Origin of the sequence: Micromonospora sp. NPDC049257, from assembly GCF_040678915.1 — a bacterium.
Classification (GTDB): Bacteria; Actinomycetota; Actinomycetes; order Mycobacteriales; family Micromonosporaceae; genus Micromonospora; species Micromonospora antibiotica.
Map to the genome: position 1 here is coordinate 114,280 of NZ_JBFAQU010000015.1, position 46,324 is coordinate 160,603.

The following is a 46,324-nucleotide window of genomic DNA, read 5'->3' on the forward strand; positions in this document are numbered from 1 at the left end:
GCGTCAGTGCGCCGCGACGCACAGGCCCAGGGTATCGCTGTGGTCGGCCTGTTGTCGGCGCTGCTGGACGGGGCGGGACGGGAGCCCCTCGCTACGGTCAAGGCTGGCGGCGTGGGCGTGCGCGAGTTGACCCGGACGGCGAAGACGCTGGGCGTGACGGTTCCGACCGCCCGGCTGCTACTGGCGGTGGCCCATGAGGCCGGGCTGGCCGACCTCGATGAACGCGTGGTCCCGACGGCCGCGTACGACCGCTGGCTCAAGCTCGGCCTGCAGCAGCGGCTCGCGGTGATGCTGAAGGCGTGGCGCGACCTGGACTATCTGCCGTCGTCGCAGACCGGGCCGTGGGTTGCGGAGCACCACCAGAACTGGTCGGCCCGCGCCCGGATGGCAGTACTGCAGGCGTTGGGCGACCGGGCGACGACAGATCTGGAGCACGCGGCGCAGTGGATATGGTGGTGGCAGCCGCTGGCCTTCGGCGGTACCACGACCGTACGTGGCCTGCTGGACGAGGCCGCGACGTTGGGGGCGCTCGGCGCGGGGGCCGTGAGCCCGGCCGGGCAGGCGCTGCTGGCCGGCACGGACATCGCCAAGGCGGTGGGCGACCTGGGTGAGGTCGCCCGTACGGCCCGGCTGCAGGCGGACCTGACCGCTGTCGTGGCGGGAACACCGAGCCCGGAGCTGGCTGAAGTCCTCGGCGCGACCGCCGTCGTCGAGTCCCGGGGCACAGCGACGACCTGGCGCTTCAGCCCAGCGACGGTACGCGGCGCATACGACTCGGGCTGGACCGAGCAGCGCCTGGTCAGAGCCCTGAGGAAAATCGCCGACGGCGGACTGCCACAACCACTGGTCTACCTGCTCGCCGATGTCGCCCGCCGACACGGGTCGGTACGGGTCACGCCCGTGGCCAGCACCCTGGTCAGCGACGACACCGCGCTGCTGGCCCATGTCGTCGCCGACAAGCGGCTGGACAAGCTCAACCTGCGGCTGCTCGCCCCGACCGTGCTCGCCAGCCAAGCCACCACGGCCGACACGATGGCCGCCCTACGTAAGGCCGGCTACGCACCCCGCCAGCAGGACGTCGACGGCCGCGACGTCATCGAGAAGACCCGCCGCCATCGCGCCTGACGAGCCGGGGAACACCTTGGTTCACTCCTCTGTCGGCAGAGTTCCGGGTTTGGGGGCTGAGGGTGACCGGGCGTCGAGGAGAGCGCGGGGGCTGAATACCAGATCCGCTCTTCCCTGCCCCGCTGACCGCCCTGCCGGACGACGAGCCCACCACGGTACGGCTGACGACCGGTCCCGACGGCGTCACGCTGCGGCATGAGGGAGTACGGGGCCGGCACGCCGTCGCCCTCGGCCTGATCTGGGACCATCTGCTCGACGGCTCCGGGACACTCCCGTGGGTCGAGACCCTGCGGGGGCAGGCCGCCGAGGCGACCGCTCGGGCCGAGAAGGTCCGCCGGCTCCGGGCCGAACAGAAAGCCGCGCGGTGGGGTGGTCCTCCCCCGTCGGATCGGGTCCGCAGACTCTTCGGACACGCGCAGTCCCTGGCGCGGATCGACCGCCGGCTACTCGACCGCATCGACGCGCTGCCCGCCGATCGGCAGCGGGAGGTGGCCTGCTGGTCGGCCCGCCGTGCGATGCGGGTGGCCGGACTGGAGCAGCTCGGCTGGATCGCCGATGCTCTCGCCGCCGCTGAGGCCGGCCGCCCACTGCCGCGCGCCCTCACCGAGCAGAGTGCTGCCGCCGCGTACCGTCGGCTGATGTCGGACCCCGAGGTGCCCCACACCACGATTTCCCTCTCGCCGGACCCGGTGTTCAGCGCGTTCGGTGTCACCGAGGTGCTTCGGCAGGCTGTCGCATTCCCCGCCCTGGTCGCGCTGGCCAACCACGACCCGCTGGCCGCCACGATCGATATCGTCCGCGATGCGGCGATCGCCCACGGGGACGACCGCGACAGCTTCCTCACCGAGGCCCACGCCGCTCTACCCTGAGCTACCCACCGTCCCCGCCGCATTCTCGGGAGCCACCAAAATGGCTTGTGCCACACCTTGAGTACGGCGGCAAATTGTCTCTAAAATTGCTGGCATGGCTAATCAGATCGGGGTCGGCCCGGAGCTTCTGGCCTATGTCCGGGAATTCTCGCTCAGGGAGGACGACGTCCTTCGGGCGTTACGCACGCACACCGGTGAGCTGCCCGGCGGTCAGTCCCTGCAGGTGATGGCCGAGGAGGGACAACTCCTTGCGCTGCTGGTGTCCCTGGTCGGGGCCACGAGGGTGCTGGAGGTGGGCACCTTCACCGGTTACAGCACCCTGTGCATGGCCCGGGCGTTGCCACCGCACGGCCGGGTGGTGACCTGTGACATCAGTGCACGGTGGCCGGAGATCGGTGCCGAGTACTGGCACCGCGCGGGGGTTTCCGACCGCATCGAGGTACGCATCGGCGCGGCCGTCAAAACCCTGGAAAAAATGCTCGACGAAGGCACCGGTGGCAGCTTCGATCTCGTTTTCGTCGACGCCGACAAAGCGAACTATCCGCAGTACTACGAATTGGCGGTGCAACTCGTACGCCCCGGTGGACTGGTGGTGGTGGACAACACGCTGTTCTTCGGCCGGGTGGTCGACCCGACCGCCGGTGATCCGGACACCGCCGGGGTACGGCGGGTCAACGCCATGATCCGCGACGACCAACGGGTGGACGTGTGTCTGCTTCCGATGGCCGACGGCATCACGTTGGCCCGCCGGCGGGCCGGCTGACCTCCACACCGCCGCCCGGCCGGTGGGGGCCGGGCGCGGGCGGTCAACCCGCGCCGACGGTCGCCGGGCCGGCCAGGTCGGGGGCGGTCAGCTGGAACGTCGACGGTGCCGGTTGCCGGCGTGCCGCCAGGTGCAGTCGCTGGACGGCCCGGTCGCCGTCGACGGCGATGCGGTCCCGGCATGCGCAGGGCTCCTCGTCGAAGCCGGCGAACCGGTAGGCGATCTCCATCATCCGGTTCCGGTCGTTGGGGCGGAAGTCGGCGATCAGGTGCACGTGGGCTCGGGCGGCCTGGTCCACCAGCCAGGTCAGTAGGACGGTGCCGGTGCCGAAGGACACCACCCGGCACGAGGTGGCGAGCAGCCGCAGGTGCCACACTCCGGGGTGTTTCTCCAGGACCAGCACACCGACCGCGCCGTGCGGCCCGAACCGGTCGGTCAACGTCGTGACCAGGACCTCGTACCGGGGGTCGGCCAACAGGGCCCGCAACGCCTGGTCCGGGTAGTGCACTCCGGTCGCGTTCATCTGGCTGGTCCGCAGGGTCAACTCCTCGACCCGCGACAGGTCCGCGGCGTCGGCGCGCCGGATGCGCATCACCAGTTCCAGCGAGCGCAGGAAGTCCTCCGCCGGGCCGGTGAACCGGGCCTGCTCGTCTGCCCGCCGTTGACCGGCCTGGTACATCTGCCGGCGTCGCCGGGCGTCCACGGTCACCGACGTCGGAGTGAACTCGGGCCGGTCCAACAGGGTTGTGGCGGCGTCGGCGTCGTAGCAGCGTACCTGCGGGAGGTGGAAGGCGACCTCGGCCCGTTCGGCCGGCTGGTCGTCGATGAAGGCGACGGTGCCGAGCGCGAAGCCCAGCCGGTCGGCGATCCGCTGGACCGCGTCGGACTTGCGTCCCCATCCGATCTGCGGTGCCACGAAGTACTCGGCGACACCGAGCGCGCGCAGCCGGGCCCAGGCCGGCTCGTGGTCGTTGCGGCTGCAGACCGACTGGAGGATGCCCCGGGCGTCCAGCCCGGTGATCACCGCCCGGATCGGGTCGGGGAGCACGACCTGTTCGTCCTCCAGCAGGACACCCTGCCAGAGGGTGTCGTCCAGATCCCAGACCAGGCACTTCACGGTCACGGGCGGGACCGTCGGGACGGTGTCGGTCACGTCGACTCCTTCGTGGACTGCCGATCTTGGGCAGTATGGGATGAGCGGGCGGGCAGGCGGCGCGGCGGTGGGGTCACCGGCGGTTCACCGCGTGGTCGGCCAGCATCAGCTGACACATCTCGGTGCTGCCTTCGATGATCTCCATGAGCTTGGCGTCGCGGTACGCCCGGGCGACGGGGTGCCCGTCGACCGCACCGGCCGACGCCAGGATCTGGACCGCGTCGGCGGCGGCCCGGGTGGCGTGCCCGGCGCTGACGTACTTGGCCAGGACGGTGGCGGTGACCACGTCGGGTGAGCCGGTGTCCCAGCAGCGGCTGGCGTGCTCACAGACCCGGGTGGCCACCTGCTCGGCAGCCCACAGGTCGGCCAGGTGCCGGGCGACGAGCTGGTGTCGGGCCAGCGGGCGGCCGAACTGGTGGCGGGAACGGGCGTGTGCGACGGCTGCCGCCACACAGGCCCGCAGGATCCCCACGCACCCCCAGGCGACCGACATCCGGCCGTAGCTCAACGCCGTGGTCACCAGCAGGGACAGCGACTGCCCGCCGGCACCGAGCAGGCTGCTGGCGGGTAGCCGTACCGCGTCGAACCACACGTCGGCGTGGCCGGCGGCCCGGCAGCCCAGCGGATCCGCCCGCCGGTGCACCCGTACCCCCGGGGTGGCCCGGGGCACCACCACGACGGCTCCCTGGTCGCCGAGGCGGGCGAAGACCAGGAGCAGGTCGGCGTGGTCGGCGGCGGTCACCCACACCTTGTGGCCGTCGAGGCGCAGGGTGTCGCCCGTCATGGTGACGGTGGTGGTCATCGCCGACAGGTCGCTGCCCGCCTGCGGTTCGCTGAAGGCCACGGCGGCCGTGTCCGTGGCGGCCAGGCGGGGCAGCAGCGACCTGGCCTGGGTCTGGTCGGCCACCCGTTCGATGGTCCAGGCCGCCATCGCCTGGGAGGTCATGACGCTGCGCAGGGAGCTGCACAGGCTGCCCACCCGGGCGGTGAACTCGCCGCTGTCCAGGCTGCTCCAGCCCGGTCCGCCGTACCCGGTCGGGATCTGGGGGGCGAGCAGGCCGGCGGTGTGGAGTGCGCGCACCACGTCCACGGGTAGCCGGCCCGCCCGGTCCCAGTCGCCCGCCCGGTCGCCGACCAGGCGGGCGACGAGCGTGGCGGCCTGGGCGGGCGTGACGGTGGGCGTGGTGGCGGCGATGGTCTCAGGCACCGTGGTCGCCGGGTTCGCTCGTGCGGAGCCGGTCGACCAGGGCCACCATCCGGCGCACCGTGCGGAAGTTGTCCAACCGCAGGTCGGTGCCGCGTACGGAGACCCCGTACGTCTGCTCCAGGTGTACGACCAACTCCATCGCGAACAGCGACGACAGCCCACCGGTGGCGAAGAGGTCCGTGTCCGGCGGCCAGGTCCGCCCGGTACGCGCCGTCAGGAAGCGCACCAGTTCCGGCGCGGCGGTGTCGACCCGGTCGCCGGTGTCCGACACCTCCTGGTCGGATGGCACAGTCATCACAGGTCTCCCTCGTAGTGGTAGAAACCCCGTCCGCTCTTGCGGCCGAGGTGGCCGGCCTGGACCTTGGTCAGCAGCAGCTCACAGGGGCGGCAGTTCTCGTCGCCGGTGCGTTCGTGCAGCACCCACAGGGAGTCGACCAGGTTGTCCAGGCCGATCAGGTCGGCGGTACGCAGCGGACCGGTCGGATGCCCCAGACATCCCTGCAGGAGTCTGTCGACGGATTCGACGCTCGCCGTGCCGGCGGCCACCACCCGGACCGCACTGTTGATCATCGGGTGCAGGATCCGGCTGGTGACGAAGCCCGGGGCGTCCTCGACCACCACCGACTCCCGGCCCAGGGTGGTGAGCAGCCCGCGTACCGCGTCCAGGGTGTGCGGACCGGTACGCGGGCCGCGGATCACCTCGACGGTCCGGATCAGGTAGGGCGGGTTCATGAAGTGGCTGCCGATCAGGTCTTCCGGTCGTGCCACCGACCGGGCCAGTTCGCCGATGGGGATCGAGGAGGTGTTCGACACCACCGGGATGCCGGGTGCCACCAGGGCGGAGACGTCCGCCAGTACCTTCGCCTTGGCGTTGGGGTCCTCGGTGACCGCCTCGACCACTGCGGTGAAGGTGCCGGTCCGCCCGGTCGGGACGTCCGCGAGGGACAGTCCGACGTCCAGCGGACCGGGTCGGGTGTCCTCCGGTAGGGCACCCATCAGCCGGGCCGTCCGGACCTGCCGGTCGACCCGGTCGGTGGCCTCGGCCAGGCGACGGCGGTCCACGTCGATCATGGACACGGCGATCCCGTGCCCGACCGCCAATGCGGCGATGCCCGTCCCCATCACTCCCGCGCCCAGCACCGCCAGTCGTTGCGCGGCACCCGGCGTTGTGTTCTGCCCCGTCAAGAGGGTCTCCCTTCGTTGCCGCGACGGCACCGGCACGGTTCGCAGGCCACGGCGGCCACGGTCACACCTCGGAGCGGCCGGCCTTCCGTTCGTCGAGGGACGATCCGTTGGCGACCGGCCAACCGTTGACAGCCGGCGATCCGTTGACAGCCGGCGATCCGTTGACAGCCGGCGAACCGTTGGTGGTGGACGTCCTGGAGGCGGCGGCGTCGGTGGAATCACCGGACGGGGTGGGGTCGGTGTAGAACTGCCGCGCCCACTGCCGGTACCGCCCGATCGGGCCGTCGCCCCGGGCGAGCTTCGGCTGTTCGACGTGCTCCTGGTGGTGCCACATCAGCAGGTCCGCGCCGGTGTCGACCGAGGCCACCCGTTGGGCGATCGCGCCGAGCAGCCGCGCGACGGGCATCGCCGTCGCGCGGGCGGCCCGCTCGGGCAGGAACGGCAGACCGGCAAGCTCCAGCTTGGTGCCGAACCGCAGTTGGATCCGACCGGCGGTGGTGGGGGTCGCGTGCAGCATGACGTGGAGATCGCCCGCGCCGTTGGGCAACCGGGTGCGGGCCGCGATGGTGGCCAGTCCGATCACGGTGAGGGTGTAGGACTGGCGGCTCTGGCGCATGACCGTTCCCCGGGCGGTCGCGGTGACCGTGCTGATCGGCTCCCCCATCACCGGCGTGCCCTCGATGACCAGGTCCCGCAGCCCGTGCAGCGCCGGGAGGTGCCCCCAGTCGAAGGCGTTCTCGATGACGTCCTGCGGGTGACCGGCGATGTCGAAGGTGTTGTGGCTGAAGGGTTGCCGCTCGTCCAGGCCGAAGATCGGCACCTGCCACTGCGGTGCGAGGCCGAGCGCGTGCCGCCACACGTAGATCGACCCGTTGGCCTCGCAGACGGGGAACTGGGTGAGGGTCGCCTTGGGCGGTGGCAGGTCGTACCCGGTCCGTACGCAGGCCCCGGAGGGGTCGAAGGCGAACCGGTGGAAGGGACAGACGATCTCCTCACCGTCGAGTGTTCCACCGACGCCCAGGTGTGCCCCGAGGTGGGGGCAGCGTGGGCGGACCGCCCGCAGCAACCCGCGGGGGGTCCGGTAGACGACCACCTCGCCCCCCATGAACGGGCGGGTGGTGATGGCCCCGGGGCGGACCTCGTCGGAGAAGGCCACGCAGAACCACCCGTTCGGGTCGGGACGCGTGGGCGGGTGGAGCCGGTCGGCGGGTGCGGCGGTGTGCCGGCGGATCTCACGGTTGCGAAGCAGCTGTTTGACCAGTGATCTCATGGTTGTTCTCCTAGTGGGCGACCGGGCAGGCGTCAGGGCCCGGTCCGGGGGGCGACGGCACAGGTAGGGGCTGCGACGTGGCGACCGGCGGCGCGTCGGTCCCGGAGGGCTCCGTCAGGCGACGCCGCAGCCGCAGGCGCAGCCCTCGGGAGCTGAGGCTGGTCTCCACCTTGGGTCGGAAGGGTTCCTCGCCGACGGGGGACAACTCCCAGCGGGCCGCCACCGCGGTCAGGGCCAGGATCGCCTCGGTGAGCGCGAACTGGTCCCCGATGCACTTGCGGGCGCCGGCGCCGAACGGGACGTAGCCGGTCCGGTCGGGTGAGGTGCCGCGCCAGCGGTCCGGGTCGAAGTGGTCCGGGTCGGCGTACAGGTCGGGCCGCCGGTGAATCAGGTACGGGCTGAGCACGAGGGTGTCGCCGCGGCGTAGCCGTACCCCGTCGAGTTCGGCCTCCTGGGCGACGGTGCGGGTCATCATCCAGGCCGGCGGGTAGAGCCGGAGGGTTTCGGTGACCACCCGGGTCGCCAGGTCGAGCCGGGGCAGGTGTTCGGGGCCGGGGAGCGCGCCTGCCAGGACGGTGTCGGTTTCGGCCTGTAGTGCGTGTTGGATTTCCGGATGGGTGGCCAACAGGTGCAGTGCCCAGGCCAGGGTGATGGCGGTGGTCTCCATGCCGCCGAGGAAGAAGGTGAGGGCCTGGTCGGCCAGTTCGGAGTCGCTGAGCCGCTGCTCGTGGTCACGGCTTTCCACGTCGACGGCCGCGACCAGTGCGGAGAGCAGGTCGGCGTGGTCGGTGGGGTCGGCCCGGCGGGCGGCGACGATCTCGGTGATGGTGGCGAAGAGCCGGCTGCGGGCCTGGTCGTAGCGTCGTTTGGCGGGGGTCGGCAGCCGGCGTAGCAGGGCCGGGGTCATCATCCGGCGGAAGAAGGCGCTGACCACGGTGTTGGTGTCGGCCAGGGCGCGGCGGAGGGTGTCCGCGGGGAGGGACCCGCTGAACATCGTCTCCATGGTGGCCTGGGTGGTCAGCGTCATCATCTCCCGGGTGACGTCGAGCACCTGACCGTCGTGCCAGGAGCCGGCGGTGGCGTGGGAGGCCCGGCCGAACACCGCCGCGTACCCGTGTAGGCGCTGTGGGTGGAACGACGGTTGGCACAGTCGCCGTTGTCGCCGGTGCAGCGGGTACGGGCAGGTGGACAGCCCGTCGCCGATGACCTCCCGAATCCGGTCGTAGATCGGGCCGCCCTTGTCGAAGGTCCGGTCGTTGACGAAGATGTGCCGGGTCAGGGTCGGGTCGCAGATCAGCACCGCGGAGGTCGGGCCCAACCGGACCCGCACCATCCTGGGGTAGCCGGCCAGGGAACGGATGAAGGCCAGTGGATCCCGCAACAGGGGCAACGCGTGTCCGAGGAGCGGTAGTGCGCCTGGTGCCAGGGGAATCGACGCGGTGGTCGTCGTGGTCGTCTCGGTCATGGGTTACCTCGTTCTCCGGTCCGACGTCGTCGCACCGGGCGGTGGGCGGGTGATCTCGAGCAGGGCGGTGGTCCAGCGGAAGCCGAGGCCGAAGCTCACGACGAGGACGTGGTCCCCGACCCGCAGCGCGCCGGTGCGGAACATCCGGTCCAGGGCGAGCAGCACGTCGCAGGGGCCGGCGTGGCCGAGGTGGCGGCCGAAGGTCCAGCTGCTGTCGGTGGCGCGGCGGTGCAGCGGGGGTCCGGAGAGCACCAGGTCGAGCACGGCTGACCCGATCGCGATGGCCACCACGTGCGAGATGTCGGCCGCGGCCAGGCCGGTCTCGTCGAGGACGGTGTCGACACAGTGGCGGGTGCGGCGTTGCAGCGCCCCGATGTGCGGCAGGAGTCCGGTCTGTTCGGCGAGGAACCGTCGGCCGTCGCCGGCGGCGGTGCCCCGCTCACCGGCGCGGGTCAGCACCTCCAGCTCCGGTTCGGTGGCTTGGGCGGTGGCCAGCAGCCGGGCGAAGCCGGTGCCCCGGGTGAGTACCGCGGCGGCGCCGGCGTCACCGGCGACGTAGCCGATGTCGCGGACGTGGCCCCACCGCTGGTGGGGGAAGCGGGCTCCGGCGGTGACCAGGGCCGCCGGGGCGGTGGGTTGGGCGGTGAGGTGTTCGGCGGCGGTCACCAGGGCGGCCGCGCCGCCGTCACTGGCCGCGCCGACCTCGATGCCGGTGGTACGGGTGGCTCCGAGGACCCGCAGCAGGTACGGCGCGGGCGTGTAGTGGTCCTCGTCCTGGAAGGTGGCGTGGGCCAGCAGGCTCACATCGGCGCTGGGGACCTCGGCGTGGCGCAGGGCCAGCAGGGCGGCCCGGGCCGCCATCTGGGTGGCGGTCTCCCCGGTCGAGACTGCCGCCGAGGTGAACCCGTTGGCCGCCGCCATGGACGACGGACCGGCCTGGGTGCCGCCCCACGGGTCGTGCTCGGGTCGGATCGGGGGTATCCAGGAACCGGTTCCGGCGATCGTGATGTCGTGCCACAACACCGCTGTCTCCTCGGCTGTCAGGGAAGGGCCGGCTGGGGGAGGTCGGCGTGTGGCCGGATCAACCTCCCGCTGTGGTCGGTGGCGTGCGCGCTGACCCCGGTGATCCGGGCCAGGACGTGGCCGTCCGTGGTCGACGCGGTCAACGCGCCGTCGGCGAACCGGCAGTGCAGCCGGATCGTCGGGTGCGCGGCGCTGAGCTGGCAGTCGTTGCCCGGTCCGCCGAGGTCCACCGCCTCGATGCCGGCCATCGGGCCGACCAGGGGTGGCCGGTCGCCGGGTGGCGGCAGAAGCAGCAGGTGCACCATCGCGTCCAGCAGGATCGCCGGTACGGTCATCCCGGCCAGGGCCGGGTTCCACGCCTCATGGTCCAGGCGGAACGTGGCGCTCGTGCCGTCCGGTCCACGGGCGTACTCGCCGGTTCCGGCGAACGGGCCGCTGAGGGTGATCGGCAGGTCGGCGGAGTAGACCGGCATGGTGAAGTCCGGTTCGGGGCGGTGTGTCACCTGGTCGGTCGGCGCGGGCAGTGTGGGGTGCCGGTCGGCCAGCATGACGGTCGTCTCGCAGAGCAGGTCGTTGAAGCGCAGGATCTTGCCGTTGCGGCCGACCCGGTTGGTGGTGATGCGGACTGCCACCACGGCCCGGTCCGGGGACCGGTCGGTGAGTTGGGCCTCCACGGTGATGGTGCGGGGTGGTCCGGCGGACCTGACCGTCACCGACGTCCGGCAGACCAGGTCCCGGAATCCGGTGACGACGAGGTCGGGGCAGAGGTGTCCGGCGGCGCCGGCGGCGGCCTCGAGGGCGAAGGTGCCGGGGAGGACGTACTCCCCGTTGACCCGGTGGTGGCGCATCCACCGGCCGTCCTGTTCGGCGAGGGTGTGTGGTTCCCAGGTTTTGGTGAACACCGCCCAGCGGCGGCCGCGCAGCAGTACGCCGTCGAGCAGCGGCGTGGCCAGGGAGGGGTCCGGTGGGGTCGGTGGTGGTGCGTCGGGTACGGGCAGTGGCAGCCGGCCGCTGGTGGTGTCGGTGCTGATTCCCCGCTGCCCCAGCAGTACGCGTTCCTCCTGCCGGAGGTAGAAGACCGCCGCCCCGCTGCCGGGCCGGGTCACCGCATCGAGGAACTGGGCGGCGCCCTGCCGGCTGCTGATGTAGGCGTCCATCCGGTTGCGGCGCAGGGTTTCCTGCATGGCGGTGCTGCTGGCGACGCCGACCTCCCGCCAGCCGCTCCAGAGGATGGCGAGTTCGCGGTGTCCCTCGGGTGCGTGTCGGTCGGCCCAGGCGCTCGCGTACGCCAGGTATTCGTTGACGGCGCAGTAGTCGACGTCTCCGGGGGCGGGGGCGAGGGTGGCCAGGGTGCTGAAGTTGCACCAGGTCCGGGGCGGCCGGCCGGCCAGGGCGCGTTTGAGGTTGCGGTAGCCGGTGGCTTTGGTGGCCCGTACCGCCCGGAAGTCGGCAAGGGTCTTCGCGTGCAGTGCCCGGGAGCGCAGGTCGAGGACGGTGTTGACGAGCAGGTCGATGCGTCCGTGCCGGTCGATGACTTCGTCGAGGACGGCTTGGGTGCGGTCCGCGTCGAGGACGTCGCACACCCGGTGGTGGACCCGGTCCGGGCCGCAGAGTTCGGCGAGCCGGTTCACGGTGCGGCGTACCTCCAGGCGGGCCTGGGCGCGTTCGTAGCTGGTCTTGAGTTCCCGCACCGACGCGTCGGGGTGTTCCCGGCGTCCGGCGGCGATGAACTCGGCCTGGGGTGGCAGTTCGTCGTCGGTCTCGGGTAGCGGGGTGCGGCCGACGAGGTACAGGTGGGGTCGGTCGGTGGTGCGGGCCACGGCGTCGAGGAGTTCGGGGGTGATGCCGCGGGCGCCACCGAAGGCGACCACGATCGCTCCGGGTGGCAGGGCGGGTTCTGCCGTGTGGTGTGGTCGGGTCTCGTCGTCGCCGACGGCCAGTTCGGACCAGGTCTGCCCGTGGCAGGCCAGGGTGTGCGTCGGCACCCGGGCGGTCGCCGCCCGGGCCAGCTGTGCCAGCGCGGTCGGGGCTTGCGACGCGTCGGTGATCAGGGTGTTCCCGCTGCACTGCGGGACCTCGGCCCGTACCGAGCGGACGAGTCCGCTGAACAGACCGGCGAGCGGGTGGGTCGTTCCCTGCGGCAGGGCGGCGAGCAGCAACGCGGCGAGCGACCCGCCGGCGCGCAGCGCGGGCAGTGCGGCCTGGATGGTGGTGAACGCCAGGTCCTGGAGGTCCTCCGACCGGGCGGCCTGGGTGTCGTCGGCGCCGTCGTCGGGGGTTTCGAGCCGGGTGAGGATCCGGATGTGGCGTGGGACGAACGGCAGGTCAGCCAGCGCGTCGGCGGCGGCGTCGGGTGGTACGTGGGTGGCGGCGTCGACTCCTGGCTGCGGTGACCAGACGGCGATGTCCGGTCCGGTGACCGCGGCGGCGAGGTCTGCGGCGTCGGTGAGCACGATGCTCCCGGCGGGGATCGCCGGCCCGTCCGGGTCGGGTGGGGTCAGGGGGCGTAGGTGGAGGGTCTGCCGGCGGCCGATCGGCTGTTCGGCCGGTTCCGGGACGGGCCTGCTCGGGTCCGGGTCGGGACCGGCCGGCCTGGTGAACCGGATCGTGGGTGATCCGGGAGCGGCCGGGGACACGACGGCGTCGGTGCCGGTGACGACGGCCCGGAGCACCGCCAGCAGGGCGTCGAGGGCCAGGTAGGTGCGGTCGGTGCCGGCCGGTGCGGGCAGGGTGTGCGCCGGGTCGTCGGCGGTGCCCCCGGGTGCGGTGCCGAGGGTGCCCAGGATGGGCAGGCCGTGTTCCCGGGCGGTGGAGCGGCGGGCGACGGCGACGACGGCGGCGCCCTCGGCGACCGACCGGCCTGCCGGTACGAGGGTGTCCAGGTGCCGGTCCCATCCGCTGATCGGTCGCAGGCTGACCGCGCCGACGAGGGCCAGGTCGCAGGCCCGGTGGCGGAGTTGACGCAGGGCCAGGTCGAGGGCGCTGTGGGCGGAGTCGCGGTGGGCGTAGACGCTGGTGCCGAAGCCCCGCAGGTCGTAGTAGTTGGCGGCCCGGCCGGACAGGATGCAGGAGACGGCGCCGGTGAAGTCGTCCTCGTTGAGCTCGTCGGGTATGACGTCGCCGGCGTCGGCGAGTGCCTTGGCGAGGTACTCCCGCAGGGTCTGGGCCTGCCCGGGGTCGGGTAGCAGGTCGAACGTCGAGGCGCACTCCTGTGCGTGCACCCGTAGGGCGGCGCGGGCGTTGTGCGTGGTCGGCAGGCTCGCCCCCACCAGGATCGCGGTGGTGGGTCGCAGTGTGGTTCCCGGTTCGCCGAGGTCGGCCAGGAGCGGCCCGAGGGCTTGGAGCATCATCAGGTGGGCGGGGTCCATGTGCCGCATCGTCCGGGGTGGGATCCGCACGTCGAGGGGGGACGGCAGCGGGTACGGGCTGCCGAAGCTGAGCTGCGGGGCCGGGCCGTCGCCGGCGAGCCAGCCGGGCACCCGGTCGCGGTCCAGGCCGGGCAGGTGGGTGCTCCAGCCCACCACGACCAGGTCCTCGGTGTCCGGGGTGCGGTCGGGCACCGACGGTCGGGGCGCGGGTCGGGTCGACGGCACCCGGTCGGCGAGCACCACGTGGGCGTCGGCTCCCCCGAGGCCGAACGAGGACACCCCGACCATCCGGGGGCGGGCCTCGTCGACGGGCCAGGGCGCATCGGTGACGGGCACCGTCAGGCGGGTGCCGTCGCCCAGCAGCGGGTGGGGATCGGTGACCACGGTGTGGCCGGGAATCGTGCGGTGGGCGAGGGCGACCAGTGCGTGCGCCACCGACACCAGCCCGGCCAGGACACCGGTGTGGCCGAAGACCTGTTTGTTCGACGTCAACAGGCACGGTCGGTCCCGCTCGCCGAGTCGTGACAGCAGGGAGCGTAGTTCCACCTCGTCGCCGACGGGGGTGCCGGTGCCGTGGGCCACCACCCAGTCCACGTCGGAGGCGTCGACGCGGGCGTCGGCCCAGGCCCGACCGATCGCGAGTTCCTGTCCCCGGGTGGCCGGGGCGTGGATGCCCTTGCCGCGGCCGTCGGCGGCCAGTCCGGTGCCGAGGACGACGCCGTGGATGTGGTCGCCGTCGGCCACCGCGCGGGCGTACGGTTTCAGCGCGAGCATGACGGCGCCCTCACCGATCAGGGTCCCGTCGGCCGCCTGGTCGAAGGGGCGGATCCGGCCGCTGACGGTGATTCCCTGGGCCCGGCAGAACAGCGTGAAGCCGATCGGTTCGATCACCGACGTGCCGCCGACCAGCGCCACGTCACAGCTTCCCTCGCGGAGGGCCTTGACGGCGGCGTCGAGACAGAACAGGCCGGTGGCGCAGGCCGCGTCGAGGGTCAGGTGTTGGGCGTCGTCCGGGATCAGGCCGCGTAGCGCGTTGCGGGAGACTGAGGCGGGCAGGTAGGCCAGCGGGTTGCCGCCGTCGCCGCCGTAGTGGGCGCTGATGGCGTGGTCGGCGAGTTCGGCCAGCCAGTCGTCGCCGCCGCTGCTCTGGATGGCGTCGCGGATCAGGCGTTGGTACTCGTCGCCGAGGACGACGCCCTGGGTGCCGAGCCCGGTCTGGTCGTGGATGCCGGTGGTCGCCGCCAGCCACCGGTCGCCGGACCGGCGGTGTACTCCGGCCAGGGCCTGGACGGTGCAGTGTCGGAGCCATCGGGTGGTGCGTGGCCAGCCGGGGTGTTCCAGGAACCCGTCGGGTTCGGTGATCGAGGCGGGGTCGGGGACGAAGCCCTGCACGTAGCCGGCTTCCCGGATGTAGAAGCTGTCGGTCTCCGCCGCGCTGGCCGACCAGAAGTGCCGCAGGTCGAACGCGGACGGTTCGCTGGCCAGCAGGGCGCCCTCCCGGAGCCGGTCGTAGAGGTCGGCGGGGTTGTTGGTGCCGGGCAGGACCACCCCGAGGCCGACCACCGCGATGGCGTCCGGGTCGTGCCCGCCGGGGCCGGGGCCGACCTCCGGTCGGCGCGGCTGCGGGTCGCGCACCGGACGTGGTGTCGCGGCCGGGGCCGGTTCGGGCACGGCGGCGGCCTCGGTGGTCGCGGGGTGCGTCTCGGGTGCCGTGGCTGCTGCGGTGGGGCGGACCGGTGGGGTGCGGGTGGGCACACCGACCTGCGCGGCGAGTTTGCTGTGCAGTCGCAGGCTCTGCATGCCGCCGATGCTGATGCCGCCGTCGGCGACGAGGGTCTGCCCGGTGATGAATCCGGTGTCCGGGTGCAGGAGGTGGACGAGCAGCCGGGCCGCTTCGGGGGTAGAGATGGTGCGGCGCATCAGGTCGCTGGTGCGCGGCGAGTCTCCGAGCGCGGCGGCCGGGTCGTCGAGGTTGACGACGATCTCGCTGGCCACGGAGCCCAGCAGCACGGTGTTGACCCGGATGTCCTGGTCGGCCAGTTCCAGTGCCAGGTACCGGACCATGGATTCCAGGGCGGCCTTGGTGACGCCGCCGGGGCCGTACCCGGGGACCGGCTGGTGGGCGCCGACGCTGGACAGGCAGAGGATGCCTGCTCCCGGGCGGCCCACCATCAGCTCGGCCGCCCGGCGGGAGCAGTGGTAGGCGCCCATGACGTTGGTGGACCAGGCCCGCTGCCAGTACGTGTCGTCGACGTCGAACAGGGGCAGGAACGCCCCTCCGGCCGCGTTGTTGACGAGGAAGTCGAGGCCGCCGTGCCGCTGCCGGACCAGGTCGAACATCTTGTCGATCTCGGTGCGTTTGGCCACCGAGGCCCGGATGAACTCCGCGCTGAGGCCGGCCTGCGCCAGCTCGGCGCGCAGCAGTTCGGCCTGCTCGACGGAGTGGAAGTAGTTGACGATGACGTGTGCGCCGCAGGTGGCCAGTCGACGGACGATGTCCGCGCCGAGGCTCTTGGCCGCGCCGGTCACCAACGCGATCCGACCGTGCAGGCTTGGTGTGTCGGTCATCGGGCGGTCGCCTCCCCCCGGGCCTGGACGACGGCCTGCGCGATCCGCCCCAGGGTGCCGACGGTCAGCAGGGAGGTGTTGGCCCGCAGGTCCGGCAGGCCGTACCGGTCGGCGACCCGGCCGAGGAGGGCGACCTGCTTGAGTGACTCCACGCCCAGGTCGGATTCCAGGCCGTCGTCGTCGCCGAGCAGCTCCGGCGGATAGCCCAGGTAGTCGCCGTACAGGGCCCGGATCTCGTTCAGCACCACCGCGTACCGCCCCTCGGTGTCCGATGTGGAGACTGAGGGGGCCACCGTGGCTGGGGAGGCCGGTGCGACCGGTGACTGCGGGGTCGGCGGTGCCAGGACGGACGGGATAGGGGGTGCGGCCGGGGCGCTTGGGGCCGCCGGGACGACCGGCACTGCCGCGACCGCTGGGGCGGGTGCGGTCGCCACGGGTGGCGGCACCACGACGGGGGGAGCCGGTCGCGGCGGCGTCGGTGGCGCGGACGTGACGGGTGGAGGGGCCGCCAGGACAGGCGGCGACGCTGGCGTCCGTACCTGCGGTGACATCGTCTCGGTGCGGCCGGCGACCAGCGCCCGGACCGCCGCGACCGGGTCGTGTTCGCTCAGCGGCACCACCGAATGGATGCCCGGGACCGACGCCTCGACGAACCGGGTGACGACCGGCCACTCCCCGCATTCGATGAACGTGTCCGCGCCGGCGGCGTGCAGGGCACGCACCGTGTGCAACATCCTCACCTGGGCGGTGAGCGCGCCGGCGACCAGCTCGACCGGGTCCTCGTCGCCGATGTCCCGGCCCAGCCACGGTGAGGACACCCGCCACCGTCCACCGCCGTAGGACACCCGGGGGGCGGTGGCCAGCAGGTCCCGGGCGGCCTGCGCGACCGCGGGGGTGTGGGTGGGATGCGGAACGTCGAGGCGGACACTCGGCCAGCCGAGCGCCTCGGCCACCCGCTCCGCCTCGTCGATCTGCCGCCGCGGACCGCTGAGGACACTCTGCCGGGGTGTGTTCTCGCAGGCCAGCACCAGGTGTGGGTGGCCGATCAGCCCGGCGAGTGACTCCGCGCGGCGGCCGTCCACCCCGACGGCGAGCATCGTGCCCGGCCACGCCTGCCGGGTCAGTGCCCGGGACCTGGCCACCGCCAGGCGCGCGGCGTCGCCGACCGACACGTGTCCGGCGGCGGCCAGGGCCCAGAGTTCCCCGATGCTCTGTCCGACGATCGCCACCGGTTCGACGCCCTCGGCGAGGAGCAGGTGGTACGTGGCGAGGCTGACCGCGAAGATCTCCAGGTACTGCACCTCGGGGCTGTAGGGGCGTTCGCCGGCCACGTCCTCGATCAGGCGGGTGCTGATGTCGGGCAACCCCAGTTCCCGGGCCGCCTTGTCGATGCGGGTCAGTGCCTCCCGTACCGTCTCGTAGCGGCTGTGCAGGTCACGCAGGATGCCCGTACGGGGAGCAGCCACTGTGCCGGGCATGACGAAGACAGAATCCACCATGTGCGTCACCCTCGTTTCCGTCCCGGTGAACGGGCTCTGGCGCGCCGTGACGGCGCAGGGACAATCGACGACGTGCGACCTGCGGGTCCGGTGTGCCCTGCCGTCACCCCCGGCCCGGGCCGCCCGGCCGGGCAGGTTCCGGCCGGCTATTCCGCGATCCGCGACCGGTACGCCCAGCGGAAGACGAGCGGCTCACCGTCGCCGTCGTCGGGGCGTTCGAAGTGCTCGTAACCACCGTTGTGCGGGACTTTCACCTTCGGTGCGTCCGGCGAGACCCGTTGGGTGCGAAGCTCGGGCGGGAGGCTCGCCGGGCCGCCTTCGAGTGCGATCAGGACGGTGGTGCAGGGGTTTGTGGTGTCGTCCGGCTGGGGGGACACGGTCATGCGGATAGCTTCCCCGGGGAGGACGAACGAGACATGCGTCAGCTGACCCACAAAACCGGCCCGGGTTCGTCGAGTCATCCGTCATCGGGACCCGCGTTGCGGAGCACCTCCTGGGCGATCTGGTTACGGCTGCGCAGCCCGAGCTTGTGCAGGGCGCGGGAGATGTGCGTCTGGACCGTCCGGCGGGTCAGGAGCATCGCGGCGGCGATCTCGGGCGTCGAACGGCCCTCGGCGACGAGCACGGCGACGCGTCGTTCCGTGGCGGTGAGCGCCGCCCAGCCCGAGACCGACCGGGCTGCGCGGGGGCCGCTGACCCCTCGGCGTACGCCCCTGCCCCGCAGCCGCGCCTCGGTGCGTCGGACGTCCCAGGTCGCGCCCACCCGGGTGTACAGGTCGATCGCCTCGGTGGCGGCCGCCCGGCACTCGTCGGTCGCACCGTGGCCGGCCAGCACCACCGCGAGGTCCTCAAGGGTCGCCGCCAGCTCGGTGCGGGGGCCGGCCGACCGGTAGTGCTGCACGGCCGTACGCAGCGGCTCGGGGTTCTCGGTGGCGAGGCCCACGCAGCGCTGACGCATGGTCGCGGCCCGCCCCGGCACTGGCTCGGCCTCGGTCCAGACCCGCGTCAGTTCGAGGGCAGCGGTCACGGTCGAGGAGTCCGTGCAGGCCGCCGCCATCCGGATGAGGTCGGCGAACCACGGGTGGTGGGGGCTCGTGCCGGAGTCGGGGCGGTGTTGCAGCATCGTGGCGAGCAGGGCGGCGCCCCGTTCCGGTTCGCCCTGCTGTTCGGCGTGTACGGCCCGGGCGGCGAGGAGGAAACCCTCGCTGTCCTCGTCGGTGCTGCGGTCGGCCGACACGTGCGTGGCGGGGTGCAGGTGCGCCTCGGCGAGCGCGCGGTCGTCACGGCGGACGGCGATCAGCGCGGTGACGCCCCGCCGCAGTAGCGCAGGTCCACCCCGGTGCAGACCCGGATAGAAGGGCCCGCAGGGATCGTCCGCGACCGGGGTCAGCGCCGTCAACGCCTCGTCCCAGCGGCCGAGCCAGTAGTGCAGCATCGCCTCGGTGACGCCGATGGACCCGGCGGCGACGTCGTGTGCCCGGCGGCGGATCTCATGGGACAGCCGCAGCACCCTGTCGGCTTCCCTCCACCGGGCCATGTTCTGCAGGCTCACCACCCGGCAGTGCAGGGCGAACATTTCCAGTTCCGGGTGGTCGGGGTGACCGACGAGGGCGGTGAGTGCCTGTTCGGCGTGCCGCAGTGCGGCCGGGTGGTCACGCCGGTCGGAGCGGGTGAGGGACAGCACGACGCTGGCGCCCGCGATCGCACAGTCGTCGCCGGAGCGGCGACCGGCGTCGAGGGCCTCACCGGCCAGTGCCTCGGCTTCGTCCGACCCGCCGGTGCCGGCCCGGCTGATCAGGGCCAGGGTGCCCAGGAGGCGTCCGCGCCACGGTTCGGGTATCGCCTGTCGGGTGAGCACCTGCCGCAGGATCAGCTCGGCCTCGTCGGTCTTCCCGCTGTTGGTGAGCGCGCGGATCAGCAGCCAGTGCAGCTCGCCGTGCGCGTCCAGCCCGGTCGACGACGCGAGGGCCTCGCGGGCCCGGTCGGCGGCCTCCTCCCACCGGCCCAGCATCTGTAGTGAGCGGGCCAGCGCGACGCTCAGCGAAGGCTGGTGCGGGTCCTTTGCCGGAAGCTGTCCGAGCTGTGCGCGCAGCAGCCGGACCGTGAGTCCCGGGTCGGTGTCCGCCAACGCGGGGACGGACCTGTGGAGCCAGTCGGGCACCCACCGGTTCTCGACGCCGCCCGCCGCCACCAGTTGGTGTGCCACGGTGAGCGGCTCGGCGGCTGCGGCGGCCAACTCCCGGGCCAGGTCGAGGTGCAGCGCCCGACGCAACGGCAGCGCGACGGCGTCGTACAGGGCCTGGCGGATCAGCGGATGGCAGAAGGTCATTCGTTCCCCGGAGCCGGCGAGGATCCGGGCCGCGACCGCCCGCTGCAGCACGTCGGCGAGGACCCGCACCGGCCGGCCCAGCACGACACTCAGGTCGGTGACGGTGAACTCGGTGCCGAGTAGTGCGGCGGTCCGCAACACGTCCCCGGCGTCCGGCACCAGACCGAGCCGGCTGGTCAACGCGGCGGTGAGGGCGGGAGGTATCCGGTCGTCGTCGTCACGTAGGTCCGCGTGTCCCGCCACGACTTGGACCAGGTCCTCCCGCACCAGGACGTCGGCCAACTCACGCAGGTAGAGCGGATTACCCACCGCCGCGCCCGACCACCGGCTGAGGGTCGGGCCGGGTGGCGCTCCGAGCAGCCCGGTCAGTAGCTGCGAGACCTCCGCTTCGTCCAGCGGCATGAGGCTCAGCAGGTGTTCGTGGCCCCGGAGGGTGTTGGCCGGGGTACGGGTCGGACGGGACGGGTCCTGATGGTGCGCGGCGATCAGGAGTAGGGGCAGGTGTTCGACGCTGGCGGCAAGGCGTCGCCAGACCACGGTCGACGCCTCGTCCATCCAGTGCGCGTCGTCGACGATGAGGACGGTGGGGCCCGTCGCACACAGGTCGTCGACGAGGGAGGCCAGCATCTCGGCCACGGCAGCCAGGGCCGACCCGTTGGCGGGGAAGGCTGGCGGTTGGCCGACCAGGGTCTGGGTGATCTCCGCCCGGGACGGGTCGTCCGGCCGCTGGCGGACTCCGAGGCAGGCGAGCAGGACGCTCAGTGGTGACTGCTGGGAAAGTTGGTCGGCGACGGCGTGGAACACCTGGTAGCCGCGGTCGGCTGCGGCCCGGGCGGTGATGGTGAGCAGTGAGGTCTTGCCGATGCCCGGCTCACCCACCAGCCGGAGCGCCGCGCCGGTTCCCCGCGCCAGCCGGGTCAGCGCTGTCTGCGTGAGGTTCCGCTCACGCGCTCGCCCGACCCATACCTCGGACCCGGACTCCGGGCCTATTCTCAGCATTCCCATCGAAGGTGAATTGCCGCCGGGAATCTCCCCGACGACGGATATCCTTTTCCCGGCCGAGCCGACTACCGTCACACCGTGTCGACCGGGAAATCAACTCTATGGTGGCCGCCGCACCGGGCCCGCAATACGCTGGCAGGCGGCCTTGATCGACCTCCACCAGATCAACGAAATGCCTGAGATCATTCGTTCCGACACCCTACGATGAGCCATCCTGATAGGAATTAGTCGAAAAATCAAGGGAAGCTCGTCGAGTCCGCAGGGAGTCGCCTCCCGGCGAACCAACAGGGCAGTTGCCGGATCACACAATACGTTTCGGTCAGGTTAATTTGTGATGGTCGGCCGGCGCCGGGTCGGCGCACGGGCGGTGCCGTACCACCGAGCAGCCCTACGCCGCACCCGGAGGACGCGAGACGGGCGAGGTGAATTCACATCGTCATCGCGAGGAATTCCCGAATTCCCACCCGCCTTCACGTCGATTCCGGCGAGGTCACCGAATCAGCACACCAATCGCCACTTCGAAAAGGGGCTTGCTCTCCCAAGGTCGAGTTCGATGCTACAACGCTGCCCGTCGAATCCGATAGCCCTGAGTGAATCTTCACCCACCTTCGGTAACGGCCACCGACCACTCCCCCGTCCCTCGCCGTGAACGTGTGGAACGAACGCAGGCGGCGGGCCCCGTCCGCATCGTCTGACCGGGCAGGACAGCGGACCGGGCCAGGGCGGACGGATGAAGACCCAGCCGCCCTCCTTCCTCCGCAGCCGGCAGGGTTCGAGGGTGCCGCGATGATCGTTGTGGCGGTCAACCTGCCCCACACCGCCGTTCCCCTTGCGCCGGACCCGGCGGCGTACGGCGCGCACTGTGTCACCGAGACACTCCGGGATGCTGGTGCGTCGGCAGCCCCGCGCCTGCCTCGGCCGACTGCTGCCGCAGTCGCCGCCTACGGCGTGGGCGAGTTGGTCGAGCGCTCCCGCGCCGGGACGCGGTGTTGCGCAGGCCAGCGCGGCGTAGTGGCTGCACCTCAGCGTCCACCCGCTCCGACAGCTGACGGCGGGGGTGTCGGCCGACCTTTGCCTGCGGGGGCGATCGCGAGGTCGGTAACCTGGTCGTCCGTGATGCCGAACTCGAACGAAAAGGACAGTGGCCCGCCGGGGAAGTCGCCGTCCCCGGAGGCCACCAGCCGGTCGTCCGCGAACGAGGTCGGTGTGAGCACGATCTTGGGGTGATCAGGTGTCCCTGGATCCACTCGCGGATCTCGGTCCCGCCGGTCCAGGTTTTCCCGTCATCGCGCACGGTGGTCCCGTCGCTGAAGACCGCGGCCAGCGCGTTCGCGTCGTGCGCGTTGGTGGCTGCGATGAAGTTCTCGACCACGTTGGGCAGCGTGATGTCATTCATTTCCACTCTCCGGTTTCTCGGTGCCAGGACGCGAGGGCGTGCTGGTGTGTCCCTGCGGTACCTCAGCGGCACGATGCGGGCCGCGCAGCACGGGACTGGCTTGAGGCGCCGACCAGGGTCAGGTCGGCACAGACATGCGGGGCATTTCATCGGGTCGGCTGTGTAGGTGACTCGATCCCTCCTCCTGGTCGCGGCATGGCAGCCCTCGCGGGTCTCCGGCACCGCTGTGGCGACAGGCTCAGAAGTCCGCACTGCGTGAGAGCTTTTCGTTCGCGCGCAGCTCCGCGAGTGCGTTCTCATGCATCGCGACTACGGCGTCGTAGCCGGAGTTGCCGAGCACGATCCGGTGCGGTGGAACGGGTGCGTTCATCGCGCTGATCACTGCCTGCACGCCACGAACGGGGTCACCTGCCTGCTTGCCGTGAGCGTCCACGAACGCCGCCTTGACGGCCTCGACCATCGGCACGTAGGCGTCGACGGTCTCGTTCTGGAAGTAGGAGAAGGCACTGGTGCGGAAGGCTGCCGGCGCTACGGCGAGCACGCGCACCCCGAACGGCTCGACTTCCTCGCGCAGTGTCGCGGTGAGTCCTTCGATCGCCAACTTCGCCGCCGCGTAGTAGCCGAACCCCAGTGCGCCGACGAGGCCGGCCACCGACGACATGTTCACGATCCAGCCGTCGCCGCGTGCCCGCATGCCGGGGAGGACCGCGCGGATCACCTCGACGACGGCGAACAGGTTGAGGTCGAACGTGCGGCGGATGGTCTCGTCGGGGCCCCCTCGATCGAGCCGTACCAGCCACGGCCCGCGCTGTTGACGAGCACGTCGATTCCGCCGAACCGTTCCTCTGCTCCATCAAAGCGGGGGGAACTCAACCAGCGTCACCAACATCGCCGCCACCACCCGACATCACGCCCGAGACGGCATCCGCCCGCTGGCACTACCCGGCATCACCTGACGACAGCCGGGCCCTGGGGTGCCAGGACCTGCACCGGAACGGGACGGTCACTAGTAGTGCCGTCGCCCAGCTGGCCGTGGTTGTTCAAGCCCCAGTCGACGACGGTGTAGTTCGGCTGTAGCGCGAGATTGTGATCGATGCCGGCGGCGATCGCCCGAATCAAGTACAGAAATCGACCGCAGGGCGCGACTTCCCCCACCGCACACACCCGCACCGGCGTCAGACGATTCACGCGAGTGCCGTCGCCGAGCTGTCCATAGCCGTTGTAGCCCCACGCCAGAACGCCACCGCTACTCAGCTGCGCCATACTGTGAAAACCGTTGGCGGCGATGTGCCGCACCCCGTACAGGAACCGGTCACAGGGTGCGACCTGCCCCTGCGCGCACACCCGCACCGGAACGAGCCGGTGGTTATCGCGTGTGCCGTCACCGACCTGACCCTCGACGTTGTAGCCCCAGGAAACGACACTGCCGCTGCCCAGCAACGCCATGCTGTGGAAAGCGCCAGCCGCCACGGCGCTCACCCCGTTCAGGAACCGGTCGCAGGGGGCGGTCTCCCCCACCGCGCACACCCGCACCGGAATGGTACGGAAATTGTCGCTGGTGCCATCGCCGACTTCACCGGCGCCGTTGAAGCCCCAGGCGACGGCGTGGCCGGTCCCCACGACGGCCAGACTGTGCCCTTCACCTACCGCGATGGACCTGGCCCCGGTCAGGAACCGGCCGCAGGGGGCGGACTCCCCCACCGCGCACACCCGCACCGGAACCGGACTCCCGGCGTACCCGCCGTCACCGAGCTGACCGAAGGCGTTGAAACCCCAGGCGACGACAGCACCGTTGCCCAGCAGAGCGAGGTTGTGGTCTGAGTCGCCGCTGGCGATGGCCCTGACCCCGCTGAGAAACTGGCTACACGGTGCGACCTCCCCCACCGCACACACCCGCACCGGAACCGAACGACTCGTGAAGGTGCCGTCACCAAGCTGACCTGTCACGTTCTGCCCCCAGGCGACGACCGTGCGGTCCCGGAGCAGGGCCACGCTGTGCACGAACCCGGCGGCGATGGCGATCACACCGGTGAGGAACCGGGTGCAGGGGGCGGCCTGACCGACGGCGCACACCCGCACCGGAGTGACACTCGGGTCGAGGTTGCCGTCACCCAGCTGACCTTCACTGTTTCGGCCCCAGGCGAGGACGGTGCCGTCCGAGCGCAGGGCAAGACTGTGTCCGTAACCGGCGGCGATGGCGGTCACTGCGCCGAGTTCGGCCGGAGCCTGCTGGGCCACCAGTCGCTGGGCCACCAGTCGCTGGGCCACCGCAGGCGCGGCGGTTCGACCGACCGGCTTCCCGTTCGCCCCACCGACCGAGGCGTCACCGACCACCACGACCAGAGTCAGCACCGCCAGCACGCTGGTGACGGCAGCGCGTCGGGCACTGCCGATCATCACGGCGGACATGTCTTCGGGAAAACAGAATTTACCCATCTCCCTCTCCTGACCGAGACAAATTCAATTCCTGGCCACCTGACTGCCCGGACCTTGGCGGCGGATCAGGCGCACAGCTGCACGGGCCCCGAATCCGGCAGGCCGCACAGGCAAGACCAGAACGGGGATAGGGGTGAGGGGCGGCAGGGATAACACGAGAATTTGAGTAGATATCACCTCCCTGGCAGGCGGCTCAGGCAACAGGGATTCGTGACCCAGAATATAGACCCGTACAACGTGGAGATAAATAGCCGAGTCGAATGAGTTAGATGCTCGCGAACGGTCGCGTGTCCTTCTCGCGTCGAACCACCGCGCGCCCGACCCCGGCCGCTCGACGTCGAATGCCGGCGCAGATCTTCACCCGTGTCGATGACTCGGCGCGCGGCGGGATGCGACACTACGAACAACGGCCCGACCTGCCGCATCGCCAGGTTCCTACGCCAGTAGACGGCCACCAGCAGCACCCGGCCGGGCAGATCGAGGGCCACTGCCGGCCCGGCCGACCGTCAGCGATCCCGTCCCCGTCACGCTCGGCGACGAGACGGATCAGCTTGCGGAACTGGTCGGGGGCCAGCCCAGCGAACGGGATGATCCCCTCCTGGCGGACCGGCCGAGTGCGGAGTGCGCCCACACCGCCAGGTCCAGGGGCCAAACGGTACGGTGGCACCGCTGACCCTGTGTCAGGGGCGGGCCGGGGCTGGGGTGGCGTGTTCGGTTCGGCAGCGGGGGCAGCGCAGTCGCGTTCCGGCAGCCGTGCGGGGCACCCGCAGTCGCTGACCGCAATCGCAGGTCAACACCGGGGCTGACGCCCGCAGGTATTCGTTTCGCTCACGGCGCGGCCACCGGGCGTGGCAGCGGGCGCACCACTTCGGTGGGTAGCTGTTGTAGTGGGCAAGACCGAACGCGCCTGCGATCATCAGGGTGGCAGGGACCAGAAGACCGAGCGGCGCGAGCAGGGCGGGCACGATCCCGCCGGCCCCGTCCGTTACCAATGCGGCGACGACCGTGAACACGGCCAGCGGCACACCGAGCAGGGTGAACCCGAAGCCCAACGCGAAGGCCAGCACCGACGGCAGGAACACCCACATGCCGCCGGTGGCCCATCGGCGGACGCCGTACCCGCCGCAGCGAGGGCAGTTGGGCGACGCACGGTGCGGCACGGCGTGCAGGACCTTCGGCGAAAGCCACTCGACGAGTCGCTTGAGGATCTCCTCGACCAGTTTGGTCGCAAGGGCCTGGAGAAACGAGTTGAGCATGGCAACCGCCTTCCTCGTTGCACGGGTCTGCCCGCGCTCAGGTCCGGGGCTGCCACCTGCCGTGTCAGCCAACACCCAGCGTGACCGAGCGGTGCCACCCTCCGCCCCGGCGCGCCGCTGCCGCGGCTTCGTGCCTCCGATCAAGGGCTTCGTCTCGCTCTCAGCGTCCGCCCTGGATTGCTGGGTGGTGAAACGGCCGTCGTCTACCCGACAGACGTCACCTCCCAGCACGGATGCCGGGAGACAGGCCGCCCGGCCACACCCTCTGATGCGGTGAGCTGCACGATCAACGCTTCCGGGCGAGGTACCGGCGGGGGTGTCGGTCGACGGTCCCCACATCCTGGCATACGATACGACACGTGGCGTATCGGAATGAAGAGTCGTCAGGGGCCCGCGGCCGACCGCGCGATGCCGAGCTTGAGCGTCGGATCACCGCGGCCGTACTCGAGGTCCTCGCTGAGCACGGGTACGAGGACCTGTCCTTCGAGGCGGTAGCTCGACGCTGCCAGACGTCGAAGGCCAGTCTGTACCGGCGATGGGGATCCAAGCGGGACATGGTCATCGCCGCAGTGAAGGCAGGGCCCGCCCAGCACTCGACGTCCCCGCTACCGCAGGAGGCAACCCTGCGCGAGGACCTCCTGAGCCTGGTGCGGCGGCTGGAACGCACGATGGCTGCCGCCGACATCGGCACCGCATTGATGCTGCTTCAAGCGGGGCTGAAAGACCCTGAGCTGTGCGACGCCATCGAGAGTTCCGCGGGTCCCACGGGGGCCAGGTTGCCGCAGGCGGTCATCGACGCCGCGGTTGCTCGTGGCGAACTGCCCACCGGCGCGAGCCCGTTCGCCTTCGACGAGGTCGTCGGGTCGGTGCTGCTGCTCCGTCACGCGAACGGCCTTGCGGTCGACGACGCCTACCTGTCCGCGCTCCTGGACACCGTGATCATCCCTGCGCTCGTCGCCTCCTCCACCAGCGCCACCACGTTGCCTACCGGCCTCTTCTCCGGCCATCCCGAAACCCGCGCCACCAACCGACCCCAGGAGGATTCGTGACCACACCATTCGTGATCGACAACGTCACCTACCGCACGATCACCGGCGACACCGGCGTGGACCTCAACGTCGCCGTCGGCGGCCAGGGGCCGGCCGTCGTGCTGCTCCACGGCTTCCCGCAGACCCACTACATGTGGCGCCACGTCGCCGGGAAACTCGCGACCGACCACACCGTCATCATCCCCGACCTTCGCGGTTACGGAGCCAGCGGCAAGCCCGCCGCCGACGACCCGGGCACCTACTCCAAGCGCACGATGGGCAACGACGTCATCGCCATCACCCGTCAGCTCGGCTTTGACCACTTCGGGCTCATCGGCCATGACCGCGGTGCGCTCGTCGCCGTCCGCACCGGGCTCGACCACCCCGAAGCAGTGCGCTACCTCGGCATCCTCGACGTCCTGCCGACCCTGGACACCTGGGCCGTCCTGCACGGTGTCAATGCCAAGGTCGCCTGGCACCTCTACCTCATGGCCCAGCCAGCCGGCCTGCCCGAGAAGATGATCGCCGCCGTCGGTCCCGAGTTCTTCGGCTCCTTCCTCGACGCCTGGGACCCCACCGGCACCACCTTCACCCGCGAAGAGCGCGACTACTACGTCGACAGCTCCGTCGCCGCGATCGACTCGATCGTGGCCGACTACCGCGCGACGGCCAGCATCGACCTCGACATGGACATCGCCGACCGTGAACGCGGCGCGCAACTCACGATGCCCGTCGGTGTCATCTCCCAGGACTGGGGCTCCCAGCTCGGCTTCGACGCCTCCGCGCTCTGGCGCGCATGGGCCCCGGACCTTACCTACCGGGCCACCGGCAGCGGGCATTTCATGGCCGAGGAGAACCCCGACGAGATCGTCGCGTTCATCACCGCGCTGGCCACCCGCGCTCCTGCCGCCCGCCATCGCACCGAAGAATGAGCCATGTTCATCGTGGGCGACGGCCGTCCCCGGCGGCGGGGAGGACGATGACGGTCTGCGCGGTCGGGGTGGCGCACCCCGTGGCACGTGCGCTGACCGGCAGGGCCGCTGGTCGGCGACCCGGTCGATCGTGATCGGCATGCCGTCGAGGACCGCGTAGGCCAACCGTGCGGCCCGGCGCATGGTGGCGGTGAGGTCGTCGGCGCAGGCGGCGAACGCGTCGACGGCCTGGAGCAGGTAGCGCCACCCGGTAGTCACCGAGACTGCGAAGCCGACCGCGAGGCGGGTGGGGATGTCGCCGTCGCGCAGGTGCTCAGGACCATCAGTACGCGCTGCCGCCCCGGTAGCTAGCGCCGGCGGCCGCCGAATGTGCGACGTCGATCGCGGATGAGCTCGATCAGGCAGGTCAGGCTGCACGTGGACAGCGGAATGCTCGCAGGAACAGTCAGCACCGAAGCCCCCGTGCCCGGCAGCGCGTCTTGGCCAACCGCTGCCCTACCGGGGTTCCGTCCTGTCTGAAGCAATGACGCGCCGCTGAGCACCTGCTCAGGAACCCTTGAGCTCGATGACAACCGCTCAAGATGCCCAACCCCGGGCAACGGCTGTGGGCACCGGCGAGAGAGGTCCGACCGCTTCCGGGACGACTCGTGGCTGTCGCTGATGATCCCTAGGCTGGTCCGCCGCGCTGACGGTCACCGGGTGGGACAGGCGCGGCTGATGGTGAAAACCCTGGCCAGGGCCTTCCTGCCCCGCCTTCGGTCGTCCCCGGACCTGGACCCGCCGCTGGTGGTTCGAGGACGTCAAGGACCGCCTTCAGCCGGTTGTCGAGCGGTCCACCCAACTCCAGGACAGGAGTGTCGTTCCAGGCATCGAGGGGGTCGTCGTAGACGAGTTCCCGAAGCGCGTCGTTCATTCGCGAGCGGAGGCCGGGCAGCTCCGCAGCGGGCAGAACCCGCTCGCTCTCCAGCGTGATCACCGCGATGACCAGTAGATCGAGCGTCGCGAACGCGGAACGCACCGCGGAGGCGTCAGCCTCCTCCACCGGGTCCGCTCCGGTCGCGGCCAGGTAGGCGAGATAGTCGAGCGGTGTACGGTCGAACACGATCTTGGAAGGTGACAGCGACCGCATGCTCCGCACCGAGCAGGCCAGCATCGCCCGGTAGTCCTCCCGGGACGGCGGGAAATCGAACTCGTACCCCTGCTCTTCCAGGAGGTAGTACGGCTCGTCGCGCATGACATGTCCCGGCAGACACGCACACAACGCTTCGACAAGGGTGGTCTTTCCGATTCCGTGCGTCCCCGAGATCGCGACCCTCATTGCCCCATCCTTCACGATCCCGCTGACCCAGGCGTAGTCGGTGCCGCCCAGCCCGTTCGAGCGGAGCACAAACGTCTACCCATCGACCTCAGGCATGCGGGACGCGGCGTCGGCCGAAACTTCGGGCGCGGGGCGCAGGCCGGGCACGGCCCCGGGATCCGCCTTTCGGTCGCCACCGCCGTCGTCAGGGTAGATCGCCTTCACGCCACCATCATCGCGTGCCCATCCGCTCGGCGTACGCATCCGGCCTCAGTTCCTCGCGATGACCGCCGCGATCTGACACAACCGGGCCACGGCCAGCCCGTGACCAGGTCCGGATCGCCTACGACCACTGGCCCGACTTCGGACCTACTCGTCTCGACAGATCTGTCCAGCTGGCCTTCGGCGGTGGGTACCGTGTCTCGACGTCGCCGCGCCCGCACCGACCGTGGCCGCGCTGCCCGCAGGGGCAACCCGGACTGCCCGCAGGACCGGCCGGCGACCGGGGAACGGGCCGGTAGATCCGGCGCACGCTGGTGCGGACCCGCCCACCGACCGGGAGACAGGCGTGCATCCGCATCAGGACGTCCAGCCGGCACCATGGCAACACACGTTCGCCACGACCTTCGCCTGGATCGCCGAGCACCAGCCGGCGTTCTTCCAGCGCCTCACCTGGGCCGACACCCAGCAGAACAGCACCTGCCTGGCGATGTTCCATGCCTGGGCCGACGAGCAGGCCGCCCACACCGGCGTCGACCAGCTGCGCCGTAGCCTGGCCACGATCACGCTGCTCCAGCAGCACGCCAGTGGGCAGCTGGACCGGGACCAGCTCATCGTCGCGCTGGTGGACACCGTCCGGCCGCCGTGGGTCGACCACCCCCTGGCGGTGGCGTTCGGGGAGGTCGATCCGACGCTCGTCGCGGAGGTCGCCCAGATCGACGACATGTTCGCGCTGGTCGCCCGGTTGGCGCAGGTGTTCGAGGTGGACACCGGATTCACGTTCGCCCTCTGGTCGGTGGCCGCCGAGGCCCTCGCCGGCGAGATCGCCGGGGCGTACCTGCCGTACTTCGCCGCAACCTGCGACGAGCACCTGCGGCAGTGGTACCTGACCGCCACCGTCGCGCAACCGGACCTGCCCGGTCAGCCCGGGGACCCGGCACCTGACGGCGGCGACCAGCCGGCGACCCGGTGGCTGGACTACCTGGACCCCGACCAGTTCCCGCAGGTGCTGGCGGACTGCCCGGACCTCGCCGCCGACATGGCCGACTACAACACGCAGGCGTACGCGTTCAGCCTGGCCGGGCCGTACCAGGAGGAGTACCGGTCATCGGTGCACGACGCCATCGCCCGCGTCCTGGCCTGGTACGCCCACCGTCAACCGGTGATCCTGGGTCGCCTCCAGGCGTTCGGCGGGCCGCAGGGGCAGCCCGACGATCCGGCGACCGCCCACCTGCTGGCCCTCGCCCCGCAGTGGGAGCAGCTCCGCCAGGCCTGCGGGCTCCTCACCGCCGCCCTCGAACCCGGCTTCACCGGATATCCGCCGGCCCAGCCGTTGCCGGTCCGGGAACAGATCGCGGCGGCGGCGCGGGCCCGGCTGTCGGCCAGGGAGAGCCGGCAGGGTGGTGCGGGACCGCCGGAACCGGTCGAGACGCCGAGAGCCGTCGAGACGCCGAGAGCCGTCGAGGCGCCGCGACCACCGTCCCGCCGGCCCGAGCGGGTCGAGCAGCACGGGCCGTCGACTCTGGCCGGCATCACCGACGAGCAGTGGCGGCAGGTCGCGGCGATCCTGCCGGGCGGCGACTCGCATCGGGGCCGGCTGCACGACCGCCGGCTGATCGTGGAAGCGATCTACCACCGCAGACGCACCGGGTGCACCTGGGCGAACATGCCCGCGCACTATCCACCCGGCCCGACCGTCGCCAACTACCAGTCGACCTGGGAGCGCGACGGCACCATGCGCCTGATCGAGGCGATCCTGGGCTAGGCTCCCCCGGCCAGATTCTCCGGACCAGCTCGCCGGGCGATGATCGGCAGGTCTGGCCGCCAGCGCCACGGTCGGTATCGCTCAGCATCGTTACCGGACGTCTCCGCCGACGGACCTACCTGAGCAGGGCCGCTGCCGCGGCCAGGGTGGCCAGCGACAGTGTCGTGGTCAGCAGCACCGCGCGGCTGGTCACCGCCTCGCCGACGTCGTACTCCTGGCCGAAGATGAACGTGTTCTGCGCTGTCGGCAGGCCCGCGCACACCACCACGGCGAGCAGCTGCGGCGCGGGCAGGTGCAGGGCCAGCCCTGCCGCGTACGCGACGGCCGGCTGCGCGACGAGCTTCAGCGCGGTGATCACGGCCAGCTCGGCCGGCGCGGCCCGATCGCTGCGCGACGGCGTCGTGTGGTGCAGCGACGCGCCGAGCGCGACCAGGGCGGCCGGAGCTGCGGCGCCCGACAGCAGGGTGAGTGTCGCGTCGGCCGCCGACGGCAGCCGCAGGCCGGCAGCCGAGCAGGCGACACCGAGCAGCGACGCCAGGATCACCGGGTTACGTACCGGCAGGGAGGCGATCCGCCGGACCCGTATCCGCCCGGCGGGGTCGCTGTGCCGGTCCAGGGCGACCAGGATCACGGGTGCCACCACCAGTACCTGTAGCAGCACCACCTGCGCCAGGAACGCCACGTCGCCGAGTACCTGGGTGGCGATGGGGATGCCGAGGTTCGCCGAGTTGACGTACCCGGCGGCCATACCCCAGATCGGCCGCTCGCCGGGCTCGCGACCGAACAGCCGGCTCGCACCGAACCACCCGAACCCGACCACCACAGCGGTGCTCGCCGCGAAGGCGAGCAGCGGGCGGCCGGCGAACCCGGACAGCGGCATCCGGGACAGTGCCAGGAACAGTGCGGCCGGCATCGCCAGCTGGAACACGAACCGGCCGAGTACCGCCGCCCCCGCCTCGCCCAACAGACCCCACCGACAGGCCGCATAGCCGACCACGGTGAGAATCCAGATCGGCACGAACGCCGACACCAGGCTCATCCGGGTGTCACCGGCGGGCGGACGTCGCGCTGATCCAGTGACCGGCGAGTGTTCGGGGCGGACGAGCCGAGAAGCCCGATCTCCGCTCGGGCGTGGGTGTCATCGACCTGCCGCAGGGTGGACTCGGTCCCCTGGCCCTCCACCACGCTGTCACGGTCGTCAGAGACATCGACGCATCCACGGCCCGGGAAGTCGCCGGGCAGCCCGAAGCCACCCACGTGCACGTCGATCGGGAGACCATGCCTTCAGCGTCGCATCCCGTCCGGACCGGGCAAACATCCACTCATCCGCAGCTCCACGGGGCGAGCTCATCACCTACGTGTACGCCTGCCGGACAACGCCCGCTACGCGTGTCGCCGAACCCGATCGTTCCCGCCTCGGTGTCGTGGCCAAGGTCAAAACGTATTCGACGCCCCAATGACGGTGGCCGTTCCTACCGCAGGCCGACCCTCGTGCATGGTGATGGTCATGCCCGGCTGCAGGTGTCTCCAGAGGGGCGGGGACAGCGGGCCAAGGCGGACCGACCCGGTGGCGCCTGGTGGCAGCGTCGCTGCCGGCTCCACCCAGAGGCGTGCCACGAGCAGATCGGGATCGCCCGCGGCCGTGCGCCTGCCGACATCCCACAGCGGTCGGAGGATGCCCTTGCCCGGGATCGGCGTACGCCGGCCGCCGTCGGCGGGCCGCGCTCGGACACCTCCTGGAGTCCCTCGGCGTTCCCGCCACCAGCATCCCGACCGACCTCGACCGCCGGGCCGCCAGGTACCGGGCCGAGACCGCAGGCCGCAGGCTGCTCATCCTTCTCGACAACGCTCCCCGCCTATCGCCGCGTCGGCGACCGATACGGCGAAGCGTCCACGCTGGTGAACCTCGGCAACGCCAACACCCGCCCGGGCCACTTCGACGAGGCGTACGACCAGTTGCTCCGCGCCGCCGCTCTGTTCCGCGAGACTGGCGCCGTAGTCGGAGCGGCCGCGGCCCTGACGAACCTCGGCGACGTGTGCACCAGCCTCCGGCGGCACGACGAGGCAGCCGGGCATTTGTCGGCGGCACGTGACATCTTCCGGTCGGCCGGCCACGTCTACGGCGAAGCAGTCGCGCTGACGAACCTGGGCCGGTGCACGGCACTCGCGGCGACCACGCGCGGGCGATCGGTGACCTGACCGTGGCGATCCGCATTCTGCATTCGATCGGGCACCGTTACGGGGAGGCGAGCGCACTCAACATCCTGGGTGACGTCCTGACGGCCGCGGGGCGTACCACCGAGGCGGTAGCCCGGTACGCCGTTGCGTTGTCGATCGCCACCGCGACCGGTGACCACGACGAGCAGGAAAACGCGCATGAGGGCATTGCCCGGGCCCGACGGAAGGCGGTACCCGCCTTCGCGGATGTGTGATTCACGGGCTCCGGCAACGCACGACTATGTGCATCGTCCTTCAGTGCTGTTCTCGGCTGCATGTCGCGCCCGAACTGCGACACCGGGGGCGTTAGACTCGCCGGCCATGGGACTGCTCACCTTTGGCCTCAACATCACCCTGGACGGTTGCGCCGACCATCAGGAGGGGGTCGTCGACGACGAGACGCACGCCTTCTTCACCCGGCTCATGGACGAGGCCGGGGCGATGCTGTGGGGTCGGGTCACCTACGAGATGATGGAGAGCGCCTGGCCGGCCGTCGCCCGCGGTGACCAGGAGGCGCCGCCGGCGATGCAGGAGTGGGCGGCCAAGTTGGAGGCCAAAGCCAAGTACGTGGTGTCGTCGACGCGCACGGACTTCCCGTGGACCAACAGCCACCACATCGTCGGCGATCTGCGCGAGGGCGTGCAGAAGCTCAAGGACGCGACCCCGGACGGGGTCCTCCTCGGCAGTGGCAACCTCGCGACCGAGCTGGACCGGCTGGACCTGATCGACGAGTACAGGATGCTCCTGCACCCCCGGATCGCCGGTCACGGCCCGAGGCTGTACCAGGGCGGGCTGCCCAGCACACGCCGACTCGAACTGCTCTCGGCGAAGCCGATGCGCAATGGTGTAGTGGCCCTGCATTACCGCCGCGCCGGCTGATCGCCGGAGTCCGCCTGCAACCGAGCACCGGTGGAGCATCCACCAATGCACCCCGGCTCGCCCCGTGGAGCGACGTACCCCTGCAGGACGGCCTGAACTGCGAACTGGCAATGACGAAGTTGGTAAGTCGGTTGGGCAAGACGTCAACCGTTCAGGGCGTTCGCACCCTGAACGGGGAGGCGCAGAGGCCTCGACGAGGGCTGGGTCCCGCAGCCCGGGCCGGGCGGGCGGCAGTCAGCCACAACTCCAACTGCTCCGCCGAGGAGCGCGTACTACCCGGCAGCAGATCGAGCTGATAGCCGCCGGGTTCCCGCGAGGGCGTCAGGATCAGCTGATCACGACCGCTGTACAGAAGGATCTCCGCGCTGTCCGGCTGCTGCTCGAACAGCACCGGCCCGTCGCCGGCAGCCAACACCGCCAACCCCGGACCGCGCTGCACCTCGACCACCGACGGCCGCCACTTAGTGTTGAGCGCCTCGGCGTAGATCGACTCCGCGAGTCGACCGAGGGTCGGATCGCGGACGAACTCCAGGTCTGCCTCGGCGATCACGTGGCGGAAGTAGCGGTCCGCGTCGGCCAACGCCGCCGTGCCGTCTAGCCGCATGCCCACCTCTGCCCCACCGAGCAGGCCATAGTCGGTGAGGAAGTTCGCCGAGAACAGAGCACCGTCGCGGCCGTCGGCGATCACCGCTTTGGCGTGCGTGAGCCGGTCGGCATGGATCTCAACGCCAGCGGCGGCGAAGGCGGTGGCCTCCGCACGCGCCGCGCGGATGTGGTTTCGACCGCGCATCAGCAACCGGACCCGCACCCCGCGCTCGACTGCCCGACGAATCGGCTCGAACAGGATCTCCGGTCGTGCCGTCATCCGCAGCAGCGGGTACGTCATGTTCGCCACGCTGAAGGTGGCCAGCAGCAAGTCGCTGCGGGCGTTGTCGACGGTCTCCCGGATCGCTTGGAGGATCGCGAACTGCTTGCCGTACGTCCAGATAGGGCCGTTGCCAGCTGGCTCAGCGATCGTGCCGTGCCGGTCCACCGCCCGGGACTGGACCAGGTAGTGATCCCGGTCGGGGGGCATCTCCCATGGGCTCTCCGCCCACAACCGAGCGAAGAGTCGGGCCAGGTATCCGGCGTGGGCGGGGTCGGTGACGACCACGCCGTTTTCGCCCACAACGTCGAAGGACCGGGTCACCAGATTGGCGCTGGAGACCAGCGCGACACGGTCGTCAACCACGACGAACTTCGCGTGCACACCGGGCCGGCCGCGCACGTAGATGCCTTGGCGGGTCAGTTCCTTGAAGTTCCGGTACTCGGTCTGGTCGTCGATCGACATACCGTCGTCGACCTCGTTGATCGCCTTGTCCAGGCCCTTGTCGTCGAGGGCGGACAGCACGTACACGCCGCCTCGCAGCCTTGTCGCGGCGCGAACCAGCGCCTCGCGGACCGCGCGGTCGCCGAGGAACAGGGTGCCAACGAAGATCTTCTCGCGAGCGCCGTCGAGCATCGACAGCAGCTCTCCGCGGATCGTCGAACCCCCACCTTGGTACGTCCAGCAGTGGCGGTACGGCTCCGCCGGGTCGGCAACTGCGCCGTCGAACGGGGTCCGTCGCGGCGCGGACGATCGGTGGACGAAGAAACCACCGGTCACCACCCGGTCTGCGAGCGTGACCACCTGCCGGTCGGTAGCCGCCTCAGTCATAGCAGAAGTCCCGGTCACGGCGCAGCGCGTAGACCTGCGGCCAGTGTCCGCTTGTCCACAGCAGGTCAACCACGTCGTCCTCGGTGACGTCGTCCGCCGCCAACTCGTATGCGGCGCGAGCCTGCTCGATAGCGCCGCGCAGGGCGTCGGGGTCGAGTGAGCCGGGTCCGGGGTCGCGAAGCCGGCGGACGGCGTCGTGTCTCGCGAAGACCCGCCGGGCGGCCGGTTCGGCCGCGATCAGCCGGACGTTGACCCCCAGAACGCAGGTTTCCGTCCGAATCTCAAGCCCAACGGTGGGTGTGAGCGGCAGCTCCGACCCCGCGGCCTCGGCTGCGGCGGCGTCGAGGCGGTACACCCAGTCGAGCGGGCCTTCCCGTTCGACTGTCACCGTACCCCCGGAGTCGACCCAGGCAGAGCCCGCGTGAGCTGCCTGGTCCGCGAGCGCCGTCCACTCGGCCGCCTGCCGGGTCGCCCCGTCCAGCGGCAGCGACACGGGTGCCTTCCCGCCAGACTCCCGCACCTTGAGGACCAGCTTCCGCGCGACACCGGCACCGCTGATCCAGCCGGAGCAACGGTACGCCGGGCAGTCGGCCTCGATCCTCATGGGCTCGGCCGGCTCGACAGCGTCGACGATGTCGTCCGGCAGTCCGATGACGTCCCTGGCCCGGATGCGTGATCGCAGCAGATCAGTGAAGTCGGACATCTCCCCCGGCATCGGTGCATATTCGGCCGGGGCGCCCCGGTGCAACGGCGGTGGCGTGGTGCCGCGCGATCCCGGCGAGTAGGCGACCAGGTCACCGGTGTGCGGCAGAAACAGGAAAGTCATGGTGACGGTCCGGTACTCGGGGACGGTCAGCCGCGCCAGCGCCGCGCCGGCCACCTCGGCGACCGCCCGGTACCCGCCGCCGTCCACGTCGAGCAGGCCCAGTCCGGTCAGCCGCTCGGCGATCCGGGTGACCACCTCGGCCGGTATCCCGGTCACCTCCGCGACGTCCTCGGGCCGCATCGGTGCCAGCATGATCGCCGACTCGACGACTAGGCGATCGACGACCGTCAACTCCTCGTAGACGAGGCGGACGACCGGCACCGAGGTCCAGAACAGCATCGGCACCAAGGCTTCTCGCACCACCACCGTCGCATTCTCGGGCACCTGGATCGGGGGCGTCCACTTGAAGGTGATCATCCCAACTGCTCGATCCGCTGGAAGTTGTCGTCGGTGTCGAACAGGTCGAGCAGGTGAGCATAGAACCGACGGGCGCGGTCGTCAGTACGCAACTGCCGCAGTGTCCGGCCGTGGCCGACCAGCACCAGCGCGCGGCGGGCCCGGGTGCAGGCCACGTTCAGCCGATGTATGTCCTGCAACCACTTGCCGTACCCGGGTCCCACCCGGGACAGGCTGGCCCGGGTGAAGCTCAGCAGCACCAGGTCGCTCTGCTGGCCCTGGATGCGGTCGACGACGTCGATCACCTCCCAGTCGAGCATCGGAAGCCGCAGGCCGAGCAACCGGTTCTCCAGTGCCCGGGCCTGCGCGCGGTAGAACGACAGGACGCTGACACTGATCGGGGCCCGCAGCTCCGCGTTGTAGATCTGGCACGCCCGAACGATCATCTCCTGCTCGCGGACGTTGACGAACCCATGGCGTACCTGCTCATCGGCGGCATCCTGGTAGTGGCTGGTGTCCAAAAACAGGGCGGGTCTTTCGAACCGACGCGGGAGCACCAGCGGGGTGACCCCGGCGGCGGCGAGTTCGGCGTCGGACGGCGAGCGATAACGGCCACCGTAGACGGGTCCGTCCACGATCCGGGCCAGTGGGGCGATCATCCGACGTTGCAGTACCAGAGGCTGTCGCAGTCGCGGGCTGCACACCCCCACCACGCGTTGGAACAGGCTCTGCGCCAGGTAGCGGCGCATCGACAGGAGGAGGCGCCGGTCGATCTCCGTTTCGTCCCCGTTCCGGCTGAACCGCTTGTGGACCTCGGCGAAACGGTGCCGGAAGACGGTGGCCCACTGCCCCGACGCCTCCAACGCGGCGGCCTCCCGACCCACCGAATCCGTCCGGAAGGCGCGTTCCCGTTCGTCCTCCTGCCACAGCTCGGCGAGGTCTTCAACCGCCCGGTCGAGGGTCGGTGCCGCCGTGCGGGCGAGGCGGTGCAGCGCGGTGAGCGCGTGCAGGAAGTGCTCGTCCCGCTGCTCGACGTACGGCGGAAGTTGGTGTTCGTCGCCGACCAGCACCCAGCGGCGGCTGCGAACGGCGCCGATCAGGAATTCACTCTCGGTCACCCGGCTGGCCTCGTCGACGATCAGCGTGTCGTAGTCGGTGTGCCGAACGATGTCGCTGCCACGGCCCACGATGCCCTTGGTGGTCGCGCAGACCAGATTGGTGGCTCGGATCAGGGACTGTGTGACATCGTCCACGAACTGCTCGTCGGTGCGCTCGGCAACCAACTCGCGCCAGCGCGCGTCCAGGGCCGGCAGCCGCTCCAGCACATGCTGGCGGCGCTGTAGCTGCCGTTCGAGCTCGACCGGATCCTCGCCGGCCGCCACCAGCCGATCACGTTCCCGGGTGGCCGTCTCCACCACGGCCCGGGCCGCCGCCACTCCCTGGACGGCCATGTCCGCCTGCCAACCCAGGTCGACGAGTTCCGCGTGCAGCGCCTCCGCCCTCGAACGCAGTGCCGTCACCGACTCGTCGAACGCCTGACGGACCGCGTGGAGGCTGTCATCGTGTGCCTGCCGCTGCGCTGCCGCCAGCCGGAGTCGCCCCACCATGTCGACGACCGGTGCCAGACCGACCTGTGATTGACGGTCCGACCCGTACGCCAGCCGGCCGTCGACGGCCAGGAGCGCGTTCAACGCATCGCCGATCCGCCGGACGGCCACGGCATCGCCGAGAGGGGGTCGAGGCAGCTGGCCACCGAGCGCCGCGACCACACTTTCGACGGCATCCACCGCAGCGGTGCACCGGGAGTTTGCGGTCTGCAGCCTGTCCCGAGCGACCACGTTCTGTTCTCCCAGCCGGGTCCGTTCGGCACGGCCGTCGCGCAGCAGCCGTTCGTGCGTCTCCACCAGCCATCGCCGTTTCGCCTGCTGGTGGACCACTGCCTCCTGCCATCTGGCGACGTCCCGCTCGGCCCTGGCGTCCTCTCGCCGTGTCCGGGCGATCCGGCCGCGGCCCAGCCGGTCCGCCATCCGGTCGAACGGAGTCGCCCACTGCTTCGCCACGTCGAAGTGCATCCGTGCCTGCATCGCCACCTCCCGGGCGGACAACAGCGCCTCCTCGGCATGGGCGACGGCACGCTCCGTTTGCACGATCGCGGCAGTCGACCGGGCCACTGCATTCTCGTGCCGCGAGATCGACGCTCGCCACGCCCCGTCGGCGTACCGGTACGCCTGTGCCAGGTGAGGGAGAGCACCGCTCACGGCGACGAGGTCGGTAGCCGCCTTACGCAGGATCCTCAGGGTCGGTTCGATCTCGGCCCGCTCCTTGGCCTCCCACTCCGCCGCCTGGTTGAACGCGTCAGCGGCGGCCGACAACGTGGCCTCCTGCCGCTCCTGTGCCACCCGCAAGCGGTCGAGTTCCGGCTGGAGCCGGTCCCGCCCGACGGTGAGCCGCTCGTCGGCCTCGCTGGCCAGTTGGCTGGCCGCCGTCAGGTTGGCCAGGGCCGCCGTCAACCGGTGCACCGCCGCGCTGGCTGTCGCGACCTCGGTCAACCGTTCCCGCACTCTGGACAGTTCGCGCTCCCACCGCCCCCGCTGCCCGTGGTCGCCGGGGCGCATGATCCGCCGAGCCTGCTCGGCACCGACCCGGCTCGGCAGAAAAGCGTGCAGATCCTCGTCCACCCGGTCGTCGCTCCAGGTAACCCGGAGCGGCCGGATGCCTGGCTTCCGCCCGATCCGGCGCAGGGCCTCGTCGACCGCGACGTGGGTCGGCGCCAGCAACAGCACCCGTTCACCGCGGGCTACCAGTTGCCGGATCACCTCGCCGATCACCTCGGTCTTGCCGGTGCCCGGTGGCCCCTGGACGAGGAAGGCGTGCGGGCTGCCGATCGCACCGACCACTGCCCGACGCTGTTCGTCGTTGAGTGCCGGCACATCCGGATCGTCGTCGCAGAAGTAGACAGGGGGCGGGGCCAGCTCTGGGAGGGACAACGCCTGTGGCTTACAGAGCAGCCGGGCCAGGTCGTCCCAGGCGCCTTCCACGTTCTCATCTCGGAACCGGGCCAGCGCCTCGGCGTTCTGCCGCATGCCGAAGGGGCGGACGACCGACAGGGTGACTGCCTCATCCCGCTCGAACACACAGTCGGACGGCTGGGCCACCTGGACCTGGCCGCGCCGCACCGACAGAACCTCGGTGTTGTACGCCCCGCCATCTGCCCGGGTCAGCCGGACCCGCTTACCGCGGAAGCCGTCCACACCGTCATCGGTCGAGTCGACCAAGATCGCCGCCTGTCGGCCCGGCTTCGGGTGCGTCGGACGGGCCAGCCCTCCGATCGTCTCCTCGGGCTCTTCAGCACGCTGCTTGAGCAGGTCGATCAGCGTGCCCAGCTCGCCGTACTGCAGGCGCACCTGGGCGTGGAGGTCGCCGTTGCCCTGCCTGGACGGGCGTTGTCGCGAACTGCGGACCTGCCGCTTCCGGTCGAGCAGGGCGGTTTCGATCTCGACCAGGTCGCATTCCGGCTCGTCCCAGACCATCCCGAAGGTCACCTGCTCGGGTACTGCCCGGAAGGTCCGCGGCACCGTAGTGGCGGTCGTGATCGATACTGCCTCGGCCAGCCAGACTCCCGAATTCTTGCCCTGCCGTCGCCGCAGTCGCAGCTCGAACTCGGTGCCGCCGAGTTGGAAGAGCTCGTTGCCATGTCGGGATGGACGCCGGGCCAACCAGAAGCCGGCAAGCAGGTCTCGGGCCACGCCGTCCCAGGAGCGGTCGGGCGGCGGTGACAGATGCGGTGGCCGACTGATCGTCATCTCGCCGATCAAGACGCGCTGCCTCTGCTCCGTCCAGCTACCGGGGCATGCCAACAGGGTGTCGGACACGCCTCATGCCTCGTCGAGGAAGCGGAGGATGCCGATCGACTGGTCGATCCGCTCTTCCGGGTGGTGCAAGGCCCAGAAGGCACGCAGGTTCTGCAGGGCCCGAGCTCGCAGGATCCGGGACTGGTCTACCGTCACCGACATGTCACCGTGCGCAAGAACCGAACGGTTACGCACCTCCACCAGGCTTCGGATGTGCCCCACACCACCCAGGTCAGCAACTTTGGCCGCAGGCAGCAGCGCATCATCCACACAGTGCAGTAACAGCAGGGCGTCGATCAGCCCGACCTTCCACGGCAGGGCAGCGGTCCCCCTCCGGCCGCCGAAGAGCTCCCGGCTGGCCGCCTGGTAGCGGGCGGTCAAACCGTCGACGTCCGCGTCAAGCAGTCGGTAGTCGGGATGCCCACCTTCGAATCCACCGTATGCCCGGCGCATCCGCTCGGAGAGGCTCTCCTCGATGGTCCGGTAGTACAGCAGCGCGGCGAAGTCGTACCGATGGAACTGCTGGTAGTGCTCACCGAGGAGGAAGTAGTTGAGCAGCAGGGCAGAGCGGTCGCGCTCGACGAGCCGGTGGACGAAGTCGAGTTGCTGCAGCAACCGCTGCCCGACTTCCGGCTTCAGCCCGGATCGCTGGTCGACCAGCCGGGTCCGGACCCGCGCCACCAGGTCCGGCAGTGCCGGCGTATCCAGGTCACACCATGCCTGGTACAGCGCTGACAGGTCGCACAGGAACCGGGCCTGCGCCGGCTCCGACATGGAGAGACTGAGCTCACCGAAACGGGCCGCAGCACCCGCGTACACGCCGGAGCGGAACATTTCCCGGGCCGCATCCATGCCCTTGTCGCCAAAGATGACAGTCGGATTCTGCAGCACACACAACCGCTCGGTATCGGGCACGGCCTGCCGCATCTCCGGGTCGAACTCACTGTCGATGTAGCACATCCTGAGGTCCAACTGGGCGGCGGCGAGCGCGGCACCCGCGCTCATCACCTTCTTCCCGCCGGTGATGTCGATGATCGCGGAGATCGGCCTCGCCCCGGGACGAGGAAAGACCGCCTTCTTCACGATGTCGTAGATCTCACTCACATCGACAGGATCGACGTACTGGTGCTGGAAGTCGGAGAAGGTGATCCGTCCGCTCAACATCTCGGAGATGACGTTCACCTTGGACCGGGAGTTGTCCGAGGAGATCACCAGCAACCGGGCTGGTCGCAGTAGCTCGAAGGCCAGCACGGTCGTCTCCGGTGAAAACCCGGCCAGGCTCACCAGCAGATCTACTTGTGGGCAGTCCACGTCCCGCGAATTCCGTCGGGCTATCTCGATCACTTCCGGATACATCTCCGCGAGCCGGAACCGGGTCGCCTGCTCGGCGGCGGTCCCCTCGCCGAAGGTGTCCTCGCCGCGGAAGATCCGCCGCATACGGTCGCGCTTCTGCAGGAAGGTGGTCATCGCTGATGATTCCAGCCCACGGAGGGTAGTCCTGACAAGACCCGCCGCCTATCTCGGCTCGAACGTGATCGGTGCGCAACGTAGGAACCTCGGCCGATACAGTAGGTCTAGAAGCTCGGACCCAGTGGAATCACCAGTTCAGGGCTTTACCTTGCTGGTGAACCGTCAGGGAACCGAACTCCGATCCCGCAGATCGATCCTCCAGAAACAGCTTGTCGATCAGGCATCTCCGACATCCCGGCTGCCGGTGCCGGGCCGGCTTCGCGGCCCGTCCGCGCGCGGACCCTTCCTACGACTCATGGCCCATCCCGGGTCACGACATCTCCACAGCAGGCATCGGCAGCGTCGGCTCGATTGCCTCCGTCGGCAGCATCGGCTCCGCCGGATCGGTCCTGTCCATCGGAGTCGCGCTCTCGATCGGGTCGGCCCTGTCGTGGCGGTCTCGCTGGTCATTGATGGCTGACCAGTCCTTCGGAGCCGTGATGGGCTCCCGCGCACTCGTCGGTCCGTCCGCGACGTTGGCAGCCGTGGCGCTGACCGGCCTTTGCCGGCTGCCTCCTGGCGCGCAGCCGCCAACCGCATGAAGGCCATTGAGGGTGGTAGCCGGGCGAAGTCGTTTCCTGCCAGGCTGTTCGCTTCCGAGAGTACGGTGCTGTCTCTGCGAGCGACCCCACCATCGCGCTTCACCACACGGGCGTGCCCGGCGGCCGATGGCAGCACGGCAGCAGATCAGCGAGTCCGTCGCGGCGATCAGGCCGGGACAGTGCTCGGTCAATACGGGCATTCACCGTTGGCGATGCAGCTTGTGATCAGGAAGCCACGCTGACATCCCTGCGTGCCATTCCGGCAAACCGGACCGTCGGTTCTGCCGGTGTGCCCGGGGGGATCACCGGGGTTGACGCGGGCGAAGGACACCCGCAGCTTCAGCGGCCAGCCGAAACCCAGTTGCGAGAGGCCTACGCCTGGTCGGCGTTCTGGGGTTTGGTGGCTTCGGCGGCAGCGCGTTGGCGGACCCGGGCCACCTCCGCCGAGCTGGCGAACTGTCGGGCCACCCGGGCCAGCCAGGCGCTCTCCGAGGCCAGCGAGGCGTCCACGTCCTGGAAGGGGTGTTCGGCACGGTAGTCCCGGCCGTGCGCGTGACCGACGAGGGCGGCGGCGATCACCGCCGCTTCCACGGTGGCCGGGTCCGCCGCCGGGTCGACCCAGCGGGGCACGTCGGGATGGGCGTAGGGGCGCAGCGTCAACTGCGCGTCGCGGATTTCGATCACCCGCCGGTAGAGCGCGAACTCCGCGCCGGGCAACGGCCAGCCGCCGCTGGTGTTGAGGGCGATCTGCGGCAGCGCGGTCCGCAGCGCCCGCCAGAGTGGGTCGATGCGGCGCAGCCGGTGTAGCGCACGTAGCCACCGCAGTGGCGCGGTGATCCGGTCGCCCCAGGCGGTCAGGGTCGCCCCGATCAGCCAGAGCAGCATGCAGATCGAGCCCAGGGTGGCGCCGATCGGCAGCGTGGTGGCCAGGGACCGGCCGGTGAGGAGGGTGACCACCGGCCGGACCCCGGACCAGGCCGCCCAGACGATGCCCAGCGCGGTGCCGGTGACCACGAAGCTGAGTCCGGTCCGCAGTACGCCAGCCGGCACGTGCCGCAGGTAGCCGCCCACGCTGGTGATGAAGGTGACCAGGCAGACCGCGATGTAGCTGAAGAAGACCACGAGGTAGCCGACGACGACCGGATCCCGCGAGTACGCGTTGACGAAGTTCAAGGTGAAGGTGGTGTCGGCGTTCGCCAGCAGCACCGCCATCACCAGGACCGCGCCGACCAGCAGGACACCGTGCCGGCGCAGCCAACGCCGGGTGCCGGCCGGGCAGGCGATGCTCTGGCCGAGCGCGCCGAGGAAATACGCGGCGAGCATCTCCAGGCCGTTGCCGAGCAGCCGGCCGAGGTTCGGCACCGGCTCGACGTGGCTGATCGCGATCAGGACCGGGTGGGCCATCACCGCCAGACCGAGGCCGATACAGAGGAAGAAGGCGGAGAGGTACCGGGTGCCGGCGGCTCGCCGACGGCCGGGTACCGGGATGAGTTTGTAGGCGGCGACCACGACGGCGAGCGCCAGGGCGGTGAAGTTGAGCCAGGTCAGCATGGCGCCCGGCCCTGGTCAGCCGGTGTCGAAGATCGAGCCGAGTCGGGCCAGCCCGTCGGCGACCTCGGGGGTGACCGGGCCGACGCCGCCGGTCGGGCCCCGGCGGGCGCGTTGGGCGATCATCGAGGCGACCAGTTCGGCCTCCTGCTCCTGGGCGGCCGAGTAGTCGGAACGGCCGAGCACCCGGCGGACCAGGTCGGTGGAGAGGTTCGGCAGCAGCAGGGCGGGCAGGGCGGCCAGCGAGCGGTCGTCGACGTGGCCGCAGAGCAGGTGCCCAACCTCGTGCAGCAGGATGTGCTCCTGGTGCAGCCGGGTGGTGCTGGTGGCATAGAAGAGGTAGTCGGCCTGGTCGGTGGCGACCAGTGCGCCGCACTGGCTGGCCCCACCGGGCATCGGCACCAGCTCGACCGGTCGGCCCCGCTGGTGGGCCAGCGCGTCGACGAACCGGGTCGGCTCGAACGGCGTCGGGATCGACAGCGCGTCGACAATCCGCTGGCACCGACGCCACATGCCCCGATCAACCGCCATCGCGCCCCACCGGCCCGCCCGTACCGGGCCCGGGCAGCTCCACGCCGGCCGGGCCGGCGCGGCGTGCCTCCCGCCGCCCGATGGCTTCGATCATGTCGCTGATGGTGTCCAGCCCCTCCGGGGAGAGGGTGACCGCACGCAGCGCGATCTGCCGCACGGCACTGTCGCGCAGCGCGCCGAGCAGCTCCAGCTCCTCGACGATCCGCGCGCCCTGCTCGTCGTCGAAGAAGTACGCCGCCGGCACCTGGAAGAACTGGGCGAGGGCCTCCAGGTGCCGCTTGGTGGGGTTGGTCCGCCGGCCGTTGCGCAACTGCCAGAGGTACGTGGTGGAGAAGCTCTCCCCGGTGGCCGCGCGGCAGGCGGTGGCCACCTCCTCGTTGCGGTACTGCTCCCGGTCGGGGCGGCGGACCACCTCGAAGAGTCTGTTGATCTTCTCGGCGAGGGTGCCCGTGGTCGGGTGGTCCATGTGGTGCCCTCCCCTCGTCGGATCGGGTGGACCCCGTTTCCCGTGGTTGACGGCGGCGACCCCCTCGGACATCCTAGCGATTCACGATTTTTAGCTGAGATGAACGGCGCGCGCGCCGCCTTTCACACTGGCTGAGAGCTTCCGGAGGAGGTGAACCAGATGACCGCACTTGTCGACCACACCAACGACATCTCCCTGGAGATGTTCGGTGAGCTCACCGAGGCCGACCGGAACGCCCACGGGCTGGCCGGACTCACCCCGGTGCTCGCCACCCCGACGGCGGTGGCGCTCGGCGTCGCCGTCGGCGCCGTGGCGTTCCACGCCGGCTACATGGTGGGCATCGCCCGCAACATGGCCGAGGGCACCAGGCCACAGCCGAAGTAGTCGCCCGACAACCCGTACCCCCAGTCAGGAGGTGATCCATGTCCGTTCTCGCCAACAGGGTGAACGCGGACCCCGCCCTCGCCACCATCCCGATCCACAGCGACGAGGCGCGCAACCACGTCGGCGGGATGCCGGTGCTTGCCACTCCGGCGACCATCGTCACCGTGGCGGCCGGAGTCGGCCTGGTCGGCTCGGTGGCGGCGCTCTTCGGCGCCGGCTACGTCGCCGGGCGCAACCTCGGCGGGACCAGGCCGGTCCCGAAGTGATGACCCGATCGCGGTAGCAGCACCCGGGGCCGGGGGGGGGGGGGGGGGGGGCCCCCCGCCCCCCCCCCCCCCCCCCGCCCGCCCCCCCCCCCCCCCCCCCCGCCGGCCCCAAAATAAG

At 70.7% G+C, this 46,324-nt stretch carries 33 protein-coding genes and 4 pseudogenes (1 of these 37 cut by a window edge); 12 read left to right on the forward strand and 25 right to left on the reverse strand.

Features of this window, described 5'->3' with window-relative positions:
- The 3 genes from AB0K25_RS21570 to AB0K25_RS21580 all read left to right on the forward strand — a co-directional run.
- Positions 1-1,125 carry the 3' portion of a helicase-associated domain-containing protein gene (locus AB0K25_RS21570; protein ID WP_363822255.1) on the forward strand. It extends 576 nt beyond the left edge of the window, so only the last 1,125 of its 1,701 coding nucleotides appear in the window; its start codon lies off the left edge, out of view; it ends in the stop codon at positions 1,123-1,125.
- 521 nt (positions 1,126-1,646) lie between these two features.
- A complete protein-coding gene (locus AB0K25_RS21575) occupies positions 1,647-1,994 on the forward strand; it encodes a hypothetical protein (protein WP_363822257.1) in 348 nt (115 codons plus the stop codon).
- A 94-nt stretch (positions 1,995-2,088) separates the two neighbouring features.
- Positions 2,089-2,757 (forward strand): class I SAM-dependent methyltransferase, encoded by a 669-nt coding sequence (locus tag AB0K25_RS21580; protein ID WP_219460250.1) that lies wholly within the window; start codon positions 2,089-2,091, stop codon positions 2,755-2,757.
- A 43-nt stretch (positions 2,758-2,800) separates the two neighbouring features.
- Here AB0K25_RS21580 and AB0K25_RS21585 read toward each other — a convergent pair whose 3' ends face one another.
- The 15 genes and pseudogenes from AB0K25_RS21585 to AB0K25_RS21655 form a co-directional block, all read right to left on the reverse strand.
- Positions 2,801-3,910, reverse strand: a complete 1,110-nt coding sequence (locus AB0K25_RS21585) for an HAD-IIIC family phosphatase (protein WP_219460247.1) — start codon at positions 3,908-3,910, stop codon at positions 2,801-2,803.
- 73 nt (positions 3,911-3,983) lie between these two features.
- On the reverse strand, positions 3,984-5,117 hold the full coding sequence (locus tag AB0K25_RS21590) for an acyl-CoA dehydrogenase family protein (RefSeq protein ID WP_357537321.1): 1,134 nt from the start codon (positions 5,115-5,117) through the stop codon (positions 3,984-3,986).
- Entirely contained in the window at positions 5,110-5,412 is a 303-nt protein-coding gene (locus AB0K25_RS21595) for an acyl carrier protein (protein ID WP_219460244.1), read from the reverse strand. Before AB0K25_RS21595 ends, AB0K25_RS21590 begins: the two co-directional genes overlap by 8 nt.
- Complete coding sequence (locus tag AB0K25_RS21600; RefSeq protein ID WP_363822262.1) at positions 5,412-6,302, reverse strand: 3-hydroxyacyl-CoA dehydrogenase family protein; 891 nt, start codon at positions 6,300-6,302, stop codon at positions 5,412-5,414. Before AB0K25_RS21600 ends, AB0K25_RS21595 begins: the two co-directional genes overlap by 1 nt.
- A gap of 61 nt (positions 6,303-6,363) precedes the next feature.
- A complete protein-coding gene (locus AB0K25_RS21605) occupies positions 6,364-7,572 on the reverse strand; it encodes a Rieske 2Fe-2S domain-containing protein (RefSeq protein ID WP_363822265.1) in 1,209 nt (402 codons plus the stop codon).
- A gap of 10 nt (positions 7,573-7,582) precedes the next feature.
- Positions 7,583-9,037, reverse strand: coding sequence for a cytochrome P450 (locus AB0K25_RS21610; protein ID WP_357537324.1), 1,455 nt, complete (start codon positions 9,035-9,037; stop codon positions 7,583-7,585).
- Positions 9,038-9,040: 3 nt separating this feature from the next.
- A complete protein-coding gene (locus tag AB0K25_RS21615) occupies positions 9,041-10,060 on the reverse strand; it encodes a 3-oxoacyl-[acyl-carrier-protein] synthase III C-terminal domain-containing protein (RefSeq protein WP_363822269.1) in 1,020 nt (339 codons plus the stop codon).
- A 17-nt stretch (positions 10,061-10,077) separates the two neighbouring features.
- A complete protein-coding gene (locus tag AB0K25_RS21620) occupies positions 10,078-15,996 on the reverse strand; it encodes an SDR family oxidoreductase (RefSeq protein ID WP_363822272.1) in 5,919 nt (1,972 codons plus the stop codon).
- Entirely contained in the window at positions 15,993-17,495 is a 1,503-nt protein-coding gene (locus AB0K25_RS21625) for an acyltransferase domain-containing protein (RefSeq protein ID WP_363822275.1), read from the reverse strand. Before AB0K25_RS21625 ends, AB0K25_RS21620 begins: the two co-directional genes overlap by 4 nt.
- A gap of 146 nt (positions 17,496-17,641) precedes the next feature.
- On the reverse strand, positions 17,642-17,878 hold the full coding sequence (locus tag AB0K25_RS21630; protein ID WP_219460225.1) for a DUF5988 family protein: 237 nt from the start codon (positions 17,876-17,878) through the stop codon (positions 17,642-17,644).
- 74 nt (positions 17,879-17,952) lie between these two features.
- A complete protein-coding gene (locus AB0K25_RS21635; RefSeq protein ID WP_363822278.1) occupies positions 17,953-20,829 on the reverse strand; it encodes an AAA family ATPase in 2,877 nt (958 codons plus the stop codon).
- 1,631 nt (positions 20,830-22,460) lie between these two features.
- Entirely contained in the window at positions 22,461-22,940 is a 480-nt protein-coding gene (locus AB0K25_RS21640; protein ID WP_363822281.1) for an SDR family NAD(P)-dependent oxidoreductase, read from the reverse strand.
- A 230-nt stretch (positions 22,941-23,170) separates the two neighbouring features.
- Positions 23,171-24,658 (reverse strand): cell wall anchor protein, encoded by a 1,488-nt coding sequence (locus AB0K25_RS21645; RefSeq protein WP_357537336.1) that lies wholly within the window; start codon positions 24,656-24,658, stop codon positions 23,171-23,173.
- Positions 24,659-25,020: 362 nt separating this feature from the next.
- Positions 25,021-25,289, reverse strand: a pseudogene (locus AB0K25_RS21650) (transposase family protein); the annotation flags it as partial.
- A 49-nt stretch (positions 25,290-25,338) separates the two neighbouring features.
- Positions 25,339-25,914: a hypothetical protein gene (locus AB0K25_RS21655; RefSeq protein WP_219460212.1), complete on the reverse strand. Its 576-nt coding sequence runs from the start codon at positions 25,912-25,914 to the stop codon at positions 25,339-25,341.
- A gap of 359 nt (positions 25,915-26,273) precedes the next feature.
- Here AB0K25_RS21655 and AB0K25_RS21660 point away from each other — a divergent pair, with 359 nt between their 5' ends.
- Together AB0K25_RS21660 and AB0K25_RS21665 are read left to right on the forward strand one after the other, a co-directional pair.
- On the forward strand, positions 26,274-26,963 hold the full coding sequence (locus AB0K25_RS21660) for a TetR/AcrR family transcriptional regulator (RefSeq protein ID WP_363822285.1): 690 nt from the start codon (positions 26,274-26,276) through the stop codon (positions 26,961-26,963).
- 11 nt (positions 26,964-26,974) lie between these two features.
- Positions 26,975-27,874 (forward strand): alpha/beta hydrolase, encoded by a 900-nt coding sequence (locus AB0K25_RS21665; RefSeq protein WP_363822287.1) that lies wholly within the window; start codon positions 26,975-26,977, stop codon positions 27,872-27,874.
- Between the two features lie 102 nt (positions 27,875-27,976).
- Here AB0K25_RS21665 and AB0K25_RS21670 read toward each other — a convergent pair.
- Both AB0K25_RS21670 and AB0K25_RS21675 read right to left on the reverse strand, forming a co-directional pair.
- Positions 27,977-28,284, reverse strand: a pseudogene (locus tag AB0K25_RS21670) (transposase family protein); the annotation flags it as partial.
- 392 nt (positions 28,285-28,676) lie between these two features.
- Positions 28,677-29,192 (reverse strand): annotated as a pseudogene (locus tag AB0K25_RS21675) (AAA family ATPase); the annotation flags it as partial.
- Between the two features lie 547 nt (positions 29,193-29,739).
- On the opposite strand from AB0K25_RS21675, the gene AB0K25_RS21680 reads away from it, so the two are divergent.
- Entirely contained in the window at positions 29,740-31,155 is a 1,416-nt protein-coding gene (locus tag AB0K25_RS21680) for a transposase (RefSeq protein WP_219460198.1), read from the forward strand.
- A gap of 115 nt (positions 31,156-31,270) precedes the next feature.
- On the opposite strand, the gene AB0K25_RS21685 is transcribed toward AB0K25_RS21680, so the two are convergent.
- Positions 31,271-32,194: an AEC family transporter gene (locus AB0K25_RS21685; protein WP_363822291.1), complete on the reverse strand. Its 924-nt coding sequence runs from the start codon at positions 32,192-32,194 to the stop codon at positions 31,271-31,273.
- An 860-nt stretch (positions 32,195-33,054) separates the two neighbouring features.
- Here AB0K25_RS21685 and AB0K25_RS21690 point away from each other — a divergent pair.
- From AB0K25_RS21690 to AB0K25_RS21700, 3 genes are all read left to right on the forward strand, one after another.
- The gene (locus AB0K25_RS21690; RefSeq protein WP_219460192.1) at positions 33,055-33,354 is read left to right on the forward strand and encodes a tetratricopeptide repeat protein; all 300 of its coding nucleotides are present in this window, start codon (positions 33,055-33,057) and stop codon (positions 33,352-33,354) included.
- A gap of 2 nt (positions 33,355-33,356) precedes the next feature.
- Positions 33,357-33,587 (forward strand): hypothetical protein, encoded by a 231-nt coding sequence (locus tag AB0K25_RS21695; RefSeq protein ID WP_219460189.1) that lies wholly within the window; start codon positions 33,357-33,359, stop codon positions 33,585-33,587.
- Positions 33,588-33,693: 106 nt separating this feature from the next.
- Positions 33,694-34,251 carry a dihydrofolate reductase family protein gene (locus tag AB0K25_RS21700; RefSeq protein ID WP_219460185.1) on the forward strand — a complete coding sequence of 186 codons (558 nt, stop codon included), beginning with the start codon at positions 33,694-33,696 and terminating at the stop codon, positions 34,249-34,251.
- Between the two features lie 151 nt (positions 34,252-34,402).
- On the opposite strand, the gene AB0K25_RS21705 is transcribed toward AB0K25_RS21700, so the two are convergent.
- The 4 genes from AB0K25_RS21705 to AB0K25_RS21720 form a co-directional block, all read right to left on the reverse strand.
- Positions 34,403-35,920: a phospholipase D-like domain-containing protein gene (locus AB0K25_RS21705; protein ID WP_219460181.1), complete on the reverse strand. Its 1,518-nt coding sequence runs from the start codon at positions 35,918-35,920 to the stop codon at positions 34,403-34,405.
- Positions 35,921-35,939: 19 nt separating this feature from the next.
- Positions 35,940-37,130, reverse strand: a complete 1,191-nt coding sequence (locus AB0K25_RS21710; protein ID WP_219460177.1) for a hypothetical protein — start codon at positions 37,128-37,130, stop codon at positions 35,940-35,942.
- Positions 37,127-40,912 carry an AAA domain-containing protein gene (locus AB0K25_RS21715; protein WP_357537348.1) on the reverse strand — a complete coding sequence of 1,262 codons (3,786 nt, stop codon included), beginning with the start codon at positions 40,910-40,912 and terminating at the stop codon, positions 37,127-37,129. Before AB0K25_RS21715 ends, AB0K25_RS21710 begins: the two co-directional genes overlap by 4 nt.
- 72 nt (positions 40,913-40,984) lie before the next feature.
- A complete protein-coding gene (locus AB0K25_RS21720) occupies positions 40,985-42,427 on the reverse strand; it encodes a hypothetical protein (protein ID WP_357537350.1) in 1,443 nt (480 codons plus the stop codon).
- A gap of 305 nt (positions 42,428-42,732) precedes the next feature.
- On the opposite strand from AB0K25_RS21720, the pseudogene AB0K25_RS21725 reads away from it, so the two are divergent.
- Positions 42,733-43,021, forward strand: a pseudogene (locus tag AB0K25_RS21725) (hypothetical protein).
- 362 nt (positions 43,022-43,383) lie between these two features.
- On the opposite strand, the gene AB0K25_RS21730 reads toward AB0K25_RS21725, so the two are convergent.
- From AB0K25_RS21730 to AB0K25_RS21740, 3 genes are read right to left on the reverse strand one after another with little or no spacing between them, the layout of a single operon-like run.
- Positions 43,384-44,562, reverse strand: a complete 1,179-nt coding sequence (locus tag AB0K25_RS21730) for an MAB_1171c family putative transporter (RefSeq protein ID WP_219460167.1) — start codon at positions 44,560-44,562, stop codon at positions 43,384-43,386.
- A 15-nt stretch (positions 44,563-44,577) separates the two neighbouring features.
- Positions 44,578-45,090 (reverse strand): hypothetical protein, encoded by a 513-nt coding sequence (locus AB0K25_RS21735; protein ID WP_219460163.1) that lies wholly within the window; start codon positions 45,088-45,090, stop codon positions 44,578-44,580.
- Positions 45,080-45,556: an XRE family transcriptional regulator gene (locus AB0K25_RS21740; RefSeq protein WP_219460161.1), complete on the reverse strand. Its 477-nt coding sequence runs from the start codon at positions 45,554-45,556 to the stop codon at positions 45,080-45,082. Before AB0K25_RS21740 ends, AB0K25_RS21735 begins: the two co-directional genes overlap by 11 nt.
- 159 nt (positions 45,557-45,715) lie before the next feature.
- On the opposite strand from AB0K25_RS21740, the gene AB0K25_RS21745 reads away from it, so the two are divergent.
- The gene (locus AB0K25_RS21745) at positions 45,716-45,940 is read left to right on the forward strand and encodes a hypothetical protein (RefSeq protein WP_219460158.1); all 225 of its coding nucleotides are present in this window, start codon (positions 45,716-45,718) and stop codon (positions 45,938-45,940) included.
- Positions 45,941-45,978: 38 nt separating this feature from the next.
- Complete coding sequence (locus tag AB0K25_RS21750; protein WP_219460154.1) at positions 45,979-46,206, forward strand: hypothetical protein; 228 nt, start codon at positions 45,979-45,981, stop codon at positions 46,204-46,206.
- Positions 46,207-46,324 lie beyond the last annotated feature (118 nt).

What these genes read in the sequence shown, in the direction of transcription:
- AB0K25_RS21735 (WP_219460163.1), bottom strand. Translation starts at nt 45,090, where the DNA reads ATGGCGGTTGATCGGGGCATGTGGCGTCGGTGCCAGCGGATTGTCGAC.
- AB0K25_RS21595 (WP_219460244.1), bottom strand. Translation starts at nt 5,412, where the DNA reads ATGACTGTGCCATCCGACCAGGAGGTGTCGGACACCGGCGACCGGGTC.
- AB0K25_RS21645 (WP_357537336.1), bottom strand. Translation starts at nt 24,658, where the DNA reads ATGGGTAAATTCTGTTTTCCCGAAGACATGTCCGCCGTGATGATCGGC.
- AB0K25_RS21625 (WP_363822275.1), bottom strand. Translation starts at nt 17,495, where the DNA reads ATGGTGGATTCTGTCTTCGTCATGCCCGGCACAGTGGCTGCTCCCCGT.
- AB0K25_RS21710 (WP_219460177.1), bottom strand. Translation starts at nt 37,130, where the DNA reads ATGATCACCTTCAAGTGGACGCCCCCGATCCAGGTGCCCGAGAATGCG.
- AB0K25_RS21750 (WP_219460154.1), top strand. Translation starts at nt 45,979, where the DNA reads ATGTCCGTTCTCGCCAACAGGGTGAACGCGGACCCCGCCCTCGCCACC.
- AB0K25_RS21630 (WP_219460225.1), bottom strand. Translation starts at nt 17,878, where the DNA reads ATGACCGTGTCCCCCCAGCCGGACGACACCACAAACCCCTGCACCACC.
- AB0K25_RS21700 (WP_219460185.1), top strand. Translation starts at nt 33,694, where the DNA reads ATGGGACTGCTCACCTTTGGCCTCAACATCACCCTGGACGGTTGCGCC.
- AB0K25_RS21610 (WP_357537324.1), bottom strand. Translation starts at nt 9,037, where the DNA reads ATGACCGAGACGACCACGACGACCACCGCGTCGATTCCCCTGGCACCA.
- AB0K25_RS21720 (WP_357537350.1), bottom strand. Translation starts at nt 42,427, where the DNA reads ATGACCACCTTCCTGCAGAAGCGCGACCGTATGCGGCGGATCTTCCGC.
- AB0K25_RS21580 (WP_219460250.1), top strand. Translation starts at nt 2,089, where the DNA reads ATGGCTAATCAGATCGGGGTCGGCCCGGAGCTTCTGGCCTATGTCCGG.
- AB0K25_RS21745 (WP_219460158.1), top strand. Translation starts at nt 45,716, where the DNA reads ATGACCGCACTTGTCGACCACACCAACGACATCTCCCTGGAGATGTTC.
- AB0K25_RS21730 (WP_219460167.1), bottom strand. Translation starts at nt 44,562, where the DNA reads ATGCTGACCTGGCTCAACTTCACCGCCCTGGCGCTCGCCGTCGTGGTC.
- AB0K25_RS21685 (WP_363822291.1), bottom strand. Translation starts at nt 32,194, where the DNA reads ATGAGCCTGGTGTCGGCGTTCGTGCCGATCTGGATTCTCACCGTGGTC.
- AB0K25_RS21655 (WP_219460212.1), bottom strand. Translation starts at nt 25,914, where the DNA reads ATGCTCAACTCGTTTCTCCAGGCCCTTGCGACCAAACTGGTCGAGGAG.
- AB0K25_RS21715 (WP_357537348.1), bottom strand. Translation starts at nt 40,912, where the DNA reads ATGACGATCAGTCGGCCACCGCATCTGTCACCGCCGCCCGACCGCTCC.
- AB0K25_RS21605 (WP_363822265.1), bottom strand. Translation starts at nt 7,572, where the DNA reads ATGAGATCACTGGTCAAACAGCTGCTTCGCAACCGTGAGATCCGCCGG.
- AB0K25_RS21620 (WP_363822272.1), bottom strand. Translation starts at nt 15,996, where the DNA reads ATGACCGACACACCAAGCCTGCACGGTCGGATCGCGTTGGTGACCGGC.
- AB0K25_RS21635 (WP_363822278.1), bottom strand. Translation starts at nt 20,829, where the DNA reads ATGGGAATGCTGAGAATAGGCCCGGAGTCCGGGTCCGAGGTATGGGTC.
- AB0K25_RS21740 (WP_219460161.1), bottom strand. Translation starts at nt 45,556, where the DNA reads ATGGACCACCCGACCACGGGCACCCTCGCCGAGAAGATCAACAGACTC.